The sequence below is a fragment of the Prevotella sp. HJM029 genome (assembly GCF_000599605.1).
In the GTDB taxonomy this organism is placed as follows: domain Bacteria; phylum Bacteroidota; class Bacteroidia; order Bacteroidales; family Bacteroidaceae; genus Prevotella.
Window position 1 is genome coordinate 138,242 of record NZ_KK082672.1, and the last position, 52,825, is coordinate 191,066.

Consider the following 52,825-nt stretch of genomic DNA (forward strand, 5'->3'; position numbering starts at 1 on the left):
AATACTCGCAAACAAAGGGTGTGCAAGAAGTTTCTCATAACTTCGTGCACACCCTTTTCGTGTGGAAATTAATTTAAAACATTATAAATTCAGCATATAATATGAATGAGAAAAGAAAAAGGGCTTATTTGAAGCCCGAAGCGAAAGTAATACAAGTATCAGTTGAGCATTTATTGCAGGCTGTGAGTGGTCAGCACAAACACATTGGCCAAGGTGGAACTTATGGTGATGCCAAACGTAGTAATGTGGAATGGGGTGAATGGGACAACGAAGACGAAACCACGTCTGCATTAACTAACGGAGATAAAGAATAACAAGGAGGATAATGAAGATGAAACTTAAAGCGTATTTTAATGTTGCCTTGCTTTTCCTTGCCATAGGCTTGTTTGCAGGATGCTCAAGTGATAGTCCTGCAAGCGACAATCTTTCCGTTGACAATAAGAATGGCAAACAACCCACAGAAGAAGTAAAGGGTGTACATTTTTCAATTGATGAACCAAAGTTAACTACATCATCACGTGCTTTAATTTACGGAGGGAACACAGCTAACGCAAAGACACGTACATTCATTAAGCATACTATAGGCAATGGTGCTGATGCCTATTGGAGTAGTAATGATTTTATTTTTGTGAAAGATAAATATGGCAATTGGCAGAAGAGTATAGCTATAACCCTTCATGATGGTGGAAGTAGTGCCGAATTTACATTACCAGGTGCAGTTTCTGATTATCTTGATGGTTGTGAAGTGCGCTATATGGGAAGCAGTGCTGTTAGTGCAACGGAAGTGAAAATCTCAGGTAGTCAAATTCAGAGTGTAGGAAATAACTTCGAACATGCTGGTGCAGCTGGAGATTGTGGCGTAGGAACGGCGCGTGCTACGGGAAATCCTGTCAAGTTCAATTTTACGTTGTCTCATCAGAATAGCTATCTGTGTCTGTTGCCACGATCGTCGAATGCTATTGTACAGCGTAGCAAGTTAATCCGAATTGAAATCTCGTCCGATGATGATATTGCAGGAAATTACAATTTTGCGGCTGATGGGTCTCTGCAATTAGTCTCTGGAGGAACAAAAACAATTACCATCACTACAGATAATGGAGGAAATGGATTTGAATTGAATAACCCTGCGACCAATCTTGATAAAAATGCTACCTATGTGGTTTTGGCTCCTGGAACGCACAACTTAATGGTGCGTTACTGGTTACGCAATACTACGGATTATCCTGATCCTGTAGGGAAGATAGAAGGTACCATCACGAAATATGTAACAGTGAATAGTGTGGCTGGGAAGATAGATGATATTACAGCCAATCTTGAACCTATCATGACTTATAACAATTGGGTACATTATATGTGGAATGCCGCCTATCCTTATTGGGAATGGGGAGCGGCAGCTTATGTTCCGTCAAATGCCCCCAGTGGAGTACATGGTAGTAACTATCCTACAATTGCTACAGATGCACGCTGGTACGGCAAGGGTACGTCATCAAATGGTACGCCAAATGTAAACGAAATGATGTGGTATGGGCGGGATGGCGATTGGTATAGCGATACCAATGAACTCTTTGTATGGCAGAACCGCTTGTGGTGTGGTATTTGGTGGGTACTACGTAGGGTGAATATTCCAAGTATGAATCCCAATTTAGCACCAGATGGACATAATCGATTGACGGAAGCGTTACCAGGTGCAATAAAATATGATATTACACACGTTGGTATTAGGCCTCCAAAGAATCAACTCAGTAAGTATTTCATGATTCCAGGTATTGGTTATTATGATGATGGAATTTATCGAAAGAATTCTGCAACATATGGGTATCGTCATACTTCAAGTTTGGTACCTGGCTGGGGGAGTGATTATAGTTATTACTTAGATTTCTATCCAGACGGCATGTTTATTGGTATGGCATCGAATAGGACAGGAGCCGTGGAGCAGGGCTTTGAGTGATGAAATGCATGGTTCAAGTGAAATATGAGCAAAAATAAAAGGTTCTTCGGTTATCGCCGAAGAACCTTTTATTTTGCATTCATCCTCATTCTTACGTGGTGTGATTGCAAGCTACGATGCGTCACAGAGTGGAAGGTTGTACTATTGGTGTGGCACAATCTTTGACGAATAGTGCTGAAGAGATGGCTTGCTGTGGAGGAAAACAAAAGAGAGCAGGTGTGGTTTGATGTGTTCCACACCTGCTCTCAAACATGTTTTATTCGTTTAATTTTCAAACGTAGCGATGCGCGATCCTATCCAACGGAGGAATTGTCTCACGTGGATTTCGTGGTCGTTGAAATAGAAATAATAGGCATTATTGGCATTCGATGACGAGCCAGACGAGGTCCAATAATGTCCGCCAATGCCCACATCGTGTGTTAATCCATCTAAATAATAACCGCTGGCAGGCAGGAAGAAATAATTGGGCAAGTCGTTTGCTGTGGGGATTGCACGGCTAAGCGGTCGCGTGAAGTCTGAAGCATAACCTTTATGCTCTACGTAGGTGTTTGGCGAACCATTGTTGGTGAAATTAATTCCCCAATAATCAGTGCTCTTGTTGGCTGCTCCTAAAGCTGTGCGTCGCTTAATCCAAATGCCACCCTTTTGCAAATGGCCATAGATAATCCATAGCTTGTTGGCATCCCAACGAGCGTCACCAAACTCGGGGAAATGACACATGAGGTTCACATTGGGCTGTGCGGCTGCAGAATGTATTGCGTTGGTAGCAACCTTATAACCATAGCCTGTGTTGTACCAACGCGTATCGGGCGTAGCAGCCCAGTCGGCTGTTCGTGAGCCATTGAGAACGAGCGTTGCAGGATATTTGCCTCCCACGCGGTCGTGACCTAACCAATAGTTTTGGCCATCAGCGGCATCCCACATGAAATAGGTGCCAGAAACATCTATCAAACCTTGTACTAAGTGGGCTCTCACATCACGAATTTTCCCGGCTGTGCACTGAAAATTGTTAATTGTTTTCACAATCGTCCCTTCAACATTGGTTAAGGGATCTTTAATCGTGTAGGCGATAGTGAAATTATAAGTTCCAGGTGCAAGCACCATGTAGGCGGCATTGGTGGGGAGGGATTCGGTGGTCGTGTTGAGCGAGAAGTTGTTCACTGTGAGCGTGATGGTGTTGCTACTGCCCGAAAGTGGTAATTTGCCATCGAGCTGACCATCGGTGAAATCATAAGTTCCCGCAATGGGCTTATCGGCCGTTAGTACAATCTTTTGCAAAAAGATGTTGGGGCCTAAGTCGGTGTTTGTGCAGCGTGGCACGAAGCATAAGTAGCTGGCCTTGTGATCAAGCGTGAAATGGAAATCGCCACCTCCGCCAATAGCTGTTGCCGAATCGCAATCACCAGCTTGTGCCAAATGGCTGAAATCGTTGGGGGTGGCTTGGCTTTGCGCAGCCGCAATGGTCACACGATTGGCTGGTTGATTATGTCCCGTGTAGTGCACCTCGGGGTTAAAACCATAATTTCCTGTTGCTAATGTGAAGTTGGCCTGCTTCATATTGACGGTTGCAGGTGGCGTGACGGGATGGAATTGAGCGGCATTGCTCAAATGAAACTGCCCATCTGTGGCTTTAACCCACACCTTGTCTGTGGTTTCCCAAGACACATTGGCTATGCCGCCTCTCACGTGGGTAGCTGTTGTTCGTGTGTGAGTAGGCGCTGGATCGAGTGGTTGCGCACCCGAGAAGGTAGCAACCGCGTGGGATGTTTCATTTGATGTTGTGGACTGCGATGGCACGTCGTCTCGGCTTTCATTGGCACAAGCCACCATGAGCATGCCAAGGGATACAACTTTTAAAATTTGAATTGCATATTTTTTCATAACATTTCCCTCATTACTTTTATTCTTAATTGAAAAGGGTTGTTGGCTGTGATGCGGCATCGTCATCGCCCCAATCATCATCTTCATAGGAGAAGGTGTTGCGCTTGGCATCACCACCATCGCCACCATAATCTATAACACCTGCGTTTCCGCTGGCAGCATCCAACAAATGCTCTACAGGTACAGGGTAAACCTTACTCTCGGGCTTCATATAAACCCGTTTCGTTCGTACTGCTTTTTCCATAAACATTTTATCAATTTATATTCATCTGCATGCAAAGGGAACTTACAATAAAGCTATTGCGACCCTTTACAGCTTTCATTGCTATAACAAAAGCATTGCTGACATTGCACGCAACGCCATTATTTCATCATTTAATTGTTGTTGAAGCGTGTATAAAAGACTCCATTATTTGAATGACTAAAGAGCCAGTCTTGAGGAAAACCACTAAGAGACAATGCCTCAGCTTATCCATCAGAAGTTGATTTCTGGTGTTTTTATTATCCTTAAAAGTAGTGACAAAGTTACTTCGATTTTTGAAATCTCACAAGTTTTCAGTGCAGAAACAATGCGAAAGCCGTTTCCTAAACACGCTTTGTTCCAGTCTATTCATCCATAAAACACTTCTGAGCAGCTCAATTTTAGCTCACTTTTTATACAAAATCCTTATAAATGAGGATGTTTTTCTTCTTTTTTTACCAGTCTTGTTAATTTATTCTTTAGCTTTGTGACCTACTTCTAAACAAAAGATTATGAATCTAAGTGGTTTACATAAATGGATTAGATGCATCACCTATCGGCAGAAAGTCATAGGCCTCACAATGAGTGGAACCATAATTGGTTTGGTGCTTTTATTCGCTTATACGCTACGCTTGCACACCTATATTATAGGTGATGACCCTGCAGCGTGTGTAAATTGCCATATCATGACACCTTATTATATTACATGGGCGCACTCTTCACATGGACGAGATGTTACTTGTAATGATTGTCATGTGCCTCATCAGAACATAGTTAAGAAATACTTTTTTAAGGGGATGGATGGTATGAAGCACGTGGCTTATTTTGTTACTAACTCCGAACGGCAAGCAATTATGGCTGAAGAAAGTTCTGCCAACGTGATTATGGACAACTGTATTCGGTGTCATGCACAGCTTAATCAGGAATTTGTGAAGACAGGACGTATCAACTATATGATGGCTAAACGAGGTGAGGGATTGGCCTGCTGGGACTGCCATCGCAGTGTGCCTCATGGTGGAATGAATGGTCTTGCAAAGACACCTAATGCTGAATCACAGGTACCATTGCCCCCCAATCCTGTTCCCGAATGGCTACAAAAGGCTTTAGGGCGATGAGGATTACACTTTATATTATATATAGGCAATAAATAAAAGAAATACCATCATTTGTGAAATCTAAAAATTTAAAGAATATGGCTAAGCAATTAAAGAAATGGCAAGGCTGGATGCTGTTTGGCGGTTCCATGCTCATTGTGTTTATTTTAGGCCTTCTCTGCTTCTCACTACTCGAACGGAGAGCTGAAGTTGCCAGTGTTTTCAACAATCGGCGTGTGCCCATGACCGATTCGATTATCGCGCAGAATGAAAAATTTAAGGAAGACTTCCCACGGGAGTATGAAACGTGGGCGATGACGGCTGACACCACTTTCAAGAGTATGTATAATGGCTCACAAGAGCGAGATATTCTTAAAGCATTCCCCGATATTGTAATCATCTGGGCAGGTTATGCCTTTTCGCGCAACTACAACACGCCACGTGGCCATCGCCATGCTATTGAAGACCTTAGAAAGATTTTGCGAACAGGGAATCCGGGTATCGATGGCGACGGTGATATTCAGCCTGGAACATGCTGGACATGTAAGGGACCTGATATACCACGCTTGATGCGTGAGAAAGGTATTGGAGCCTTCTATGGTGCAAAATGGAGTGACTGGGGTCCCGAAGTGATGAATACTGTGGGATGTTCTGATTGCCATGATGCGCGCACAATGGAATTACGCCCTGCTCGTCCTGCATTATATGAAGCATGGAAGCGTGCTGGTAAAGATGTTAATAAGGCCAGCCATCAAGAGATGCGCTCACTGGTTTGTGCACAATGCCACACCGAATATTATTTTGAGAAAGACAACCACCAATACTTAAAGTTTCCACAAGACAAGGGACTTACTTGTGAAGCCGCCGAAGCCTATTATGATAGCATTGGCTTTTATGACTACATTCACCCATTGTCAAAGGCTAAGATTTTAAAGGCACAACATCCAGGTTACGAACTTTTTAAGCAGGGTATTCATGGACAGCGTGGGTTAAGTTGTGCCGATTGTCACATGCCTTACATGCAAGAAGGTGGCATTAAATACACCGACCACCATGTACAAAGTCCGTTGGCTAAGATTGATCGTACCTGTCAAACCTGTCACCGGCAAGATGCTGAAACGCTACGACAGAATGTTTATGATCAACAAAAGAAAGTTTATGATTTTGCAGTGAAGGTGAACCACGAGTTGGCTACAGCACATTTAGAAGCCGAGTTTGCTTGGAAGAAAGGTGCTACGCAGCCTGAAATGGCAAAGGCACTTGATGACATTCGCAAGGGGCAATGGCGCTGGGATTATGCTTTAGCAAGTCATGGAGCAGCTTTCCATGCCCCATTAGAAGTAATGCGCCTTTTAGCTAATGCGATGGCCTACACGCAAGACGCTCGTACAGAGATCGCTCGAGTAGTGGCAAAACATGGTTTTACAGGCAAGATTCCACTTCCTGACATATCAACAAAGGAAAAGGCACAGCGCTATATCGGTCTTGACATGCCTGCACTGAACAGCAAGAAGGAACGTTTTTTAAACACCATCGTTCCGCAATGGATTCAGAAAGCAAAGCAAAATAAACGCTTCATTACACAACCCATGTAAGGAGCGCCTCACTTAAAACAGACTTGATAGCTACCTCTCTGCAGCCTTCGCTAAAAAGATAGACCCATGTTAAGCATGGCAGGCAGGGGGATGACTATCAATTCTGCATGTCGAACTATCCTTTTACAAATAATCCTTTCAAGTAAAAATAATCCTATCTCGCACTTCAGCGAGCAAGAAAAGAACTAAACCATCATGTGGAATAAACCATGGACCATTCGTGAGGGGCTTGCAATAGGTGGAGGGCTCATCATCGTTGGGCAGTTGCTGCAATTCTTCATAGGCGGCATCGATTGGCAACTTTTTGCCTTCCCTGCCAATCTTGTCACCCTCGGATTCTACTTATTAAGTCTCGGTGTGCTCTACGTTTTTCGCAAAAGACTCTACGTTGTGCAATACTTTTGTACACCGTCAGCCGCTGTAGCCGCCATTGGTTTCGCGTTAGTGCTCACCTTTATCATGGGCATCACTCGGCAAGCGCCAGGCGTAAGCCCAGCTATCGATCCCATCGGCCTCTCGCATATGCTCACCTATTGGCCGTTCGTGCTCGTCTATCTCTGGCTCTGTAGCATCATAGCCTTGACTGCACTCCATCAAATCAGTACTTTCCGCAAGCGAAAGCTCCCCAGTCTTGTGTGCCATGTTGGATTGTTTATCACTCTTGTGTGCGGCACATTAGGCTCTGCCGATCAACGCAACCTCAAGATGTACTGCCTTACCGGACAACCCGAGTGGCGTGCGTTTGACGACCAAGGTAATGTAGTTGAGTTGCCCTTGGCCATCGAACTGCAGCGCTTCATCCTCGAAGAATATCCCGCCGAGCTGCAAAAGGTAGGCATTGGTAAGGGTAAAACTAAACTTATGAAAATGGCTTCACCCAAACGCTATGCCAGTGAAGTGCACATCTATACCAAGGAAGGTGAGACGTTGGCTACCACCATTGAGGTCAATAAGCCAGCGTATCTCGCAGGTTGGAAAGTCTATCAATACAGCTATGATGAGAGTATGGGTTCCACCCATCGTGTGAGCATCTTTCAACTTGTGGCCGACCCTTGGCTACCCTTCGTCTATCTTGGCATCGGATTGCTACTCCTTGGAGCTGTGCTACTCTTTTTTAGTTTAGGAAAAACAAAAGACATTATATCCTCAACACCAGAATAACTATGATTTGGGAATATTTCATCTATTTCGCTATCGCTGCAATCCTCTTTTGGAGCATTGGGGCCTATTGTGCTTGGAAACGCCAACAGCGTGTGGCTTATCTCTTAACCGCTATCGGTCTAACCATATTCTTCATCTATATCCTCCTCATGTGGCACACGCTTGAGCGGCCACCTATGCGCACTATGGGCGAAACCCGTCTGTGGTATTCGTTCTTCCTTCCTCTGGCTGGTATTATTGTTTATGCACGTAGCCGCTATCATTGGATTTTGAGCTTTTCCACACTATTGGCCAGCGTATTCATTGGTATTAACCTATTGAAACCCGAAATCCACACCAAAGCAATGATGCCGGCCCTACAGAGTCCGTGGTTTGCCCCCCATGTCATTGTTTATATGTTTGCCTACGCCCTCTTTGGCGCGGCCACCCTCATGGCCATATTTCTATTGTGGAAGATACGTGCCAGCGAGTCTACGACTAATACGTCATCGATACCTATGACAACCTCCATCACTCTCGTTAGCATTGATAACATGGTAGGCATGGGTTGGGCTTTCCTCACCATCGGTATGCTCTTTGGTGCGCTATGGGCCAAAGATGCTTGGGGCGACTATTGGGCTTGGGATCCTAAGGAGACTTGGGCGGCCATCACCTGGTTAGCCTATTTGCTCTATATGCACCTGCGCCTCACATCACGCGCCAATCCTCGTCTGTCACTGCGCCTGCTCCTCATCGCCTTCGTGTTACTGCAAATGTGCTGGTGGGGCATCAACTATCTGCCATCGGCGCAAGGCATGAGCATCCACACCTACAACAGTTAGCCCATCCTGCCCATTGTGAGCAGTGTCTCGCATAGTCGAAGCACGATGTGAAGATGAAATCGAGTGCAAACGAACACACGAGCCATCCTGCTGTGCACAAAAGATGGTGCTTCGTGTAGCCGATTCACCATCTGATAAAGGCAGATGATGCGGCACGTGATGAAATGATTCTGCCTTAGTCTGCAGGGGGTACGCTCGTATGTGTTAATTCCTCACTTTGAACCGGATGCATACAGGTTTGCGTAACCTAATGGTTTGCTTTATTGCGAGTAAGCCTGTTTCGGCATCACGTGCAAACACCTGAATACAGTTACCATCACGACAGGCGCAAAGCAGATAGCGACCATTGGGTGTGAGAGCGAAGTTGCGTGGATGAGGCTCTGTAGGTTGATAGCCCACCTTGCAGAGCATACTCGTAGTTGCATCCACCTTGAAGATAGAGATGCCGTCGGCTTTCAAGCGGTTGCTGGCATAAAGGTAGCGACCATCAGGCGAGAGGTGCACGTCAGCCCCACCACGTCCACCCACACTGTCCGAGGCTATGGTTTGCAAACGCTCTAAATGATATCCTTTCCGTTTAAACATCGTCACGGCACCTCCAAGTTCGCTCATCACATAGACATAGCGTCCGTTGGGCGCAAAGGCTATGTGGCGCGGTGCTTCACCGCGGGGAAGGCGTCCGACCACGCCCAATGGCTTAAGCGATGTGGATGAGGTTGGTTTGAAACATAGCAATTGGTCGGCGCTGAAATCAGTGGCATAGACACAGCCATTCGGTGCAAAGCGTGCGGTATGCACGTGGGCTGTGTTTTGCGGCGCAGCAGCACGGGGGTCGGCATGTCCTGCAAACCGATAGCGTCGTGCCCCAATTAGTCCATTGCGTAGCACAGGAAACACGCTCATTGTTCCCCCCGAATAGTTGGCAGTGAGCACCATGCGTCCATTGGTTTCCACAAAGCATGGGTCTTCGCCGCCCGTGAGTTGACGATTGAGCAATCTCATCTGGCCAGTGGTCTCATTCAGACCCACGGTGCAAACAGCCGCATGATTGTCGTTGGTCTCGCTCACCACATATAAAAGGTGAGGACGATGCGCAAAGGTAAGATACGAAGGGTTGGTCATTGATAGTGAGTCGAGCAGTATAGTTTCTCCAGTCTGCTGATTAAACATGAAACTATAAAGTCCTGTGCTGCCTGTGTCTGTATAGGTACCCACTATCATGGTTAATCCATCGCCCGCCCACATTGACAGCGAAAAAGTAAATGCCGAGCATAGCAGCATCTGCATCCGTTTGCTAAAATTCATCATTGTTAGTCACTAATTAAGTTCATTTTACGTTGCAATATTCGCAATTATTTCTGAGAAAAGCAAACATTTTAGTTATCGTCTTACTTGCCATCCACAAAAAACCACTGCAACCCACGCTTCCATTCAAATTAATTTTATATATTTGCACAGCAATAATTTATTTCATTCAATTTACCATCTATCTATGCAAAAGAAGCTCCCATTAATGGTGCTTGCGGTGTGTTGTTCTACTCTCGCGCAGGCACAGAGCAATCAAACGCAGCAAGCAGCAAAGTCGTTAGACGAAAACGCTTTTACCTTCACCGAGGCACAGTTGGGCGAAGACGACAACATGAGCCAAAACGTAACCATCCTCAATTCAACTACCAATGCCTACGCCAACGAAGTGGGCTTTTTGTTCTCGCCCATGAGGTTTCGTTATCGCGCCTTTAACCAAAAGTACAACGAGATTTTCATCAATGGCGCACCCGTAAATGATGTTGAACGCGGCCAGTTTGCTTTCTCTTCCATCAGCGGTCTGAACCAGCAAACACGCAATGTCGACTTTTCACTCCCATTCGAAGCCAATAATTATGGTATGACTGCCATGGCAGGCAGTAACAATTATAATTTCCGCACTGGCAGTATGTCCACAGGACAGCGTATCAGCCTTGCTGGTGCCAACCGCAACTACACTCTGCGTGGCATGTACACCTATAATAGTGGCTTCAACGCTAAGGGGTGGGCTTTCAGTGCTGGTCTCACCTATCGTTGGGCTAATCGAGGCTATGTGGAAGGTACTTTCTATAATGCCCTTTCTTATTTCCTCGGTGTTCAGAAACTTATGGGTAGCCATAGTCTGAGTTTTGCTACATGGGGTAACCCCACAGAGCGTGGTGCACAAGGCGCGGCTACGGATGAGAGTTTTTGGATTGCTAACAATAACCAATACAATCCCTATTGGGGCTATCAGAATGGCAAACGCCGTAACTCGCGTGTGGTGAACGACTTTGCGCCAACTGCGCTGCTCACATGGGATTGGAACATCAACAATACCTCGAAGCTTACTACTACACTGCTCGGGAAATATAGCCTTTACAAGAGCACCAAGCTCAATTATAATAATGCTGACAACCCACAACCCGATTACTACAAGCTATTGCCCAGTAATTTTTATGATGTATGGGGCAATAATGCTCGATTTCAAACAGCACAAAATTTAGCTGACTGGCGGTTGGCCTACGAGTGGTTATCGAGCGACAAGGCTCACCGTCAAATCAATTGGGATCAGCTCTATGCTGCCAATCGCAACATCAATCAACAAGGTGGCGATGCCATGTACTATGTGCAAGCACGCTACAACAATAATCTTTATTTCACGTTGGCTTCAACCTTAACAAAACACTTCTCTGCCAAAAATACGCTGAATGTTGGTGTTACGGCAGCAACCAACAAGGGATTCCACTATCAAACGATGGACGATTTGCTTGGTGCTAACAGTTTCCATAATATCAATAACTACGCCATCGGCACCTATGCAGCCAACTCATCGGCCGTGCAATACGACTTAAACCGCATGAATGCACTGGTGAAAGAGGGCGACCGCTTTGGCTATGACTACAACCTCAATGTCGTTCGTGGCAACGCATGGGCCAGCTACACCGAAACTTTCCGCAACATTCACTATAGCGTGGCTGGGAAAATTGGCTACGATGGCATGAACCGCGATGGTAAAATGCGTAACGGTTTGTTTGCCAACAATTCGTTTGGTAAGAGCAAAACGGCTAATTTCCTCAGCGGTGGTGGTAAGACAGCTGCATCGATTGATCTGAGTCATGGCCATGTGTTCTCGTTGGGATTGGGCTTAGAAAGTAAGGCGCCCACAGCCAGTGTAGCCTTCCAAGCGGCCGAAATGAACAACGATTTCGTGCGCGATTTGAAGAACGAACTCATCTTCAGCAGTGAGGCTTCCTACCAATACAGTACCTCGTGGTTGCATGCTAACCTCAACGCTTATTATAGCTACGTGGGGCATGCCACAGAATGGACGTGCTTTTATTTTGACGATATCAATTCGTTCTCCTACAATGCTCTCAGCAATCTGAAAAAAGCTTATTATGGTGTGGAATTCGGTTTGCGCTTCAAACTCACATCCTACCTCGATCTAAAAGCTATCGGAACGCTCAGCGAAGCGAAAAACATGAGTAACGCCCACGTGCGCTACCTCAACTCTACGCAAGGGGTTTACAATGACGATGAAGCATTGGTGAAAGGCATGCGTGAGAGTGGAACACCTCTTACTGCAGCCAACTTAGGACTTAGTTTCCATCAAGGCGGCTGGTTTATCGACCTCAACGGCAACTACTACGACCGCATCTATCTGGGCTACTCACCCTACTATCGCTATGCGTCGGCACTCCAAAAGATTGGTTCCATTGATGACAAGGGCAACTATATCGTTTCACCACAGGAGAAAGGCCATGGTGGATTTATGCTCGACGCCAGCATTGGCAAGAGCATTCGCCTGAAGAAAGGTTCGCTCTCCATCAACCTCATGGTGACCAATCTGCTCAACAACCAAAAGATTGTAACGGGCGGTTACGAGCAGAGCCGCAGCGACTATTCCATTAAAAATGATGGAAGCACCAGCAGTCGCACTTACAATTTCTCACGCAATCCGAAGAAATACTATGCCTATGGTATGAACGGCATGTTGCAAGTAGCTTATAAATTCTAATTCAAGCAACCCGAATATGAAGCATTTAAAATATATCTTTCTGGCATGCGCTGGTCTACTGATGACCAGTTGCATGAATGGTGATTGGGATTCTGTCGACACTCACTACACGCGTGGTAACAGTGCTATCACCGAAACCCATGTCATCTCCATTGCACAGCTCAAGAGCAATTACGCAACACAGTTGGCACAACCCTATGGCATGGCCGAGATTACCGACGACATTCAGATCAAAGGCTACGTTATGGCCAATGATAATGGCGGTAATGTGTTTAGTCAAATTAGCTTGCAAGATGCAACTGGTGCCATTGTGATAGCCATCAGTGACAATGGCATCGCTGGTTATCTGCCCGTTGGTACCGAGATTTTGGTCTATCTTAAAGGACTTTACATCGGCAACTATGGCTATCAAACACAGATAGGAACGCCTTATAGTAGCGAAAGGAATCAAGAATCGGTAAGCCGCATGTCGAAAATCCGTTGGTATCAGCACTTCAACTACACCAACCACACCATAACACCTACAATTCCTCTATTCGATCAAAGTCGTATAACCGACGCTAACTACCTCAATGAAAATGCAGGAAGAGTGATGACCATCAAGAATGTGGCCTTTCAACAGGCAGGAATTAAGGATTATGCTAACCGTGCTGATGTGGTAAATAATAATGCTTGCGAGCGTGCTTTGGTAGGGCTCAACGAAAATAATATTGTTGTGCGCACCAGCGTCTATGCTGATTTTGCTGCAGACAAGTTACCCACAGGTCAAGTAGACATTACAGGACTTTTTACACGTTATAATAACAAGTGGCAGATTATCATTCGTCAAGTTAGCGATGTTAAGGCAGCCAATTAAAACATAAATACAATTTTAAACGCAAAGCAAAATGAAAAAATTTATCAACGCATTGTTTCTTTTGGCCGTAAGTGCCGTAGCTCTCACCAGCTGCAGCGATGTTCCTGCACCCTATGACACACCCAACCAAAATAGTAACAATCCCACAACCCCTACAATAGCTACGCCAATAGGTAGTGGTACGGAAGCCGATCCCTACAATGTAGCTGCAGCCATAAAGAAACTAAAGGATGAGCCTGCCGATCAAAATACGGCACCGATATACGTAAAAGGTGTGGTTGCCGAAATCAAGAAGGTTGACACTGGTACCTATGGCAACGCCGATTACTATATCATTGATAAAGACTATCCCAATCACAAGCTTTATATTTTTCAGAGTAAGTTCCTCGCCAATGCGAAGTTTACAGCAGCCAATCAAATTAAGGTAGGTGATGTAGTCGTTATCTATGGTCCATTTGTTAACTATAAAGGCACTACACCCGAGACCGTTGGCAAAGGTGCTACTTATATTTACAAGCTCAATGAACAAGGTGGTGGAACGGTTACACCGCCTACACCCAGCACACCTGTCAATACAGAAGCTACTGCTTATACCGTTACCAATGCCATCAATTTGATAACGAATAATCAAATCCCGACTAATGAGGTTTATGTAAAGGGCATTATCTGCAAGGCTCCTACCTATAACGCAACTTACAAGAGCCTCACCTACTACATCTCTGATGATGGAACAACAGCTAACGAGCTGCAAATCTTCTCGGGTAAGAGTTTCAATGGTGCCGATTTCACATCAGCTAACCAGCTGCAAGTGGGTCAAACCGTTGTGGTACTTGGTCATCTGAAAGCTTACACTAAGAATGGAAGAACCACCAATGAAATCGACAAGGAGAACAAACTTGTTTCGGTAAATGGTGGTACGCAACTCATTCCCGGTAGCGCACCCACGCCAACACTGACGCCCACTCCCACACCAACTCCATCACCTTCAGCACCGACTACAACAACTGAAGTTACGGCTGCAAGCTTTGGCATAGCCAATAGCAAAGAGTTTGGTACACAAACAATGTCCGATGGTACCACCATTACCACTGCAAAAGGCTCTAACAACAGCGCTCCTAAGTTTTATAGTGCTGGTGGCGGAACCATTCGCATGTATCCTGGCAACACCATTTCTTTCAATGCAGGCAGCAAGCAAATTGCTTCTATCACACTTTTCTGCGATGAATATAAAGGCGACAAATACACAGCCAGTGGCAATCTCGAAACAACAGCCGGAACCGTTGCACTCAACGGTCTCAAATATACCATCATCGGTATCAACGCTGCTACTGTAACATTCACTAATAACGCCACAGGCTCAGGTGCCCCATCACAACTTCGTATTAAGAAGTTTGTCATCACCTACGCCAACTAAGCATTTAAAAACGTTTTAAATAAATTTGGCAGGCTGCAAAGATTTCATTAACTTTGCAGCCTGTTAGATTAGTAACAATTTTATAAATTATAATTATCAACGAAATGAAAAAAGGTATTCACCCAGAAAACTATCGCCCCGTCGTATTCAAAGATATGTCCAACGGCGATATGTTCCTTACAAAATCTACAGCAAGAACCAATGATACTGTAGAATTTGAAGGCGAGACTTACCCTGTGGTAAAGATTGAAATCTCAAGCACTTCTCACCCCTTCTACACGGGTAAGAGCAAGCTTGTTGACTCAGCTGGTCGCGTTGACCGCTTCATGAACCGTTACGGTAAGTTGAAAAAGTAAATATATCTTTTGCAAAGAATATATTCCATTTAAAGTGTGTTCAAACGTAGTTGCATATGCGTTTGAGCACACTTTTTTTATTTCTATGTTATTGATTTCGCATATAAAATGAAACGTCAGCTCCTTTCCTTTGTACTCTGTTCGGCGGCTTTTGCTATTTTAGCCTGTGGTGGAAACGATAATCCCGACATCTACACGCCTAATCCCGGAGGACAACTCCCCAATACTTCGCATCAACAAAACAATGGAAATGCCACGTCTGCAAAAAATAATCAAAATCAAAATGCGGCACCCATTGGCACCCCTATCGAAGTAACACGATTAGAATTTCCGAAGCTCCATGGCAATGGCAGTTCTATTTATGTTTACCGTGTGGCTGATCCTGCCAACCTCTCTCATCAAGCAATGAACTATGCCTTGGAATGGGATCACGCCAAAAGAGCACAACGGTGGAGCTGCTGGATGAGCACTGCCCAGACAAGGGCTAAAGGATGGAACAGAGCTAACTGGAAGGCCGACAATAAATGGCATGGAGACCCCTTTCAATGGGCACCTGGAATCCCCAATGACGAACAGCCGCGCGTGACAAATGAATTTAGTCAAAGCCTGTTTCCCGATGGCTCAGGAAGGGGCTATGACCGTGGACATATCTGTGCATCTGAAGATCGTATCTACTCGAAAGAGGCCAACGAGCAAACTTTCTATATGGCCAACATGCAGCCTCAGGTGCACAATTTCAATGCGGGCATTTGGATGAAAATGGAAAACTGTCTGCGTAGCCATTTGCAACCTAACGACACGTTATATATATGTAAGGGTGGAACCATCGACCAGGCCAACCAAATTTTGAGCTATACGCGTAGCAACTTCATCGTACCCAAATATTTTTTCATGGCCGTGTTGCTCAAAAACGCGTCGGGCTACCATGCCTTTGGCTTCTATGTTGAGCACCGCAACCTCACGATGAAGCAAATGAAAGAGCGGGGCATCAGCACTCGATTAACCGATTACATGGTGAATATTGCTGAGTTGCAACGCCTCACAGGCATCGACTTTTTCTGCAATCTGACTGATGATATTGAAAATGAGGTAGAAAATAAAGCTCTGCAAGCGGTGAAGTTCGATTTTAAAGATTGGGGCATTAACCAATAATCCATTTCTTTCAGCACGCTTTGGCAGTCGTAGCATGTGGAAAGAGATTCGTTATAATAAATCGAAAGCAATTCCAATAACTTTAGAAATAAAATTGTAAATTTGCTCACTCAATCATCTTTTTAGTGTATTCAGCGATATGAAATCATTTAAGTTTGGTCTTCTTCCGCGCATCCTTGTAGCCATTTTGTTGGGTGTAATTTGCGGTAATGTGTTTAGTGAGCCCATTGTGCGCCTTTTTGTTACGGGCAACAGCATTTTTAGCCAGTTCTTAGGTTTTATGATTCCGCTCATCATTTTGGGGATGGTAGCTCCATCTATTGCCAATATTGGTAGCACAGCTGGTCGCATTTTGTTGGTAACCGTAGTGCTGGCCTATGCCGATACCGTGCTGGCAGGGCTGTTGGCTTATGGCACAGGCAGCTGGCTTTTCCCATCGTTGGTGTCGACCACACAAGGTGTTCACCTTGAGCAGCCTCATGCATTGAAACCCTTTTTTGAACTCAATATTCCCGCTTTGATGGATGTGATGAGTGCTTTGGTGCTGGCTTTCATGGTTGGTTTGGGCGTGGCTTATGGCAAAGGCAATGTGTTGAAGCGTGGGCTAAATGAGTTTGGCACAATCGTTGAGCGTGTGATAGAGAAAATTATCATTCCTTTGCTGCCCATCTACATCTTTGGCATCTTTTTAAATATGACGTATAGTGGTGAGGCTTATCATATCTTGTTGGTGTTTGCTAAAATCATTGTGGTGATTTTTGTGCTCCACATTGTAGTGCTACTCTATGAGTTTGTGGCTGCGGGTTTGTTTGCCAAGCAAAATCCATTTCGTCTGCTTTTCAATATGTTGCCTGCCTATTTCACGGCCTTAGGCACATCGTCTTCGGCAGCCACCATTCCCGTGACATTGAAGCAAACGCTCAAGAATGGAGTAGACGAGGGAGTGGCTGGCTTCACCATTCCTTTGTGTGCTACGATTCACATGTCAGGCTCCATGATGAAGATTACGGCTTGTGCACTCACCGTTTGCCTGATGAATGGGCTACCTCATAGCTTTCCACTCTTCCTCAATTTCATGTTGTTGCTGGCCATTTGTATGGTTGCTGGCCCAGGAGTTCCCGGTGGTGCAGTGATGGCCGCTTTGGCTCCGTTAGCCTCAGTGTTAGGCTTTGGTTCCGAAGAGCAAGCACTCATCATCGCTCTTTATATTGCGATGGACAGCTTTGGCACAGCCTGTAACGTGACAGGTGATGGTGCCATCGCCGTGGTAGTGAATAAAATCTTCCGCAAGCGCCCTGTTGAAGTGCAATCATAGTGGCAATAAAACGATGTGTTCGCCCATGGACAAACACATCGTTTTGCTATTTTTTGCTGTTCGTCCATGGGCGAACGCTTGTTTTTCTCTTTTTTGGTTGTTCGTCCATAGGCGCTCATGTGTTTTTTTTATTTTTGATTGTCCGTCCATGGACGAAGGTATGTTTTTCTAAATTTTTAGTTGTTCGTCCATGGACGGACAGCATTTCTGAAAAGATTTCATGTGTGTCAAATTGTGTTCGAAAGCATTTTTATGGGTGTGTAAGCATCAAAGTCTCATTTTTTTTCATAACTTTGCAATCGTAAATTACACGCACGTATCGCTTACGGATAGTAGTAAATTAAAGGATGTTTATATAAAAAAGGTATCATCAATAGCCTTGCGACAGCTTGATTTCTTCGCATGGCATCATAATAAATTAGTATTCCACCTATTAAAATTCCCATTATAATGAGAAAATTGCAGAATATTAAATGCATCCATCGCTTAGGAATGTTGTTGTTCCTAAGCCTTTTGTGTATGGGGCCTTTGGCACTTCTGGCTTCGGCTCAGACGCCTACCGACGCCAAAGTAACCTTGTCACTGCATGAGGCTACAGTTGAAACGTTTGCCAACGAAATTGCTCGTCAAACGGGTTTGACTATTTCCTATGAGGATAACGATGTGAAGGCACTCAAAGGCGTTAGCTTTGATGTGCGTGAACAGCCGTTGTCGAGCTTGCTCATCACCCTGAGCAATCAACTTCCATTTACCTATCATGTAGAAGGAAGCACGCTTTATTTGGGTAGTAGCAAGGCCAATCAGCGCAAAAAAGGATTCTATGGGCAAGTAACCGATAGCAATGGCGAACCTCTAATTGGTGCCATCATTCGTGTGGAAGGCGTGAATGGAGGCTTGGTAACCGATGTGAATGGTGAATATCAGGTGCAGAGCGATAAGAAAGAGGCAAAAATCACCGTGTCGTCAGTGGGCTATAAAACCATCACCAAGGTAGTAAAGAATGGCGCTTCGGGCAATATTGTAATGCACGAAGACACGCGCGAAATACAAGAAGTGGTGGTTACGGGCTATGGCACGAAGAATAAAAATTCGTTTACTGGTGCGCAAGTGGCAGTCAATCGTGACCAACTGATGAATATGGGTACAAAGAATGTGCTGCAAAGCCTGTCGGCTTTCGTGCCAGGTATGGTGGTGCTCGACGATAATATCAAAGGTTCCGACCCCAATAAGTTGGCCGATATCAACATTCGTGGTCGTGCCACCTTCGAAGGGCAGGCCAATACGCCCGTCTTTGTGGTCGATGGTTCGCAGGTTTCTGCCGAATATGTCTACGATATGGATATGAACGACATCGAGTCGGTCACGGTGTTGAAAGATGCTTCTGCCTCGGCTTTATATGGCGCCAAGGCCTCAGCGGGTGTCATTGTCATCACCACCAAGGCTTTGAAGGGTGGAAAGTTGAAACTGAATTATAGCGGAACGGTGCGCCTCTCGACGCCCGATTTGCACGATTATCATCTGCTCAATGCTGCCGACAAACTCGAATATGAGCGTCTGGCGGGCTTGTTTAAAGACAGCGACCCCACACGTCAATACACGTTGGATCGTGATTATGCAAGGCTTTTCAACGAGGTGCAGCGTGGTGTTGACACCGATTGGTTGTCGAAACCACTTCGCAATGCTATCTCGCAGAGCCACAGCGTGAGCTTGGATGGTGGCGATGAGCGTGCCAAATATAATCTCGGAGTGCGCTATGGTAACGATGCCGGTGTCATGCGCGGGTCGGATCGCACACGTCTCTCCACCAATTTCAAGCTCTCTTACAATGTTTCGGGCAAATTCTTTGTATCGAACAATGCTACGATTTCGTCGGTAACGAGCAACACTTCTCCTTATGGTGATTTTGGGACGTGGGCACAACAAAATCCATACGAAAATCCTTATACGGCCGATGGCGAGTTGCGTAAGTCGTTCTATCACGACATTGCCAACCCGCTTTACGAAGCCTCTTTGGGCAGTTATGGTAAGACCAACACCTTTGAATTCCTCAATACCACCAACGTGCAGATTTGGTTTGGTGAGAAATACCGATTGGATGGCGACTTTTCTATCGACAGAAGCAAGCAGGACTCGCGCCGTTTCACGTCGCCTTTTTCGTATAATGAGATTCTAACAAAGTCGGCCGATCAGCGTGGTTATTTAGATGATAACTGGGTGAACACAACTACCTATCAAGGGAAAGTGATGCTCTCTTATAGTGATTACATCTTTAAGAAGCTATTTTTAACGGCTATGGGAGGCAGCAGCATCGAGTCATCTTCGGTTGATGCTGCAGGCTATCGCTCCATCGGTTTCTATTCCGACAAGCTTGGGCATCCCGGTTTTGCATCGACCTATGCACTCAACAGCCACCCATCGGGTTCCGATACGCAATCGCGTGGTGTAGGTTTCTTTGTCAATGCCAACACCATTTGGGATAACAAATATTTCTTAGACTTGATTTATCGTTACGAGGGCTCTTCAAAGTTTGGTAAAAACAAGCGCTTCGCACCATTCTGGAGTGTGGGCGGTGGATGGAACCTTCACAACGAAAAGTTTATGAAAGGGTTGCCCATTCAGTTGCTGAAGCTCCGTGCCAGCGTGGGTTATTTGGGTAATATCAACTTCAATCCCTATCAAGCACTGACCACTTATAGTTACAGCAACAGCTTGAATTATGGAAAAGGAACAGGTGCTGTGCCCATCACCATCGGTAATCCCGATTTGAAATGGGAACGTACTTTGAGTACGAATATTGGTGTTGACTTCACCGCCTTGCGTGGAAGAATCGACCTCTCGGCCGACTATTACATCAAGAACACCGACAATTTGCTTTTAGATATTACGAAAGCACCCTCTATCGGTGTGACTACATCGCGTGAAAACATTGGTGAGGTAGAGAATAAAGGTTTCGAAATGCGCCTGCGCACCATCCCCATTCAGAATAAAGATTGGCAATGGTCCATTGGGTTCACCTATTCTTATAATAAGAACAAAATCAAGAAAATCAGTAATGCGCTGCGCGAACAAAACGAGAAAAACCTTGCTAAAGGTGGCGTAGCGCCGCTTCCTGTGTATGAAGAGGGCCAGTCGCTCACAGCGATTAAGGTTGTTCCTTCTGCAGGTATCGATCCCATCACAGGACAAGAGGTTTATATCAAGCGCAACGGGCAATACACCTTTGTGTATAGTCCTAACGACAAAGTCATCTTTGGCGATAGCAATCCTTATGGCATAGGTGCCATCAACTCCTATCTCACCTATCGCAATTTCGCGTTGAGCGCCTCTTTCCAATACTCTTTTGGTGGTGCCTTGTATAATGAAACATTGGCTTCGAAGGTCGAAGGTGCCAATCCTAAGTATAATGCCGACCGCCGTGTGCTGAGTGATCGTTGGAAAGAAATGGGCACCATTGCACGCTTTAAACGTATTGATGACACCACAACACCTAATCAGACTTCACGCTTCATTGAGAAGAACAACTATCTTCGCATGAGCAGTTTGTCGCTTTCGTATGAAGTTCCTGTGGCATGGCTACAGAAATATGGTTTGCGCCGCATGTATTTAGAGTTGCTCACCAATGATTTATTCTATCTCTCTACAGCAAAACGCGAACGCGGTTTGTCCTATCCTTACGACAGAAGTGTAGAGTTCTCAGTACGTTTCTCACTATAAAAAATGGTATAAGAATGAAAAAGATATATCAATATGTCTGCCTGTTCCTCTCGGTTGTCGCATTTTCATCGTGCAACGACTTTTTGGATGTGCAACCTAAAGGGCAGTTAGAGGAAAATAAGATGTTCGATGATATGATGGGTTTCGAGGATGCTATGTTTGGAATCTATGCTAAAATGGCTTCAGGAGACCTCTATGGAGAAAACTTATCGTGGGGTATGATTGACCAGATAGGACAGCAATTTGGCTATGACAATCCGCAAGAACTCACCTATCATTTCAACCATTATGACTATCGCAATCAACAAGCGCGCAATGTGATTGATAAAGTGTGGGCTAAACAATATGAAGCCATTGCTTATATTAATAGTGTTTTAGTGCATCTTGACCAAAAGAGTTTTGCGCCCGAAGAGCGTAAACACATGAAAGGCGAATGTTTGGGGCTGCGTGCTTTCCTGCATTTCGATGTGGCACGCCTGTTTTGCAACGACTATACACGCAGCAATGCCACAACCGAAGGATTGCCTTATGCTACGACGTTCAATTTAAAAAACAAGGAGAAGCACACCTTGTTTGAAACATTCCAACTCATTTTGAATGATTTGAATGAGGCCGAAACGTTGTTGGCTGATGACGACAATGTAAGCTATGACGGCACATTCCAGCGCGATTACAGCAAAGGGCGTGTGATGCTTTTCAACAAATATGCGGTGGAAGCTACCAAAGCACGGGTATATTATGCGATGGGGAATTATACTGAAGCCGCACGCTGTGCACGCGAAGTGATTGCCGCCAACCAATTGTTTAAATTGAATAGTGCGTCAACCATCGACGCAGTGATGCGCTTTCCTGCCAATAAAGAGATGATTTTTGGTGTTTATAACAATACCAAAGGTGAAGCCATTCGTTCTACGTTCTTACGCTCAACGGGTATGGGTTCTTATACGGAGGCGCGCCGCGATGTGAAAGATTTGTATGAAACGAGCACTTTCTCTGCTTTGAGTTCCGACCTTCGTTACAGCAATTTCTTCCGCGAAAATGCTTCGGGTGGAACGTCCTCTTTTAGCTTTGTTCGGTTGATCCAGAATGATGCTGAGGCGAAGTCTACCGATGCTTTGAAAGGCTTTGTGCTCATCAGTCTGCCCGAGATGTATTATATTTTGGCTGAGAGCGTCTATGATAGCAATTCAACCGAGGCTATCAGCTTGCTCAATCAAGTGCGGAAGAGTAGGGGGCTTGCAGCTATTGCCTCGACAAGAGTAGATTCAAAAGCTAAATTTGTGAGCGAAATGCTGTTGGAGCGGAGACGCGAATTTCCAGGAATGGGGCAGACGTTCTATGCGCTGAAGCATTATAATCAAAGCTTTACCGATTTTAGAAACATCGACACCTATCAGCCTACCAATGACATTTTCAATTTGCCTTGGCCCGATAGAGAGCGTGAATATGGTAATCCATAAATAGTCTTATAATATAAACGAATGAATAATATGAAGAAGTCTGTCAAATATACATTTGCTTTGGGGCTGACCATGTTGGCCTTTCAAGCGTGCACCACAGTAGATTATGATGGTGAATATGCCCAAAAGGGCGAATATGATTCTCAAAATCAGGTCTATTTTCATGCTAAAAATGATGCTGATACACTTACCAATTTCTCCTTTGGTACGCTGCCAACAACCGTTACACGCGAGACCATTAATGTGCGTGTCGATTTAGCTGGGCGGTTGAAAGCTGCGCCACAGGCAATTAAGATTGTGGTAGATAGTAAGAGTACCGCGCAAGAAGGGGTGCATTTCTTGTTGCCTGAGCAACAGCCTGCCATACCTGCAGATAGCGGTTATGTGAATTATCCCGTGGTGTTATTGCGTGACCATCTTAGCGATACGCAAAACGATCATATTCGCTTGGTATTGCGTTTAGAACCTTCTTCGGAAGTAGGTACACGCTTTGCCGACAAGTTGAATTACACCATCACGTTTGATAATGTTTTGGAGAAACCCACATGGTGGGATAGTTATCTGAGAGCTTATTTTGGTATGCCCGCTTTCACTCCTGCAAAATATCGGATGTTATTATCCTATTATAACAACGATCCAAAAGAAGTTGAAAAGGCCATGGGTAGAAGTGGTATTACACAATTGTATAGAAATGTGCAGAAGGTGATTGCCTATTTTAGGGCACATCCTGAATAAGATGATATAATTTGCAGTATATTAGTGGACAATTGCTATGCTTTTGTAATGCAATTTGCCACATATTACAGAACATTTCATAATGTTTTAAGTAGTAGTGCATGGCACACTTGTAAAATAAAGAAAACTGATGATGAAAAAATATATATTTTTAGTGGGATTGTTCGGACTCCTTTTGAGTTCGTGTATCAAAGATGATTCTACCTATGGACATGACAATGTGTCGCAATTAAGTTTGCAGACTCCTTTGGAGAAGACGTATACGTTGAACCAAGGTGAAGTGTTAAACCTTTCACCCTCTGTGGTTCAGACCAACGCTCAATTGCCTGTCACCTATGAATGGGAAGTAAATCACCAAAAGGTGTCAACGCAGCCCACTTTAAGTTATACGTGTACGAAATCGGGTATCTATCCCTGTCGGTTGAAGATTACCAATGGGCAGAACATACAGCTTTATGAATTCTCGCTCAATGTGGAGTTTGCCTATACTCAAGGTCTGTTTGTTTTGGCTGAGAAAGATAACCATGCCATTTTGACTTATGTGCCTTCCGATGCCTCGAGAAAGCATTTTGAGTTAGATGTTTTAGCACCCAATAATCCAGGAATTACCTTTGGTGCACCTTGTTCCATGACTTGGAACAAGAGCTTAGGCAACCAAGATAATAATATTTTAGTGTTGGCAGCTGGTAACCCTTCAACCATCTATCAATTGGATGGCTATGAAATGGTGTCAACATTCAAGACCAATGCGCCTGGACGTGTGTCACAAATTGTGCGTAGTTCGAACACCAGTGAATACCTGTCTATGTTGATTATCGATGGTGGATTGTATTCTTTAGCGGTGAATTCGACCAACCTTGTGCCCAAGACGGGAAACTTTAGCACGGTATTGGGCTATGTTCCCACGTTTGCAAACGTAATGGCTCCTTGGTGGAGAAATGATTTATTCTATGCACATGCTGATGCTTATTTCGATAATTCACGTGGTGCATTGTTAGCTTATGGTATTGAATCCACTGTTGTTCCTAAGGAAATTGTGCACGGAACCTTCACTGATGAAACGTTAGTGGGCATGGGAGGTGTTGACAAACAGCGTAATTTAGCAGTTGTTACCCATCATACAACGACAGGAAAATACTATCTTACGCATCTTTTCCCAGGCTATTATTCGGCAGATGCCAGCCGACGTATTGCGCCCAACGTGTTCTATCATGCCGAAATTCCTGCTGCAACAGGCATCACAACCAGCTCAATCGTTCGCACAGCACGCAGCAAGAACCTCGTTTATTTCACTGCAGGAAACAAGATTTATGCGCACAATGTGCTGGCTGGTACATCCATTTCAACCACACCGCTGTTCACTGTGGGGAGCGCTACAGAAACGATTGTCGACATGGTGTTCTCTGATGACGATGATAAATTGTATGTTGCAACAAATAGCACCACAGGAACACTGCCTGGAAATCTTTATTGTTATGATTTACAAGCCAACACCTTGCTTTGGCAGAAGCCCAATGTTACAGGGAAAATTGTGAAGATGTTATATCGAAATTAATATTATAGGAAATTAATACATGAATTTTTCAGTGTTTAAATCTTCTTTGGGGGGAGCTTTATTGCTTCTCTTCTCTCTACAAACGCCTGTGGTCTGCGCAGGAAATTTTCAAGCGTTTTCGGCTTCAAAGCCTAAAAAGGAAACGAAATATGACCGTCTTTTTAAGGACAAGAAGACCGAGACAGCGCGCAGTAAGTTTATTACCGTGCACAAGATGGACAACCGTATTTATTTTGAATTGCCCCGGACATTGCTTAAAAAGCAAATGATGTTGGGGGGAACGATTGTGTCGACAACCGATCCCGATTATGTTGTTGTGGGAGCGCACAATTTTAATCCTATCCTATTTTATTTCGATATCCAAGATAGTGCGGTTGTGATGAAGACACCCAATAATGTGTTGTTTCAAGATAATGGCGCTGATACCCAACTCAAAGGTGCGTTGGCGTTGACTTATCGTGATGCCATTTGGAATGGATTTAACATCGCAGCCTATTCCAACGACAGCAGTGCGGTGGTGTTTGATGTAACGTCTTTATTGGGAAAGCCCAATAGTGCGTTGGCTGTGATGCCTACCAAAAAAGGGAATTATGCGCTCAAAGCGACACCAAAATCAGAGTTGTCGTTCATTCGTTCGGTGAAGAGCTTTGACACGAACCTCACCATTACAAACGATTTCTCGTATGGCATTTCGAAATCATTGATGTCAATGCCTATTGGAGGTGAGATGCCAACGACTGTAGGAGTAAGTTATACCGTTGCTTTATTGCCCGAAAGTACCATGCGCCCACGTATCATGGATTCGCGTATTGGTGTGAATTCATCGGTTCGTCTGGAAATTCCTAATGGCGGAACAAAGAGTCAACGCATTTTTTATGCACATCGTTGGAATTTGGTTCCAAAAGATAAAAAAGGCTATGCTAAGGGAAAATTGACTGAACCCGTAGTGCCCATTCGTTTCTATGTGGACGATGCCTTCCCCGAAAACTGGAAGAAACCCATTCGTGAGGGTGTGTTACAGTGGAACAAGGCCTTTGAAAAAATAGGGTTTAAGAATGCGATAGAGGTAGTAGACCTCCCACAAAAGCGTGGTGATTTCGATCCTGATAACATTGAGTATTCGTGCATTCGCTATGTTCCGAGTGGTGCATCGGCTCTGCCTTCGAGTGATATTCATGTCAATCCTAACACGGGAGAGATTATGGAGGCTTCGATGTTTATCTATTCAAATGTAGAAACGTTGTTGCACCGGCAATCTTATGTTGAGACGGCTGCTGTTGATCCTTCTGTGCGTTCAAATCGTTTGCCCGAAGCAAAGTTTGCCGAAGCGCTATCTTTCTTGGTTACAAAGGAGATTGGTCGCATGTTAGGTCTTTTGGATAATCCTGGTGCCTCGGCCACTTATCCCACCGACTCGCTGCGTAATGCACGTTTCACAACGAGCATGGGGCTGACGCCTTCGGTGATGGACGATTTCCATTATAACACCATTGCACAACCTATGGATAAGGGCGTACGCTTGGTTCCTGCGGGCATCGGTATGTATGACGCATTCACCATCAATTGGAATTATCGTTATTTCAATCCCGAGCAGACCTCTATCAATGAGGAAAAGAAGATTTTGGAGGCTTTTGTTGATAGCAAAATCAAAAATCCTCGTCTCAGATATTATGATGCACGCTATAACAAATGGGATCCGCGTGCACAGTCAAGTTTGTTGGGAAGTGACTTCATTGCAACAGCTAACTACACGAATAAAAACCTGAGTATCGCCCAAAAGGGACTGACTTCTTGGATTAAGCATGATGAAGACAGCCGTATAAAAGAAAAACTTTATTGGGGAATTTCGCAAGCACGCTATGCACTTTTCCAGCAAGTGTTGAGCAATGTGGGAGGTATTTATATCAACAACATGAAGATTTCGTCGGGAGTGCCGCGCTATCAGGTGGTTTCCAAGGCGCTTCAGCAACGTTCTTTGCAATGGGTTTTGCAACAGGCGGTGCATTTCACCGACTATGCTGACCGCGCTTTCGAGCGTAAAGGGTTTATGGCTGTGAGCTATTACGACCAATCGTTGGAGTATATGGCTTATGAAATCTTGGCTGCCCGCACACGTGTTGCCGTGTCGGCCTATTTAAATCCAGCCACCTACTCGCAGAAAGATTATTTCGACGACGTGTTTAACGTGTTCTTTAAGAGTGCTGCAGAGCAGCGTGCCCCATCACAAGGCGAACGCATCATGCAGCGCACATTTATGAACTATGCGCAAGCAGCCGTTTCGAAGGTGACGGGTAGTGGAAGTTCTTCAGGCGCGTCGGGTGGGAGAGCAGCCTTTATGCAGGCTGAAACCAGCACTACACCAGGCTTTGGTGATCCTGGATTAAACCTCTCTCCCAATGTGGATCTTAACATTGCTGACAACTCTGAGCTCTATTTTTATAACAGCTTGCTGCGTTTGCGCCCCTTGTTGCAGAAATGTTTGAAGACTAATTTACCTCTTGCTGCAAAGACGCACTATGAGATGTTGCTGTTTAAGTTGAACAAAACCATGGAGGTGAAGAAATGATGCAACATAAGTATGTCTCTAAGCGTGCCGTTTTAGGTGCGACCCTGCTCGTTGTTTCGCTCGGCTTTTCGCTTTCTACGCAGGCTTTTCCTTTCTTTAAAAAGAAAAAGAAAGCCACGCCTATGGTGGTGAAAGATGCTTATACACGTGCTATTTCGGATGCCAAGACCGATTCGGCTAAGGGGTCTTTTATCTCGTTTTATCGCACAGAAGATAGGCTCTTGGTAGAGTTACCGCCCCAGACCTTGGGGCGCGACATGCTCATCGGCGCAACCATCTCATCCGTTTCCAATCCGCAGTTTGCCGAACTGGGATTTAACAATGGAGCGTTGACGCACATTCGCTTTATTGAAAAGGATAGTGCCATTGTGATGGAGGCGGTGAATTCTGAGATGATGGATGCGCTGCCAGGCAACACGCCAAAGCGTTCTGAAGAGCAGAACTATCGCAACCTCGATTTCTTTACGTTCCCCATCAAGGCGCGTAACAAGAAAACGGGAGGCATTCTCTTCGATGCTTCGTCGCTGTTCTTGCGCGAAAGCCGCTATTTCCCCGTCATCTCTAAGTCTGCAGGTCCATTTCGTGTGGATGCCGATTTAAAGGATAATCTGTCGCGTGTGACGGCAATGAAGGTGTTCGACACCAATGCCTGTGTGCAAATGGAACGCAATTACATCACCAACATGAGCGGTGGGAGTGGCAATGTGGCGGTGGGCAATTATCCCGTTTCTATTGGGGTGAACTTCACGTTGGCATTGCTGCCCGAGAAAGCTATGAAGCCTCGGTTGAGTGACACACGTGTGGGCATGTTCTTAACGCCGAAATCCATTGTCAACAATGGGCTTATTGAGCGGGTGAGTTTCATCAACCGTTGGCGCATAGAGCCTAAAGACACGGCCGCTTATTTCGCGGGGCAACTCACCGAACCCGTGAAACCCATCGTATATTATGTAGAAAACACCTTCCCAGCATTATGGAAGAAGGCCATTAAGGCTGGAATCTTGCGTTGGAATAAGGCTTTCGAGTGCATTGGATTTAAGAATGTGATGCAGGTAAAGGATTTCCCTACCGACGACCCTTCATTCGATCCCGACAACTTTAAATATTCGTGCATTCGCTATTTGCCGGTGGCTGTGGAGAATGCTATGGGACCTTCCTGGGTTGATCCGCGCACGGGCGAGATTGTCACGGCCACCGTATTGGTCTACAACGATGTGGTGAACACCATTAACAACTGGCGCTTTGTGCAGACGGCGCAGCGCGACCCTGCTGCACGTGCCGTGACCCTGCCCGACAGTTTGATGGCCTCGACGCTCGAATATATCATCGCACACGAGGTGGGTCACACACTCGGCTTCCCCCATAACATGGGAGCTTCGGCAGCATTTCCTACCGATTCGCTGCGGTCGGCTACCTTCACACAGCAATATGGCACCACACCTTCCATCATGGATTATGCGCGTTTCAACTACGTAGCGCAGCCCACCGACAACGGCGTGGCAATGGAACCGCCCTTCCTTGGCGTCTATGATTACTATGCTTTGGAGTGGGCCTATCGCGTGTTCCCTCATTCCAAGAGCTACAAAGACGACATCGCGCCGCTCAACAAGCTCGTCGAAGCCCATGCCAACGACCCCATGTATCGTTATGGCATGCAGCAAACGGGCATCAAATATGACGATTCTTCTATCGAAGAAGATTTGGGCAACGACCCTGTGAAGTCGAGCAATTATGGGTTGCAAAACCTCACCTACATCTTAAAACACTTTGATGAATGGATTCCCGACGGCGAAGACGGCACGCGCAAGGCCGAACTCTATCGTGCCATGGCCTCGCAATCTTATGGCTACATGCGCAACGTCTATGCCCACATCAGCGGCATCCATCTCTTGCAGTCGTCCGAATCGTCGGGTCTCCCGCGCTATCAGGTAGTGCCCAAAGTGCAACAACGCGCCGCAGCCTTGTGGATGTTGGACGAAGCTCGTCGCTTTGGCAAACGTGGAGTACCCGAAATCGAACAGCGATTGCCGCAGCTCAACAACCATCCTTATAAAATGCTCGAGAGCGGTGTGCAAGAATATGCCCTCTCAGCCACGCCGCGTCTGGCGCTGACCTATTACCTCGATTCCACGTCTTACTCGCCATTGGAATATTGCGACGACGTGTATCGAAACGTGTGGGCAAAGACGCTGGCGGGCGATGAGAACTTAGACGAGATCGATCGTTCGCTGCAAAACATCTATGTGGAGAAGTTGCGCCAGAATGTTGACGAGGTGAAGCAAATCGGCAAGGTGCGCAGCCTGCAAACCAACGCGCCCGATAGCGTGGCGTTCCTTAGCTTTGGTAGTGGGTATGGTGAGCCCGAATCAATGTGGACTGAGACCGTCGACCGCACTGCCGAATATATTTTCCACTACGCGCAGCAGCTCAAACAGCTGTTGGAAGCGCGCATCGCCACCACCCGTTCGTCGGCCGTCAAAGCCCATTACGAATTGCTCTACGCCCGCGTGTTGCGCTATCTCAACAGTTAGTTGAGCGGCACGCTGGCGACAAAACCCATGAGGGCGGGGATGCACAATAGCATCTTCGCCCTCATAGGTTAAGATAATGAGCGGTAAAAGCCACTTTAATGGCCAGCAATCCCGTAGCAGCACCTATTGCCGCCACATCTCCATGGTCGATGGAGGCGCAAGGAAGAAAGCGATGCGCGGTTATGTAGATGGCATCATGCCGTCTATCCCATCTATGGTTTTATGCTGTATGATGCCCCATTCGCCCCATTCGCGGTTCAAAAATCGTTTTGCAGCTTTCGGCAAATCGGCTCTCGCCACTTCCACCAATCGTTTGCGCACCCGCCTCACCCAAATGCAATCCGAATGGTCGTCGACACGCAATTCATAGTATTTCCGAGCACCCGAGCCCACGCTCCGTCCCGTGTAGTGCAGATGCACAGCGGCTGTGCCCAGTTGTTTGGCTAAGTCGTCAAACATCGGTTCGAGCATTTCGCGCTGCTCCTCAACCTTTGCCGTCGCCGTTTTAACGCGATTCATTTTCCGCTGTTTGAGCAGCGCACGACGATTGTCAACCAATTGATTATAGCGCGAGATGAGCTGCGTGATGGTTTCCGAAGGCTCGAGAAGATCCAAGGCATCAATGGCGCGCAAGATAACCGCGATAGCCTTGTCGGTGTCCTGCCGAAGTTTTTTCATGTTAAACTGCTTTTTATCTTCCTTAAACCTGCGCATAAACGCCTCGTCAAACGCTTTGTTGCGGTTGGCAATGCGCTTCACAATCGTTTCGGCATGCAATGTTTTTAGGGCTTTCACAGCTTCGGGCTCAGCTAAATCGGTCACCAGATTGCTCAGCCCTCCCGTTTTCTTATCAAAATTCATACGCACAATTCCTGGATAGCGCGACATGATTTCGGTCAGCACCTTCGTAGCCTCTTGCTCGGCCACATCTTCACTGTGCTTTCCCATTTTCACCGCATGTTGCAAAGCCTTGTAACCATTCACACGGCGGTTGTCCAACTCGCGCAATGGCTCCTCCTTCACATTGGCCTTCTTGGGATTGAGCGCCTCATCTTCAGCAGCAAGCGCGCGTTCCAAAAATGGCAGCCATTGCCCTAATTTCTCCACATTAGCCTCTTTTGCCATCGTCAAAAGGTGAAAAGCAAATTGATAATGCTCCAAGTTCTGGAGGTCACTCTTTCGTAAAGTCTTCAGCTCATTCATTTGATTTAGATTTATTATCAATGTAATATTCTGCATAAGCAGCTATGCAAAAATATAGAATTTTCTAATAGGTGATACTCGCGATGCCTACTTTTTTTTATTTTTTCCCATAATCACGCCCGTTCCTCATTCACAACCTATCATTTTCAATTCTTCCACCGCTGCAAAACAAGTATTATGAACAACAATACTCATTATTTATAGGTACACCAGTACTATCATATTTTATTTTTTATCATCCACCATAGTATAATCATCTATTGCCTTTCGCTTTCAGCGTTCCGCACCTACAAATAGCACATTTCCTTTTGCTCTTGCTTGTTCCACACCTGCAAAACCACCATCGCTTTTTGCTTTTAGCGTTCCGCACTTGCAGATAGCATATTTTCTTTTGCTCTTGCTTATTCCGCATCTGTAAACCTGTCATTGTATTTTGTTTTTAGCGTTCCGCACTTGCGGATAGCGTATTTACTTTTGCTTTCAGCGTTCCGCGCCTGTAGATAGCCCATTTCTTTTTTCTCTTGCTTATTCCGCACTTGCAAAACCACCATCTCTTTTTACTTTTAGCATTCCGCGCCTGTAGATAGCCCATTTCCTTTTACTCTTGCTTGTTCCACACCTGCAAAACCACAATCGCCTTTTGCTTTCAGTGTTCCGCGCATGCAAAACCACCATCGCATTTTGCTTTTAGTGTTCTGCACTTGCAGATAGCTAATTTCTTTTATTTTTGCTTGTTCCGCATCTGTAGGTAATATGTTGCATTTCATTTTCTACGGTTTTATAGCTGCAGAATGGCTATTATAATCGCGTTTTGATTTATTGACGATTGCAACTGCAATTCCATTTCTATTTCGGGGTTTGCAATGGAGAGTTTTCTGTGGAAAAGGCTGTTGTGGCGGCTGGAGGTTGGCTAAATGCGGTGAAATTGTGGCGGAGAAGCGTGTCGCGCGTTGGGTTTTTACCTATTTTTAGGTATTGCGAGTTTTCTATGAACTTTCTACCTTTGCAATACTTTTTTGCGCTGCGTGCCAAACCACGATGCGATGGGGCGGACGAAGCGGCCAAACATTAGTTATTTTTTTCATTAGAAACAATTTAAAATATGTTTTTCCTTTTACAATCAAAGATTAAATCTGCCTGTCGCTATCACGGTCTACTGCGATGGTTGGCGGCGGGGCTATGCCTGTGGATTGGGGTTGTGCTGGGCAGTGCGCATGGCTTTGTGGTGCATGTTGCTGCTGGCGATGACAACCCGCAAATGACATTTATTATTCAGACGGCCAGCACGCACGAGCCTATTGTGGGGGCGACGGTGCAAAGCGATGGGGCGCTCTCGGGCGCGGCTACCAATGGCGATGGGCGCTGCACGCTGCGTTTCAAACAGGGCGTGGGGCAAACGAAAATCGAGGTGTCTTCGGTGGGATATAAGCGCGTGGTGCGCACGGTGACGGTTCGCAATGGGCAAACGCTGACGCTGTTGCTGCAGGAGGATGCCAAGATGCTCGACAATGTGGTGGTGACGGCGCAGAAACGCCACACCGATGTGCTGCAACAGTCGGCTACGATTGATGCTGAGGCGTTGGAGAAAGGTGGTGCCAATTCGTTGGCCAAGATGTTGGAGAGCATTCCCGGCGTGAGTTCCATCAGCACGGGCAACACCATTGCCAAGCCTGTGATTCAGGGCATGCATAGCAGTCGCATTTTGCTCATTAATAATGGTGTGCGTTTGGAGAGCCAGAGCTGGGGTGCCGACCATGCGCCCGAGTTGGATTATACGGGTTCGAGCATGGTGGAAGTGGTGAAAGGTGCCGAGTGCATTCGCTACGGCTTTGGTGCGATGGGTGGAATCGTGTTGATGAACGATGCGCCGCTGCCTTATGGCTATCAGCGTGGCAAAGTGCGCGGCACGGTGAACCTTGGCTACGACACCAATGCGCGCGGCGTGAGTGGCAGTGGCAATGTGGAGATGGGCTATCGGCAGGTGGCGTTGCGCTTGCATGGTATGTACACGCGCGGCGGCGATTATCGCACGGCCGAATATTTGCTCAACAACACGGGCTACAACACCATTAGTTTGTCGGCCATGGCTGGCTGGCAAGGGCGCAAGCTTACGGCAACGCTCTTCTCGAGTATTTATTATCAGCGCAGTGGCATTTATTATGCGAGCAAAATATCTGATTTAGATCAGTTGCTGAAGCGTTTTGAATATGGACGTCCCGATCCCGAGAGTTTCTTTCCGTTTTCCTATCGCATCAAACCGCCGTTTCAACAGTCGCAGCATGTGACGCTCAAGGGCGAGCTGAAATGGGCGCTCAGCAAGCAACATCAAGTGGATTTCACGCTGTCGTTTCAGGAGAATTTGCGACAAGAGTTTGAAAATCGTAAAAAGGATCAGTGGAGTTGGATTCCCGTGCAGGATTTAATCCTCAAAACCTATAAGTTTGATGTGTTGTGGCATGCCAAATGGCGATTGTGGAATATGTCGACCGAGGCGGGGGTGTCGAACACTTATCAAACCAATTTCAACTATCCCGGCACGAAGCAACCCGCCTTTGTGCCCAACTTTGCAGCGCTCTCGATGGGTGGTTTCTTTCTGCACAAGGCGCAGTTTGGCAAGTTGCAATGTGCGCTGGGGGCACGCTATGATTTTCGTGTGATGTCGGTCAATGGCTATACGAGTTTGAGTAACTACACTTATTACGACGACTTTAAACTCTATAGCAACTTCACGGCGAGCTTGGCTGGGCATTATCAGTTTAACGAACAGTGGGACGTTCGGGCGAATGTGGGCTGGTCGTGGCGTCCACCCGATATCAACGAGCTTTATGCCATCGGTCTGCAGGACGGCTCTTATTGGGTGGTGGGCAACCGCCATTTGGCCAGTGAACGCGGCTATAAATCGGTCTTTGGCGCTCGCTATCGCACGCCATGGCTGTCGGTGGAGCCGAGTTTCTTTTATCAGCGCATCAACAGCTACATCTACGACCACATTGGAACGGGAAAGGATCGCTTTCAGAACCGCCCGAGCGGGAAATATCCTAAGTTTATCTACGACCAAGACAACGTGAGGCTCTACGGCGGCGATGTGGAGGTGACGGTGAAGCCGCTGAACGATTTGACGTTTGTGGGCAAGGGCGAATGGACGTTTGCGCGCAATATCACACGCAATGATTGGCTCCCGTTTATGCCGTCGGATCGTTACGGCCTTTCGGGCAATTACGCACGTAGCTTTTCGAGTGGAAAGAAATATCGGGCATCGCTCTCGCTTTCGGGCATCTATGTGACGAAGCAACGGCGTTTCGACCCCGATAAAGATTTGGTGAGCGACTCGCCTGCGGGCTATTTCTTATTGAACGGGACGCTTGACTTTTCGATAAATTTCGCCCACAAAAGACAATGGAAAATCATGCTCGTGGGTGAGAACATGCTCAATGCCTTGTATAAAGAGTATACCGACCGCTTTCGTTATTATGCGCACGAACGCGGCGTGAATTATTCGCTGCGCACCATTTATAAATTTTAATTCGGAGCAAAATGAAACAATTGTATATCTTCATTAGCGCGATGCTGCTCTTCGCGAGCTGTTCGAACGAGCGCGTGGACGACTTTTTTAAGCGAATTATCCAAGCGCCGCCCTCCTCAATAGAGCGCGATGTGAAAGGGCACGATCAAATTTATGCTGTACACGCAATCCTGCGCATGGGCTATCGAGGAGGACTGGTTGGCGTGGGACCCAATGGCGATGACTCCGTGCGCGCTTATAACACCTATCATGTGACGGGGGATAGCACGCTCGTCCCTATTCTGCAAGAGATTGACATTGCGCGCGACGATGACGGACAAATGGTCATCACTACCGCACGTAAGCAATTCGATGTCGTGGCATCTGACAAGATTTATTATGGGTTGGAACTGCGTTATTACGACCAGAATGGGCTACTCATCAACCATCAATTCTCGGGTTATCCCTATAAAAAGGATAAAGACGGGGTGAATATTCCTGATGAGGACAATGCCACACTTCTCGTCCATCAGCATTTCTTCACTGTCGGCAATGCCTCGCTTGATCAGCGGCAGGAAGACGATAAAGAAATCGTCCGCGGCATTCAATTGGCCTATCCGCGCACGTTAGAGCAGCCTTCCACCTATTATGACCGCTATACTTTTCGTGGCGAGGGCGCGCAAGCCGAGCCCGCATCAAAGTATTCGGCTGTGAATATCTTTGCACCAGCGCATTTCACATTGGGACAAAACCAAGTACGCTATGACGAAAACTTGTCGTGGGTGGCAATTGAACGATCGGGAAAGCCCGAAGCCATGTTACCTTATGTCGCGCCTGATGGGCAGAGCTACTCACTTTATCGCGCCATCGACATGATGAAGTTGAATGCGCTCACACCCGAGATTTTCACCTACGACTACCGTGATACCGATCCCGTAGAGGAGGAATTGGGTAAAACATTCCTTGATGCCTACAACGACGACTTCATCGACCCCGATACCGACGCACCGCGCCAACGCTATGGCGAGACGGTGGGCTTATTGCGACAAGGGAGAAGCTTAGAAGCTGGCGCGCCATTCGACCGCTTAGGATTTAAGGGTATCATGCAGTTCAAGCAGGGCAGAATGGCGTTTCAGTTGCAAATCAAAATCTGCCATATCCTCAATAAGGGGCAACAGCACGTAGGCGAAGCCGAGCGGCCAGCTAAATACTGCAATACGGAGAACAGCGAACACGACTATCTGTGGAACTTCAACCAATTGCAGGCCGGATGGGATAGCTTCGACATCGATTACCCGCTGTCGGTGCGTATCTTGGCCGACACGCGCGACGGCGAGACGCAATGTTGTGCCGATATCAAGCGATTTTATCCGCAGGCCGATGCTCACGCGCTTTGGCGCATGCTCAATAATCCTGCGTCTTTTTTCACCCAATATAGACATCATCTTGTTTTAATGTAGCACGAAAACAAAGCAAACAATGAATAGAATATTTCGACATATATTTATCGTCGCGGGCATCTCCGCACTTTGCACGGCGTGTGACGACTTCGTATTTGGCAACGTCCACGTTGATTATAGCGAGAATCCCTTAGCTGCGAAAGGCATCGCACACAGCGGAGCCGACCGCTACGTGGATAGTCTGATGAAAATAAAGGTGACGCAGCCCATCAACAACCCCGATCCGCAAGGCGCATTCAACAACTGGGCCACATGCTTGGCTATGTTTAAGGAAGGACATTCGCATGGCGACGGAATGATGCATGGGAACTTTGTCTATCGCAACGCGCCGTGGCGACAGGAGCAATTTGTCATCATCCACAACAACAATACAGCCTGGCCCACGGTTGCGGTAGATCGCCAAAGCACCGTTACCTTCTTAGAGCAAAACGAGGGAAAGCGCGGACCCGACTATATCCGCATCATTGGCGGAAGGTTGAAGCGCTGGGGCTTGTGTCTCTACTTCTTCGACAAAGAGGGACGGCTCCTCAACGACGATATCCTCAACCACTCGGATGAGTATCAAATCTTTTTCACCGTGAGCGACGTCGACGACAAAGGGCAGCCCTACACAGTGACCGATTGCCGTGGAACGTGGCATCCGAGGCACACTTCCTATGGAGAATGGAGGCGGGGAGGCACTATCGACACAACTCCCGTGCCATCTCCTTTCTTTGCCGATAGCATTTCGTGGAAACAACGGGCTAATGCCACCCCGAAAGTCTTTGAATACACCTACCGCGACACATGGATTCACGATGCTATGGCCGACGGAGCGCGTGAATTGTTTAATCAGCGCCTGCTTCCTCCTTTAGGACGCACGGACGCCGACTGGGCAGTGGCGCCTTACGACCAAGATCGTGTGGGATTGAAAGGACACTTCAATTTTGATATTGAAGCCGACGAGAACGACAGCCGTCACACCGAGTGGCCGCTTGAAATCACTCGCCGCATGAATCCCGCCACAGGAGAGACGGGCATGTACACGCGCCCATCCTATTTGCTGCCCCGATTCTTCCTTTCGGTGCGCGTCATGAAGTGCCCGAAGGGCAGAAAGGCTCTCATTCCGCGCGACGCATACTTGCAGCGCCACTCCACCTACGAATTTCTCAGTCCCTTTATCTGCGCGGAGGCCTATAACCCCGATGAGGCGAAAGAATATGGCAACAATTCAGAGTGGAAAGAGGTGTTGCGCTTCAACATTCCCATCAAAGTGTTCTGCAGTAGCTTCGATACCGACCCCACAACCATCGATCCCAACGATCCGCTTTATTATTATTTAGGTCTTGAAATTGGTTTGACACCGGAAGAAGCACTCGAAGCCGCTCAAAACGTGCAAACCCACGGCGTCGGAGGTGGGCGCGGCTTAGGCAACTGGTTTCTATAACGAACGATGATTTATCACAACAACACAATATGAAAACAATTTCTCACATTCGATATGCAGCACTTCTGCTGCTTGTTGCGCTCACGGGTTGCGTTCGAAATGAGCTTCCCGAGAAGCGAACCACCTCGAAAACGCGCGTCGATCATCTTCTTATCAAAGAAGTCTTCTACGCAGGCCATTATTGGGTGCGTGACGTGCGACGATGGGGCATGCGCAATCAACCGCAAATGTATAACGACGACCAATACATCGAGATTTATAATCCCACGGACGAGATTAAGTATCTCGACGGGCTGGCACTTTGTACAAATGCAATTGACCCCACTACTATCATTCAGTTTGCTCCTAAAGATGACTTTATCAATCGATATTACGGTGTGAGTGCTATTTCTTTTTTCCCCGGAAACGGCACGCAGTATCCCGTGCAACCTCATAAATCTGTCATCATCGCAAAGTATGCCATCGACCACGAAAAGCGTTTCATCGCAGACTTGCGCGCTAGTGCCGAGGAGGAAGGGGAGGAGCTCGACCTTGATATGTACAAAGGATACGAGGCTTTTCTTGACCTCACAAAGGCCGATTTTGAATGGACGATGCCCACGGGAGGTCGAAACGACAAAAATAATCCCGACGTGCCTGATATGCAGCCCATCTATATGACGAAGAAAGCCGATGGCAAGCTTGCGTGGCAGTTCGAACTCACTTTTCTCTCTGAACACACGGGGTTGGCACTCGTCCGCTTGCCTTGGACGCCCGACGACTTCAAAAAGAACCTCAGCGATAGCAAGGATCACAAAGGTTACCGACATTATATTACCGTCACAAGTAGCCAATTTGCCGATTTCTATGTTATAGAGGTTCCCTTTGACCACGTGATTGACTGCATGACGATTTGTCCTAAGAGCCGTTTCCAAATGCGACCAAGCAAATTGGATAAGGGATACAACGCAGTGACCGATGTTGGCTTCTCGTCGTTAAAGTCGAGCGACTTGCCCATATATTCGGGCTTAGCGCTCACCAGGAAGTGGGACGGACGCAAGTTTGTCGACGACGACAACTCAAAGAGCGACTTCGAAGTGAAGGTGGCATCGCTATCGCGACGCGATAAGAAGGGCAACCCCATTAAATGATGTAGTTTATTGATTTTTACACTTCCCGAAAATCTATTCCAAAATAGCACCATCTTTGCGACATGGCTCGCAAAGATGGTGCTTTCTTTTTATATCCTCGCGAAATTACTCGCATGTGTAATATGAATGAGTAATTATACAAGAATGCTACTCGCATAGAAAATATATCTTTGTGCATTCATGAAATAATCATGCGCAAGCCAAAATTCAAAAAACGACATGTTTGCGGAATGTTCCGCAAATGTGATTCCGCTCTGGAACGACTTGCGGAGAGTTCCGCAAACACATTTCCACTTGGGAATAGACTTGCGGAGAGTTCCGCAAACGCATTTCCACTCGGGAACAGACTTGCGGAGAGTTCCGCAAACATATTTCCACTCGGAAACAGACTTGCGGAGAGTTCCGCAAATACATTTCCACTCGGGAACAGACTTGCGGAGAAATATGCAAAAAAGGCAAAAAATAGAAACACACTTGAGCGTTATTTCTCGAGTGTGTTTCTATTATGTAATAACGTTAATCTCTTTTATACAAGTTTATTTCAGCAAATCGGCATGCTTTAGTCTTGGAAATAAACGCGCTTTACGCGGTTGCTGATGCCTGTGAGCACCTCATAGGGGATTGTTCCCATGATATCGCTCAATGCGGTGACGGGAAGATGGTCGCCGAATACCTCCACGCGGTCGCCTTCCTGACACGCAATGTCGGTGACATCAATCATCGCCACATCCATGCAAATATTTCCCACGTAGTCGGCCCGTTTGCCGTTCACGAGGCAGTAACCTTTGCGATTACTGAGTCGGCGGTCGAGTCCATCGGCATATCCTATGGGTATTGCACCGATGATACTATCTCGTGTGAGGAATGTTTTGCGACTATATCCGATGCTTTCTCCTTGCGGCACGCGATGTAGCTGCAAGATGGTGGTCTGCAAGGTGCTGACGTTGTTCAGTGTCTTGTTATTGCGTGGATTGATGCCATAGAGGCCCAGCCCAAGGCGGCACATGTCCATTTGTCGCTCGGGGAAGTGCTCGATGCCAGCGCTATTGTCCATATGGCGTAAAATCTTGTGGTCGAAAGCAGCTTGCAGTTGTTCACTACCGAGTAGGAAGAGTTGATATTGCTCGTCGCTGAAGTGATCGAAGTCGTCGCTGTCCGACCCAACGAAGTGGCTGAACACCGAGCGAGGAATGATGGCATTCTGACGTTTCAATCGGGCAATCAACTCGTTCATGTCTTCTCGCGGATTGAAGCCTAAGCGGTGCATGCCAGTGTCGAGCTTAATATGTACGGGGTATCCAGTGATTCCTTCCTTTTCGGCAGACTTCACAAGGGCGTCGAGCAGGCGGAAGGAGTAAACTTCGGGCTCCAAATCGTAGTCGAATATCGTCTTGAAGGCTGTCATTTCGGGATTCATGATCATGATGTTGCTCGTGATGCCATTGCGGCGCAACGTAACGCCCTCGTCGGCCACGGCCACGGCTAAGTAGTCCACCCTATGCTCTTGCAGGGTCTTCGCAATCTCTACGCTGCCCGCCCCATAGGCGTCGGCCTTGATCATGCAAACCAATTTTGTGCTCGCATGCAAGAAACTGCGATAATAATTAAGATTTTTCACCACCGCATTGAGGTTTACTTCGAGCGTGGTCTCGTGTACGCGTTTCACAAGGAGGTCGGTGATTTGCTCGAAGTTAAAGCTGCGTGCCCCTTTCAACAAGATGACTTCATCGTGGAGTTGGCTAAAGGCCGCACTGGAGATGAAGTCTTCAACGGTGGGAAAGAAGTGTTTCTCGGGCACCTCGATGGATAGGGCATGGGCACAGAGCTCGCTCCCAATGCCAATGAACTTTTCGATGCCGCGTTGGCGGCAAAGCGTGCCCACCTCGCGATAGAGCGCATCGGGTGTGAGGCCGCTCTGGAAGATGTCGCTCAGAATCAACGTGTGTCGGCGGCCTTGATGGTCGGGGCGGCGATTCATAAAGTCTAATGCGATGTCTAACGCATTGATGTCGGAGTTGTAGCTGTCGTTAATGAGTGTGCACCCATGCTGTCCCTCTTTCACCTCCAAGCGCATGGCGATAGGCTCTAACTGCGCCATGCGTTGCGCTAAGGTTTCGGGACTGATACCCAATTTAAGGGCAACGAGCGCACAAGCAAAGGAGTTGCTAATGGAGGCCTCGTCGATGAACGGCAGCCGATAGCTGTTCGTCTCGCCTGCGTAGCGATAGGTCACGAGGGTTGCGGAGTCGCTCTTTTCCACCTTTTCTATATAGAAGGGGGCTGCGGCATCCGCGCACGACCAAAACAGCTGTTCGGCATGCAAATCATGTTGCTCGCTAATGCAATGCTTCACGAGAACATCGTCGCCATTGTAGACGACAACTTGTGCATCGTGAAAAAGTTGCAACTTCTCCATGCATTTAGCTTCGCGACTATCGAAATTCTCTTGGTGAGCGTCTCCGATGTTAGTAAGCACAGCTATCGTGGGCTGTATGATGTTACGCAATGCTCGCATTTCGCCTGGTTTGCTGATTCCGGCTTCGAAAATACCCAGCTCGGAGTGTCGATCTAAGAGCCAGACGCTCAGCGGAACGCCCACTTGCGAGTTATAGCTGCGTGGGGAACGTGTCACCATGAAGTCGCCGCTGAGAAGCTGGTTTAACCATTCTTTCACCATCGTCTTTCCATTGCTGCCGGTGATTCCGATGATTGGCACATTGAACTCGTCACGGTGCCTTTCGGCTAAGCGTTGCAGCGCTTCCAAAGTGTCGGTCACTAACAAGAAATTGGCGTCGGGATAACGTTGCGCGAAGTCTTGCGGGAGCGTTGCGACAACAAAATTTTGGACGCCGCGTGCATAAAGCTCGTTAATGTAGCGATGCCCATCGTTGCGGCCGCTGCGCAAGGCGAAAAATAAGGTTTCCTCAGGGAAGCAGAGCGAACGACTGTCGGAAAGGATGAAGCTTATTTGGGTGTCGCGCTCGCCAAAACGACGTGCGCCAATAAGCGTGGTTACTTTTTCAATTGAATAAGTCATCGTGCGATTATTATTTTTTATTTTCCCACAAAATTACTGCAAAGCGAGGACATGACAAAATAATAAGCTGCTAAATGCGTGGGTTGCGCGCGAGGGAAAAACGAATTTTCCAGTGGGCAGCATGCTTGTGTTGTGTCGCTGTAGAATGTTTCTGTTTGGGGAGGAAAGAAGGCTTGCGATATGTTGTAAATCGCTTATATGAAAATAGTTGCTGCTTGCAGGTTGTTGTAAAAAACAGCACAGCAAGCAGCAAATTAATGTTGTAGAGATGAAGTTTTATTTCTGCGGCACTTCAAGGAGTGCTTGCTTCAATAAGTTCCAGAATGGCAGGATGGATGCGATCTCGCACCGTTCGTTGGTTGTGTGTGGGCTTCGGATTGTGGGACCGAGACTGACGACGTCCATGCCTGGATACTTGCCTAAGATGACGGAACATTCTAAGCCGGCGTGGTCAACCTGGACGATGGCTTCTTTCGCATTTTGCTCGCGATAGATTTTCTTGAGCAAGTGGAGCACCTCACTCTCAGGATTGGGGTCCCAGCCGCCATAGCTGCCGCTCATTTCCACTTTCATGCCCGCCATGTTGAAACAGCTCTCGAGCGTGGTGGCAATATACTCCTTCATGTCTTCTCGGGAAGAGCGCGCAAGAATCTTGATGGCTGCCTTGCCGTTTGCGATGTTGATAATGGCTAAGTTGCTCGATGTCTCTACGACGTCGGGATAAGCCGGAATCATGCGTACCACGCCATCGTGGCATGCGTAGATGGCATTGACGAGGTTGTCTTGTATCTCGGTGGGAACGACCTCGCTCGGAAGCGCCGTTACTTCGGTAAAGAACTCCAAGCCTGGCTCGATAGTCTTATATTCGTCGCAGAAACAAGCTTTGTATGCTACAACTAAAGCTTTAACCGCTTCGGCTTTATCCTGTGGCATGGTGAGCACAACCTCGGCCTTGAACGGAATGGCGTTGCGCATGTTTCCCCCTTCCCAGCTGACGAGCTGCGCGCCACATTCGGCAATCGCCTTGCGCACGAAACGCACCATCAACTTGTTTGCGTTGGCGCGCCCTTCGTGAATTTCCAATCCCGAGTGACCTCCGCGCAATCCCTTCAGTGTCACGCGAAGTGCGGTGTGGGTTGTGTCTGCAGGTACAGGCTGATAGCCCAATGTCGCGGTGATGTCGATGCCGCCCGCACTGCCAATGACGAATTTCCCCCACGTTTCGGAGTCAAGATTCATCAAAATGTCGCTGTGTAACTCGCCTGTGGGTAAATCATTTGCGCCAAACATGCCCGTCTCTTCGTCTGCGGTGATGAGCGCTTCGATGGGGCCATGCTGCAAGTCCTTTGCTTCCATCACCGCCATGATAGCGGCAACGCCAATGCCATCGTCGGCACCCAAGGTAGTGTTGCGCGCACGCACCCATCCTTCTTCATCAACATAAGTCTCTAAAGGATCGGTTTCGAAATTGTGTTGGCTCTCGGGACTCTTCTGTGGTACCATGTCCATGTGAGCTTGCATGAGCACGGTCTTTCGATTTTCCATGCCGGGTGTGGCTGGCTTACGCATTACCACGTTGTTTCCTGCATCGACAAAAGCTTCGACACCTGCTTGCTTGGCAAAATCGAGCAAGAATTGTTGTACGGGTTTTAAATGTCCCGATGGACGGGGAACTTGCGTTAGGGCGTCAAAGTGTCGCCAGACGCATGTGGGTTCTAATTTTGCAATTTCACGCATACTTATATTTTTTTATGGTTGATATGTTCTATTTACTTTGCCGCCGCTTCATGAAGAGCAGTGCAATCCAAGCATATATGCCCATCGCAACGACTAAGAGTGTTTGAATGCTGTGCACGATGAGCACGAAGTTGAGGGCGGCAAATTCGGCCACGCCATAGAGCATCAGCATCGTCTTTACGGCGAAGTGCCACGGGCCAGCACCGTTGGGCGTGGGCACGATGACGGCAATACTGCCCACGATGAACGTCACCATGGCGCACGAAAACGAGAGTGAAGATGTGGCGGTGAAGCAGAAAAATGTGAGGTAATAGTGCAGGAAATAGCTGGCCCAAATGCCGAGGGTGTAGCAAAGGAATAAGGGCACATTGCGCACGTTCCTTAAAGAAACGATGCCTTGCCACACGCTATTGATCGTCGATTTGATTTTGCTGGTCACTGCCAACCGCCGATAGAGGTAATAAACCAGTAGGAAAACAGCTGCGCCACAGGTAAAGGTCACAGCCCAGCCTGCGGCCGAAAAGTTGGTGAGAAACGTGTCGATGCGCGTGCCCGTCTTGGCGAAGAAGCGCATGAAGACGGGAATTTGCGAGAGGAACGTGATACCCGCGATGAGCAGCACCAACAGCGAGTCAATGATGCGCTCCGTGACAACGGTTCCGATGGCTTTGGGAAACGACACGCCGTCGTAGTGTTTCAGCACGCCGCATCGCGTGAATTCGCCCATGCGCGGCACAATGAGGCTCACGGCATAGGAGAGGAACACGGCATAGACCGTGGTTTTGCGGCGCGGATACTCGTGCATCGGTGCTAAGGTCTGTTGCCAGCGCCACCCACGAAAAGCCTGTGCTAAAATGCCAAAGGGAAACGACAAAATCATCCACGTCCAGTTCATTTGGTGAAACAGCACGTCGTTCACCTTGTGGAAATCAAATCCGCGATACATCCAGTAAAGGATGGCGCCGCCCAAAAGCAACGGTAGAATGATTTTGAATATGTTGGAAATATTTCTTTTCACTTGCTTGTTTTGACGAGACAAATTTAGGAAAATCACGCGGAATACCCAAATAAAACCCCGTAGATTATTTGTTGGGGAACGAAAAAAGGCCTACTTTTGCAACCACTATCGTATAGGTTTGTAATGGGTCAGACGTTTCTACCTGCTGCCGCAAACAGCAGTCTATGATAGTTCTTTTTTAATTGTAGAAACAACAACAACGATGCAACATTCTTTTCAGAAGTACACGGCGCAGTATCCCGCCCTCATTCGCTTGGGCGTGCCCATCACGATAGGGCAGTTGGGCACGATTGTGTTGGGTTTTGCCGACACGCTGATGATAGGCCACCACTCGCTGCCCGAGTTAGCCGCCGCCAGCTTTGTCACCAACATGTTTACTTTGGCATTGCTTTTTGGTTTAGGATTTTCTTACGGATTAACGCCCATCATTGGCCGATTTTATGGCCAATCGAATCCCGAAGCCATCGGCGGAGCGTTGAAAAATGGTTTGGCGGCCGGAGGTGTGCTCACGCTCATCCTGCTGGCTGTCATGACCACGCTCTACCTTAATTTAAATCGTTTGGGGCAGCCAGCCGAGCTCTTGCGGTTCATGCGCCCCTATTTCCTCATCAATTTGGTGTCGATACCCTTCGTCATCGGCTTTAACACCTTCAAGCAGTTCTTCGATGGAACGTCGAACACCGTCACGTCGATGGTGGTGATGATAGTGGGTAATTTGCTCAACATCGCAGGTAACTACATCTTTATTTATGGCCATTTGGGTTGCCCCGAAATGGGACTTTTTGGGGCGGGTTTGTCCACCATGCTCTCGCGCGTGTTCATGTGTTTGGCGTTGGCCACGTTGTTTTTTGTGCATCCGCGCAACCAACGCTATCGGCACGGCTTTTTCAGCCAAAGCGTCAACAGCCACGATTTTCTTTATCAAAACAAGCAAGGCTGGCCTTTGGCCTTGCAGATGGGCATGGAGACGGCCGCCTTCAGCCTGTCGAGCGTTATGGTGGGATGGATTGGCACCACAGCTTTGGCCGCCCACCAAGTGATGCTCACCATTAGCCAGTTGGGCTATATGCTCTACTATGGCATGTCGGCCGCCGTAGCCATCCGCGTAAGCAATTTTCATGGGCAACACAACTACCAGCAGGCCGAGACGGTGGCGCATGCCGGATTTCAACTCATTCTCTGCATGGCCGTGGCTATCAGCATCCCCATTTTCTTGTTCCGCAACAGCATCGGCGCCCTCTTCACCTCGTCTGCTGAAGTGGTGAATATCGTTTCATTGACCATCATCCCCTTCATCATCTATCAATTTGGCGACGGCATGCAGTCCAACTATGCCAACGCCCTGCGCGGCCTCTCCCACGTGCGTCCGCTGATGGTGGTGGCCTTTGTGGCATTCTTTGTCATCTCGTTGCCGCTGAGCTATGTCATGGGCATTTGGCTTCGCGGCGGATTAGTGGGCATCTGGAGCTCTTTCCCCGTGGGGCTCACCACGGCTGGGCTGCTCTATTGGTGGAGCTTTCGCCGCGCCATCCGCAAGGCCAAAAGTTTGACCTAAGTCAACAAAACGCCTGTTTGTAGCCCCTTTTGGCCGAAAAACTTGCGTTGCGCCTGTTTTCATGTTACCTTTGCATCGTGATTTTAAGGATAACAATTTAAAAGAAAGGAAAAAAGTTATGGTAACATTAATGACATTTGCTATTGTTGCAGTAATGGTTGCACAGGCAATTAACTTAAGCGGAAAACTTCGTTAACAACGAACCCCCGCTTTTCAAACGAAAAGGTTTTTATATTAAAATATTATTTTGGGCAGGCAGGAGATTTTCTCTTGCCTGCTTTTTTGTGTTTTATGTTGGAGGGGGAGGGGAGAGTGGGGCTGCTGGAGTTCCAGCAAGGCTGAAAATGAAAAAAACGGGGCTGCTAACAAATTAGCAAGGCTGAAAATGAAAAAAACGGGGCTGCTAACAAATTAGCAAGGCTAAAAATGAAAAAAACGGGGCTGCTAACAAATTAGCAAGGCTGAAAATGAAAAAAATGGGGCTGCTGGAACTCCAGCAAGATTGAAAAATTCTATTTGCGCATAGATTTTTTGAGTTGGAGGCAAAACGCAAATCGGTTAACTTTGCAAACGAAAAAAATAAAAACAAAGTTTCACGATTAAAATAAAACAAATATGAAAATAGAAATGCCCGTTCTGCCCTATGCAGACAATGCTTTAGAACCCGTTATCAGCCGCGAAACCATAGCTTATCACTATGGCAAGCATTTGCAAAACTACGTCAACACGCTGGCTTCGCTCGTGAAGGACACGCCTTGGAGCACGAAGAGCGTTGAGGAGTTGGTGGCCGAGGTGCCCGAAGGTCCGTTGTTCAACAATGCCGGCCAGACACTCAACCACGCCCTTTATTTCACGCAGTTCATGCCAGCCAAGGCCGACAATCAGCCCACGGGCACGCTGCTCGAACTGATTAATCGCGATTTTGGCAGCTTCGACACCTTCAAAGAGCAGTTCACACAGGCCGCTCTCACGCTCTTTGGCTCAGGATGGGCATGGTTGGCTCAGCAGCAAGATGGCCGTTTGGTCATTCGCAAAGAGAGCAATGCAGGCAATCCGCTGCGCAACAATGAGACACCGCTGTTGGGCATCGACGTGTGGGAACATGCCTACTACATCGACTATTTCAATCGTCGCGCCGATCATGTGCAGGCCGTTTGGCAAATCATCAACTGGCAGGTTGTGGCCGACAGGTTGAAAGGTTAAAACGCAAGAAAATGATTTCATTCACGCTTTAAAATAAAAATGATTATGGCTTCAATTATCAATTCACACGTAACTGAATTCAAGGTGAACGCGTTCAAGGGGAACGACTTCATCGAAGTTTCCAACAAGGACATCGAAGGCAAATGGGCCGTGTTTTTCTTCTATCCCGCCGATTTCACCTTTGTTTGCCCCACCGAGTTGGAGGATTTGCAGGACAAATATGCACAGCTCAAGGAAATGGGCGTCGAGGTATTCTCGGTGAGCTGTGACACGCATTTTGTGCACAAGGCATGGCATGACGCTTCGCCTCGCATCAAAAACATTGAATACACCATGCTGGCCGACCCTTTGGCTGTGTTGGCAAAGGCCTTTGGCGTCTACAAAGAGGATGAGGGCATCGCCTATCGTGGCACATTTGTCGTAAATCCCGAGGGACTGATTAAAATTGCCGAGATACAGGATAACAACATCGGCCGCAACGCCGACGAGTTGGTGCGCAAAATCGAGGCAGCACAGTTTGTTGCTACGCATCAAGGTGAGGTGTGCCCAGCACGTTGGACACGCGGAAAAGAAACGCTCAAACCAGGTGTTGACTTGGTGGGCAAGCTCTAAATCGCTCCAAAATCTTCAAAAAAGAAGTAGCAATAGACTATAACGAAATTACACGATAGAAAACAGTAGCTTGTGCATCGGTTGCAGAAAGGACATATCCGATGCCACCACGGCTATACACAAAGTGCTGACAATTTGCTTGTCAGCACTTTTTTCATGGGGTTGAGGCGCTGCATGTCGTTTGCACGCACTAAGGTTTCACGCTCGCTGCCAAGCGATGCCACAACAAATCGTCGGGCAAAGGCGATGTGAGTTCAATGAGTTCCTTAGAGACAGGATGCACAAACGACACATGATGTGACAGCAAATCAATGTTGCCACCGGGGTTGCTGCGTGCCGCACCATACTTCAAATCGCCTTTGATGGGGCAGCCCATCTCGGCCAACTGACACCGAATTTGGTGGTGTCGGCCTGTGAGCAAGTTGATCTCCAACAAATGATAATTCTCCGAAGCCGCAATGAGCTTGTAGTGCAAGATGGCCTTCTTCGACCGCGGCACTTCGTGGTCATAGGCATAACTCTTGTTCTGTTGCTCGTTTTTGAGCAGCCAGTTCGTGAGCGTTGCCTCGGGTTGCGGCGGACAATTCTTCGTGATGGCCCAATAGGTCTTGTGCACCTCGCCCGCCCGAAACATGTTGTTCAGTCGCGTCAGTGCTTTCGATGTTTTGGCAAACATCACCAAGCCCGACACAGGGCGATCGAGACGATGTACCACACCGAGGTAAACATTCCCCGGTTTGTGGTGCTCTTCGCGAATATATTGCCGCACAATGTCAGAGAGTGGCACATCGCCCGTCTTGTCGCTTTGAACGATTTCGCCACTCTGCTTGTAGACAATAATAATGTGATTATCTTCGTAAACGGGTATCAAAACACGATGATGTTAAGGGCATCCTACATGTTCATACCACCATCTACCTGGATGACTTGCCCCGAAACGTAGCTCGAGAGGTCGGATGCCAAATAGATAGCCGTGTTGGCAATGTCGTCAACCGTTCCACCACGGCGCAAAGGTATCTTGCTGGTCCATTCCTTGCGCACTTCGTCAGAGAGGGCTTGCGTCATAGCCGTGTCGATAAATCCTGGTGCAATGGCGTTTGCACGAATGCCTTTGGGACCCATCTCTTGTGCCACACTCTTCGCTAAAGCAATCAATCCGGCCTTCGAAGCAGCGTAGTTGCTTTGGCCTGCGTTGCCATGCACGCCGACAACCGAGGCCATGTTGATGATTGAACCGCCACGCTGACGCATCATGACAGGCACGCAGGCGTGGATAAAGTTGAAGGCGCTCTTCAAGTTCACAGCGATAACGGCATCCCATTGCTGCTCGGTCATGCGCAACATCAAACCGTCTTTCGTGATACCGGCGTTGTTGACCAAGATATCGATGCTGCCAAATTCGTCCTTCACTTGCTTCACCACCTCTTCGCTCTGTGCAAAGTCTGCGGCGTTGCTGGCATAACCTTTTGCCTTTACGCCCAATGCAGCAATCTCACGTTCGGTGGCTAAGCCGCCATGTTCTTCGTCGATAAACAAATCGGTAAATGCAATGTTTGCACCTTCTGCAGCAAACTTCAGGGCAATGGCTTTACCAATGCCGCGTGCAGCGCCTGTAATCAGGGCTGTCTTTCCACTTAAAATTCCCATTTTTTATACTTAAATTTAATTCAAATAATTATCGGTTGATTGATTTCCCTAAAGCACCATACACTACTTTTGCCACTAAAGGTTTGCTCGAAGCTTCGGTCAAACCATGGCCCAAACGCCCGTAAATGAACGGCACTTCAAGTCCTTTAATGCAATAATGTGTGATGTCGGCCACCAAGTCGATGTCGTCAATGTCAAATTCGCCCTCGCTCTTCCCTTCGGCATAAACCTTTCTGAAGAGCTCAATCTCGTCTTCATCGAAATTCTTTCGCACCTTTTCCACCATCCAAATGTTGCGAAAAAACTCAGCACGCAGGTTGCCGTTGCGCACAACGGTCTCGCGAATCATGCTCAGATGCGTGTAAATCAGCTCAATAATTTTCTCCTGTGGACGCATCTTCATGCTCGCCACCTCGTCTAATTTGTCTGATAAACGCTCTAACTCCGACTCGATAACAGCCGAATAAACATCTTCCTTTCGGTTAAAATAGGTGTAGAGCGTGCGCCGGCCTTTACCCGATGCCAAAGCAATGTCGTTCATTGTTGTATTGGCAATGCCATTCTTTGCAAATAAAAGCCGTGCAACATCCACCAACTTCTGTCTCGTTTTTGATATTGACATCGTAATTCTCCCTTAACGATTAATTGCACATCTCGACTCTTGTGCGCAAAAGTATAAGTTTTATTTCAGATAGACAACAAACCTCCTTTTTTTTAGACCTTACAAAAAAAAATAACGTAGATATTTGCGTGTTAAAGAAAAACATGCTACCTTTGCAAACGAAATCAATGAGATTGCCTTGCAAAGGCATGTTGATTTTCTTTAAAAATAATACAAATCGCGGAGTGGAGCAGTTGGTAGCTCGCCAGGCTCATAACCTGGAGGTCGCATGTTCGAGTCTTGCCTCCGCAACCTCAAAACAGGGAGTGTAGTTCTTTTCTACATTCCCTGTTTTCGTTATACCCTGCTTTCCACATATTCAAGATATTTTCTGTCCCGCTGAATTAGAAAAGGCTATCACCCAATGGGGGCTATAATGAGAGGATATTTCATAAATCGTTGGATAATCTTACACCAAGAGATGTATATTTAGGCCAAGGGGAGAAAATTAAAAGGATAAGAGAAACAATAAAGCAAAATTCAATCAACAAAAGAATTTCTGAGCATAAAAGAATGAAATTACAGCATAAATAACTATATTTGCAGTTGTGCACTTTCGTTTGACAACGTACAGAGACAAATGAATCGGGCCAATGAACGTAGAAATTTTCAGTGGTGAAAATCATAGTAGAAACCATAAAGGTAATAGATGATGGACAAATATACTTTTATAACCAATTATCAATATGGGGAAAAAACAGACGTTTTACAAATAGATGCAGTTTCTATGAAAGTTGCTATGAGCCAATGGGTTGACGCGTTGAAATTTCCACATATTGGTAATATTAGCAAGTCTAAAGCGAAGCAACATATATATAGTGGAGATATAGAGGAAATACCCTTGAAGAAGTTACATCATATTAGTTGCTTATATGAAAAAGTCAATGGAAAAATAATTGAAGCATATATTGTTCAGCATTGTTATCTTCCTTCAGCATTGCAAACTTTTAATATTATAGTTTTATTTAAGGGCGGAACATATGTAAGACAAATGCAAGCAGATGGTTACCGTGAAGCGACTCGTCTTTGGGGAAAATACCTATCTTGGCACTTTTATAATAGCATAGAACGGGAAACAATAAAGGAAGTACTTAAGAATAATTTTGAAGAACTTATAAATCCCCTCATGCCTAAGGTTTGGTCATTCTCCTTGGTGGTAGATAATTCTATATTGGAAATGTTCATAGTAGAGTGTTAGTGAAATGAGAGACTCAGATTCTTTAGTATTTAAATACCTCTTAACACCCATATTAGTTACTAATTGTAACTAATGAAAGTGGTGGGACAGCATTATTATTGTCTCAAACAGATTAAATAAGGAATCTAAGATAGATTCACATCATCCCCAAACCATAAAACAAATGAAAATAAGATTTTTAATCGGAGCTTTTTTCTTTTTTAATATAACTGTTGCGAGTACATTATTGGAAAGGCACAATGTGATTAAAATGTTTTCCAAAGCAACTAAGGATTATTCCTTGATAGATATAAAACTGTCAAGACGGATTAGAACTTCTTTCAGAAAAAAGATAGAAAGAATCTTTGAGGCCGATACTGTATATATAACAGGTTATTTGGATTACGACAATTCAGAGTATAGCGAATATATTTGGAGTTGTAAAGATAGCTTGCAATATACATATCAGTTTTTTACAAAAAAAATATACCTAATTAGAAATGAAGTAACTGATAACTTCAGGCAGGATATAGAAGATATACAATTAGGATATTTCAAAAATACAAAAGAATTCAAAACCCCTTCCTTTGTCTTAAAAATTGCAAAAAACAATAGCAAATATACCATATACGAGCTTTATAAATCTGGGGAGCAACATAATCTTAAGAAATCAAGGTCTACACCTTAACGACCTAGAAACCGTCACATAGTAATGCTTCAAATTGGGAGTCGATTTTTATGTCGCATTACAATTAAAACAACAAGTCTATGGTAAACCATATATAGATTGTTCGTCATTACCCTTATATGGGTATTAAAAGCCGTAAGCAATAAACAGGAAAGAACAACGTTACATAAGTGATAACCATAAACAATAAGAAGTTATGATAGAATTTGAAGTAAAATCAAAAAAGCAGTATATATCGTTGAACATAAGAGACAGCCTCAGGCGCATCCCGTATGCAGGTAATGAGGCTGATGGTGTAACCATAGACTATAAGGCAAAATATAGTCAACAACTGCAATCCATTAAGGACA

General features: G+C 46.6%; 38 protein-coding genes, 1 tRNA gene and 1 riboswitch. Of the genes, 28 read left to right on the top strand and 11 right to left on the bottom strand.

Going from position 1 to position 52,825, the window contains the following annotated elements; genetic code table 11:
* Positions 1-101: 101 nt before the first annotated feature.
* Positions 102-314 carry a hypothetical protein gene (locus tag X919_RS15360; RefSeq protein WP_036917943.1) on the top strand — a complete coding sequence of 71 codons (213 nt, stop codon included), beginning with the start codon at positions 102-104 and terminating at the stop codon, positions 312-314.
* Between the two features lie 11 nt (positions 315-325).
* Entirely contained in the window at positions 326-1,948 is a 1,623-nt protein-coding gene (locus X919_RS15365) for a hypothetical protein (RefSeq protein ID WP_051502524.1), read from the top strand.
* Between the two features lie 264 nt (positions 1,949-2,212).
* On the opposite strand, the gene X919_RS15370 is transcribed toward X919_RS15365, so the two are convergent.
* Positions 2,213-3,829, bottom strand: a complete 1,617-nt coding sequence (locus tag X919_RS15370) for a hypothetical protein (protein WP_051502525.1) — start codon at positions 3,827-3,829, stop codon at positions 2,213-2,215.
* A 25-nt stretch (positions 3,830-3,854) separates the two neighbouring features.
* On the bottom strand, positions 3,855-4,073 hold the full coding sequence (locus X919_RS0111605) for a hypothetical protein (RefSeq protein WP_028900257.1): 219 nt from the start codon (positions 4,071-4,073) through the stop codon (positions 3,855-3,857).
* A 509-nt stretch (positions 4,074-4,582) separates the two neighbouring features.
* Here X919_RS0111605 and nrfH point away from each other — a divergent pair.
* From nrfH to ccsA, 4 genes are all read left to right on the top strand, one after another.
* Positions 4,583-5,185: a cytochrome c nitrite reductase small subunit gene (nrfH, locus tag X919_RS0111610; protein WP_028900258.1), complete on the top strand. Its 603-nt coding sequence runs from the start codon at positions 4,583-4,585 to the stop codon at positions 5,183-5,185.
* A gap of 77 nt (positions 5,186-5,262) precedes the next feature.
* Entirely contained in the window at positions 5,263-6,759 is a 1,497-nt protein-coding gene (gene nrfA / locus X919_RS0111615) for an ammonia-forming cytochrome c nitrite reductase (RefSeq protein ID WP_028900259.1), read from the top strand.
* Positions 6,760-6,954: 195 nt separating this feature from the next.
* On the top strand, positions 6,955-7,920 hold the full coding sequence (locus tag X919_RS0111620) for a cytochrome c biogenesis ResB family protein (RefSeq protein WP_028900260.1): 966 nt from the start codon (positions 6,955-6,957) through the stop codon (positions 7,918-7,920).
* A gap of 2 nt (positions 7,921-7,922) precedes the next feature.
* Positions 7,923-8,741 carry a cytochrome c biogenesis protein CcsA gene (gene ccsA, locus X919_RS0111625; RefSeq protein WP_028900261.1) on the top strand — a complete coding sequence of 273 codons (819 nt, stop codon included), beginning with the start codon at positions 7,923-7,925 and terminating at the stop codon, positions 8,739-8,741.
* 204 nt (positions 8,742-8,945) lie between these two features.
* Here ccsA and X919_RS0111630 read toward each other — a convergent pair whose 3' ends face one another.
* Positions 8,946-10,049 (bottom strand): lactonase family protein, encoded by a 1,104-nt coding sequence (locus X919_RS0111630; protein WP_081759467.1) that lies wholly within the window; start codon positions 10,047-10,049, stop codon positions 8,946-8,948.
* A gap of 184 nt (positions 10,050-10,233) precedes the next feature.
* Between X919_RS0111630 and X919_RS0111635 the strand changes: the two genes are divergently transcribed.
* The 12 genes from X919_RS0111635 to X919_RS0111690 all read left to right on the top strand — a co-directional run bounded on the left by X919_RS0111635 (position 10,234) and on the right by X919_RS0111690 (position 30,419).
* The gene (locus X919_RS0111635) at positions 10,234-12,765 is read left to right on the top strand and encodes a TonB-dependent receptor (RefSeq protein ID WP_028900263.1); all 2,532 of its coding nucleotides are present in this window, start codon (positions 10,234-10,236) and stop codon (positions 12,763-12,765) included.
* Positions 12,766-12,781: 16 nt separating this feature from the next.
* Entirely contained in the window at positions 12,782-13,621 is an 840-nt protein-coding gene (locus X919_RS0111640; protein ID WP_028900264.1) for a DUF5689 domain-containing protein, read from the top strand.
* A 31-nt stretch (positions 13,622-13,652) separates the two neighbouring features.
* A complete protein-coding gene (locus tag X919_RS15375) occupies positions 13,653-15,035 on the top strand; it encodes a hypothetical protein (RefSeq protein ID WP_036917945.1) in 1,383 nt (460 codons plus the stop codon).
* A 104-nt stretch (positions 15,036-15,139) separates the two neighbouring features.
* On the top strand, positions 15,140-15,391 hold the full coding sequence (locus tag X919_RS0111650; RefSeq protein ID WP_004379101.1) for a type B 50S ribosomal protein L31: 252 nt from the start codon (positions 15,140-15,142) through the stop codon (positions 15,389-15,391).
* A gap of 108 nt (positions 15,392-15,499) precedes the next feature.
* Positions 15,500-16,543, top strand: coding sequence for a DNA/RNA non-specific endonuclease (locus X919_RS0111655; protein WP_028900265.1), 1,044 nt, complete (start codon positions 15,500-15,502; stop codon positions 16,541-16,543).
* A gap of 139 nt (positions 16,544-16,682) precedes the next feature.
* The gene (locus X919_RS0111660; RefSeq protein WP_028900266.1) at positions 16,683-17,858 is read left to right on the top strand and encodes a dicarboxylate/amino acid:cation symporter; all 1,176 of its coding nucleotides are present in this window, start codon (positions 16,683-16,685) and stop codon (positions 17,856-17,858) included.
* A 450-nt stretch (positions 17,859-18,308) separates the two neighbouring features.
* On the top strand, positions 18,309-21,572 hold the full coding sequence (locus tag X919_RS0111665) for a SusC/RagA family TonB-linked outer membrane protein (RefSeq protein ID WP_028900267.1): 3,264 nt from the start codon (positions 18,309-18,311) through the stop codon (positions 21,570-21,572).
* Positions 21,573-21,586: 14 nt separating this feature from the next.
* Entirely contained in the window at positions 21,587-23,032 is a 1,446-nt protein-coding gene (locus X919_RS0111670) for a RagB/SusD family nutrient uptake outer membrane protein (RefSeq protein ID WP_028900268.1), read from the top strand.
* A 30-nt stretch (positions 23,033-23,062) separates the two neighbouring features.
* Positions 23,063-23,767 (top strand): DUF4843 domain-containing protein, encoded by a 705-nt coding sequence (locus X919_RS0111675; protein ID WP_028900269.1) that lies wholly within the window; start codon positions 23,063-23,065, stop codon positions 23,765-23,767.
* Between the two features lie 130 nt (positions 23,768-23,897).
* Positions 23,898-25,322 (top strand): PKD-like domain-containing protein, encoded by a 1,425-nt coding sequence (locus tag X919_RS0111680; RefSeq protein ID WP_028900270.1) that lies wholly within the window; start codon positions 23,898-23,900, stop codon positions 25,320-25,322.
* Positions 25,323-25,341: 19 nt separating this feature from the next.
* Positions 25,342-27,888: a zinc-dependent metalloprotease gene (locus X919_RS0111685; RefSeq protein ID WP_028900271.1), complete on the top strand. Its 2,547-nt coding sequence runs from the start codon at positions 25,342-25,344 to the stop codon at positions 27,886-27,888.
* On the top strand, positions 27,888-30,419 hold the full coding sequence (locus X919_RS0111690) for a zinc-dependent metalloprotease (protein ID WP_028900272.1): 2,532 nt from the start codon (positions 27,888-27,890) through the stop codon (positions 30,417-30,419). The genes X919_RS0111685 and X919_RS0111690 overlap by 1 nt, the downstream gene beginning before the upstream one ends.
* 180 nt (positions 30,420-30,599) lie before the next feature.
* On the opposite strand, the gene X919_RS15380 is transcribed toward X919_RS0111690, so the two are convergent.
* Positions 30,600-31,622 (bottom strand): DUF6261 family protein, encoded by a 1,023-nt coding sequence (locus X919_RS15380; RefSeq protein WP_051502527.1) that lies wholly within the window; start codon positions 31,620-31,622, stop codon positions 30,600-30,602.
* Between the two features lie 563 nt (positions 31,623-32,185).
* Entirely contained in the window at positions 32,186-32,389 is a 204-nt protein-coding gene (locus X919_RS0111705) for a hypothetical protein (RefSeq protein ID WP_028900273.1), read from the bottom strand.
* 491 nt (positions 32,390-32,880) lie between these two features.
* On the opposite strand from X919_RS0111705, the gene X919_RS0111715 reads away from it, so the two are divergent.
* Genes X919_RS0111715 through X919_RS0111730 form a run of 4 tightly spaced genes read left to right on the top strand, consistent with a single transcriptional unit; the run spans position 32,881 to position 39,140 of the window.
* Positions 32,881-35,145, top strand: a complete 2,265-nt coding sequence (locus X919_RS0111715) for a TonB-dependent receptor (RefSeq protein WP_081759470.1) — start codon at positions 32,881-32,883, stop codon at positions 35,143-35,145.
* 11 nt (positions 35,146-35,156) lie between these two features.
* Positions 35,157-36,584 (top strand): hypothetical protein, encoded by a 1,428-nt coding sequence (locus tag X919_RS0111720; RefSeq protein ID WP_028900276.1) that lies wholly within the window; start codon positions 35,157-35,159, stop codon positions 36,582-36,584.
* Positions 36,585-36,603: 19 nt separating this feature from the next.
* Complete coding sequence (locus X919_RS0111725) at positions 36,604-38,010, top strand: hypothetical protein (protein ID WP_028900277.1); 1,407 nt, start codon at positions 36,604-36,606, stop codon at positions 38,008-38,010.
* 29 nt (positions 38,011-38,039) lie between these two features.
* Positions 38,040-39,140, top strand: coding sequence for a DUF4876 domain-containing protein (locus X919_RS0111730; RefSeq protein WP_028900278.1), 1,101 nt, complete (start codon positions 38,040-38,042; stop codon positions 39,138-39,140).
* A gap of 559 nt (positions 39,141-39,699) precedes the next feature.
* On the opposite strand, the gene X919_RS0111745 is transcribed toward X919_RS0111730, so the two are convergent.
* The 3 genes from X919_RS0111745 to X919_RS0111755 all read right to left on the bottom strand — a co-directional run bounded on the left by X919_RS0111745 (position 39,700) and on the right by X919_RS0111755 (position 44,932).
* Positions 39,700-42,177 carry a bifunctional UDP-N-acetylmuramoyl-tripeptide:D-alanyl-D-alanine ligase/alanine racemase gene (locus tag X919_RS0111745; RefSeq protein ID WP_028900280.1) on the bottom strand — a complete coding sequence of 826 codons (2,478 nt, stop codon included), beginning with the start codon at positions 42,175-42,177 and terminating at the stop codon, positions 39,700-39,702.
* 276 nt (positions 42,178-42,453) lie between these two features.
* Positions 42,454-43,914 (bottom strand): aminoacyl-histidine dipeptidase, encoded by a 1,461-nt coding sequence (locus tag X919_RS0111750; RefSeq protein WP_028900281.1) that lies wholly within the window; start codon positions 43,912-43,914, stop codon positions 42,454-42,456.
* Positions 43,915-43,942: 28 nt separating this feature from the next.
* Complete coding sequence (locus X919_RS0111755) at positions 43,943-44,932, bottom strand: lysylphosphatidylglycerol synthase transmembrane domain-containing protein (RefSeq protein WP_028900282.1); 990 nt, start codon at positions 44,930-44,932, stop codon at positions 43,943-43,945.
* An 88-nt stretch (positions 44,933-45,020) separates the two neighbouring features.
* Positions 45,021-45,117, top strand: a riboswitch (purine riboswitch).
* A gap of 17 nt (positions 45,118-45,134) precedes the next feature.
* On the opposite strand from X919_RS0111755, the gene X919_RS0111760 reads away from it, so the two are divergent.
* The 3 genes from X919_RS0111760 to ahpC all read left to right on the top strand — a co-directional run bounded on the left by X919_RS0111760 (position 45,135) and on the right by ahpC (position 48,302).
* Positions 45,135-46,487 carry an MATE family efflux transporter gene (locus tag X919_RS0111760; RefSeq protein WP_028900283.1) on the top strand — a complete coding sequence of 451 codons (1,353 nt, stop codon included), beginning with the start codon at positions 45,135-45,137 and terminating at the stop codon, positions 46,485-46,487.
* A 615-nt stretch (positions 46,488-47,102) separates the two neighbouring features.
* A complete protein-coding gene (locus X919_RS0111765) occupies positions 47,103-47,690 on the top strand; it encodes a superoxide dismutase (RefSeq protein WP_028900284.1) in 588 nt (195 codons plus the stop codon).
* 45 nt (positions 47,691-47,735) lie between these two features.
* Entirely contained in the window at positions 47,736-48,302 is a 567-nt protein-coding gene (gene ahpC / locus X919_RS0111770) for an alkyl hydroperoxide reductase subunit C (RefSeq protein WP_004379134.1), read from the top strand.
* A 190-nt stretch (positions 48,303-48,492) separates the two neighbouring features.
* Here ahpC and X919_RS0111775 read toward each other — a convergent pair whose 3' ends face one another.
* The 3 genes from X919_RS0111775 to X919_RS0111785 are packed head-to-tail and all read right to left on the bottom strand — an operon-like array spanning position 48,493 to position 50,571.
* A complete protein-coding gene (locus X919_RS0111775) occupies positions 48,493-49,173 on the bottom strand; it encodes an RluA family pseudouridine synthase (protein WP_028900285.1) in 681 nt (226 codons plus the stop codon).
* A 23-nt stretch (positions 49,174-49,196) separates the two neighbouring features.
* Positions 49,197-49,949, bottom strand: a complete 753-nt coding sequence (gene fabG, locus X919_RS0111780; protein ID WP_004379136.1) for a 3-oxoacyl-[acyl-carrier-protein] reductase — start codon at positions 49,947-49,949, stop codon at positions 49,197-49,199.
* A 28-nt stretch (positions 49,950-49,977) separates the two neighbouring features.
* Positions 49,978-50,571, bottom strand: coding sequence for a TetR/AcrR family transcriptional regulator (locus X919_RS0111785; protein WP_004379137.1), 594 nt, complete (start codon positions 50,569-50,571; stop codon positions 49,978-49,980).
* Between the two features lie 218 nt (positions 50,572-50,789).
* On the opposite strand from X919_RS0111785, the gene X919_RS0111790 reads away from it, so the two are divergent.
* From X919_RS0111790 to X919_RS0111800, 3 genes are all read left to right on the top strand, one after another.
* A tRNA-Met gene (locus X919_RS0111790) sits at positions 50,790-50,862 on the top strand.
* A gap of 397 nt (positions 50,863-51,259) precedes the next feature.
* A complete protein-coding gene (locus tag X919_RS0111795) occupies positions 51,260-51,808 on the top strand; it encodes a hypothetical protein (protein WP_253270139.1) in 549 nt (182 codons plus the stop codon).
* Between the two features lie 163 nt (positions 51,809-51,971).
* The gene (locus tag X919_RS0111800) at positions 51,972-52,475 is read left to right on the top strand and encodes a hypothetical protein (RefSeq protein ID WP_028900287.1); all 504 of its coding nucleotides are present in this window, start codon (positions 51,972-51,974) and stop codon (positions 52,473-52,475) included.
* The last annotated feature ends 350 nt before the right edge of the window (positions 52,476-52,825 follow it).

Coding starts and splice junctions, on each gene's coding strand:
- X919_RS15360 (WP_036917943.1), top strand. CDS start 102: ATGAATGAGAAAAGAAAAAGGGCTTATTTGAAGCCCGAAGCGAAAGTA.
- ccsA (WP_028900261.1), top strand. CDS start 7,923: ATGATTTGGGAATATTTCATCTATTTCGCTATCGCTGCAATCCTCTTT.
- X919_RS0111670 (WP_028900268.1), top strand. CDS start 21,587: ATGAAAAAGATATATCAATATGTCTGCCTGTTCCTCTCGGTTGTCGCA.
- X919_RS0111675 (WP_028900269.1), top strand. CDS start 23,063: ATGAAGAAGTCTGTCAAATATACATTTGCTTTGGGGCTGACCATGTTG.
- nrfH (WP_028900258.1), top strand. CDS start 4,583: ATGAATCTAAGTGGTTTACATAAATGGATTAGATGCATCACCTATCGG.
- X919_RS0111640 (WP_028900264.1), top strand. CDS start 12,782: ATGAAGCATTTAAAATATATCTTTCTGGCATGCGCTGGTCTACTGATG.
- X919_RS0111605 (WP_028900257.1), bottom strand. CDS start 4,073: ATGGAAAAAGCAGTACGAACGAAACGGGTTTATATGAAGCCCGAGAGT.
- X919_RS0111660 (WP_028900266.1), top strand. CDS start 16,683: ATGAAATCATTTAAGTTTGGTCTTCTTCCGCGCATCCTTGTAGCCATT.
- fabG (WP_004379136.1), bottom strand. CDS start 49,949: ATGGGAATTTTAAGTGGAAAGACAGCCCTGATTACAGGCGCTGCACGC.
- X919_RS0111730 (WP_028900278.1), top strand. CDS start 38,040: ATGAAAACAATTTCTCACATTCGATATGCAGCACTTCTGCTGCTTGTT.
- X919_RS15375 (WP_036917945.1), top strand. CDS start 13,653: ATGAAAAAATTTATCAACGCATTGTTTCTTTTGGCCGTAAGTGCCGTA.
- X919_RS0111800 (WP_028900287.1), top strand. CDS start 51,972: ATGAAAATAAGATTTTTAATCGGAGCTTTTTTCTTTTTTAATATAACT.
- X919_RS0111635 (WP_028900263.1), top strand. CDS start 10,234: ATGCAAAAGAAGCTCCCATTAATGGTGCTTGCGGTGTGTTGTTCTACT.
- X919_RS0111620 (WP_028900260.1), top strand. CDS start 6,955: ATGTGGAATAAACCATGGACCATTCGTGAGGGGCTTGCAATAGGTGGA.
- nrfA (WP_028900259.1), top strand. CDS start 5,263: ATGGCTAAGCAATTAAAGAAATGGCAAGGCTGGATGCTGTTTGGCGGT.
- X919_RS0111705 (WP_028900273.1), bottom strand. CDS start 32,389: ATGAAATGCAACATATTACCTACAGATGCGGAACAAGCAAAAATAAAA.
- X919_RS15365 (WP_051502524.1), top strand. CDS start 326: ATGAAGATGAAACTTAAAGCGTATTTTAATGTTGCCTTGCTTTTCCTT.
- X919_RS0111715 (WP_081759470.1), top strand. CDS start 32,881: ATGACATTTATTATTCAGACGGCCAGCACGCACGAGCCTATTGTGGGG.
- X919_RS0111655 (WP_028900265.1), top strand. CDS start 15,500: ATGAAACGTCAGCTCCTTTCCTTTGTACTCTGTTCGGCGGCTTTTGCT.
- X919_RS0111665 (WP_028900267.1), top strand. CDS start 18,309: ATGAGAAAATTGCAGAATATTAAATGCATCCATCGCTTAGGAATGTTG.
- X919_RS0111765 (WP_028900284.1), top strand. CDS start 47,103: ATGAAAATAGAAATGCCCGTTCTGCCCTATGCAGACAATGCTTTAGAA.
- X919_RS0111680 (WP_028900270.1), top strand. CDS start 23,898: ATGATGAAAAAATATATATTTTTAGTGGGATTGTTCGGACTCCTTTTG.
- X919_RS15380 (WP_051502527.1), bottom strand. CDS start 31,622: ATGAATGAGCTGAAGACTTTACGAAAGAGTGACCTCCAGAACTTGGAG.
- X919_RS0111630 (WP_081759467.1), bottom strand. CDS start 10,049: ATGATGAATTTTAGCAAACGGATGCAGATGCTGCTATGCTCGGCATTT.
- X919_RS0111745 (WP_028900280.1), bottom strand. CDS start 42,177: ATGACTTATTCAATTGAAAAAGTAACCACGCTTATTGGCGCACGTCGT.
- X919_RS0111795 (WP_253270139.1), top strand. CDS start 51,260: ATGATGGACAAATATACTTTTATAACCAATTATCAATATGGGGAAAAA.
- X919_RS0111650 (WP_004379101.1), top strand. CDS start 15,140: ATGAAAAAAGGTATTCACCCAGAAAACTATCGCCCCGTCGTATTCAAA.
- X919_RS0111760 (WP_028900283.1), top strand. CDS start 45,135: ATGCAACATTCTTTTCAGAAGTACACGGCGCAGTATCCCGCCCTCATT.
- X919_RS0111750 (WP_028900281.1), bottom strand. CDS start 43,914: ATGCGTGAAATTGCAAAATTAGAACCCACATGCGTCTGGCGACACTTT.
- X919_RS0111685 (WP_028900271.1), top strand. CDS start 25,342: ATGAATTTTTCAGTGTTTAAATCTTCTTTGGGGGGAGCTTTATTGCTT.
- X919_RS0111725 (WP_028900277.1), top strand. CDS start 36,604: ATGAATAGAATATTTCGACATATATTTATCGTCGCGGGCATCTCCGCA.
- X919_RS0111720 (WP_028900276.1), top strand. CDS start 35,157: ATGAAACAATTGTATATCTTCATTAGCGCGATGCTGCTCTTCGCGAGC.
- X919_RS0111785 (WP_004379137.1), bottom strand. CDS start 50,571: ATGTCAATATCAAAAACGAGACAGAAGTTGGTGGATGTTGCACGGCTT.
- X919_RS0111690 (WP_028900272.1), top strand. CDS start 27,888: ATGCAACATAAGTATGTCTCTAAGCGTGCCGTTTTAGGTGCGACCCTG.
- ahpC (WP_004379134.1), top strand. CDS start 47,736: ATGGCTTCAATTATCAATTCACACGTAACTGAATTCAAGGTGAACGCG.
- X919_RS15370 (WP_051502525.1), bottom strand. CDS start 3,829: ATGAAAAAATATGCAATTCAAATTTTAAAAGTTGTATCCCTTGGCATG.